Origin of the sequence: Pseudomonas sp. H9, from assembly GCF_004353925.1 — a bacterium.
In the GTDB taxonomy this organism is placed as follows: domain Bacteria; phylum Pseudomonadota; class Gammaproteobacteria; order Pseudomonadales; family Pseudomonadaceae; genus Aquipseudomonas.
In genome coordinates, this window is record NZ_SMOK01000010.1 from 115,343 (window position 1) to 173,013 (window position 57,671).

The following is a 57,671-nucleotide window of genomic DNA, read 5'->3' on the forward strand; positions in this document are numbered from 1 at the left end:
CACCGACGATGGCGAGCAGCACCGAGAACGCAGGGTGATCGAACAATCGCCGAGCAATGGACTGAAACTGGAAATGCGTGAGGTAGATGTACAGCGTCGCAGAGGCCACCACTGCCCCCGCCCGCGCGACAGGGCCGGGAAGGCGCACCGACTTGAACCAGATCACCGCCAGCACCGCCGGCAAGGCAATGTCGATCAAGTGCGGTACTGTCACCGCTTGCAACTGGTAGCCTGCGAGCGCAACGTAATCCAGCTGACCGATCACCAGCACCGCCACCGCGCTGGCAACCCATTTTTGCGCGGTGGACTGGGCAAAATGAATGGCCATGCCGAGTACAGTGACCGCCAAAAAGTGTTGCGGCACCCGGTTGTACAAGTGGGTGGCGTCGAAGACCAAGCGGTTGAGCAGAATATCCAGCACCACCAAGGCACACGACGCCAGCACCAGACGCCGGAACGGATCGGCCATGATCACCCTGCGGACACGCTCAACCGATACCACAAGCCCGATGATCACAATCATCTGCACCAGCACTTCGACATACCAGGCGTTGAAATGACCAACCAGGCTCGGGGCAAACCAGTTAGAGATCAGCAACAGCGATTGCCAGTGCAGGGTGTCGAAGACTATCTGGGTCAGCGCGTTGTAGAGAATGGTCGGCACTGCGATGCTGGCGACAGACTTCATTAACAGGCGCGCGTCACCGCGTTCGTCGATGGCCTTGAACTGAAAGCGTGCCAGGCTGATGCCGGAAATCAGGAACAACAGCGAGGTTTCGCCGACCACCATCCAGTTGGAAAACACACTGAAGTGGCCGATGACGATCAGGATGATCGCAATCACCCGCAGGCACACTGGCAGCTCCAAGGCCCGAAATGCCCACCTCGATGCAGTGCCTGGCGTGGACGAACTGGCCAACTCGGCCAACGCCCGAACAGGGATCATTTCCCAACGCTCCGGCAACTGGCCGATCAATTCCTCCAGCACCATCGAAGCCTGGACGAACGACAGCGAATCGCCGCCCAGTTCCACGAACGTCAGGTTGGCATCGACACGCGGCACCTGCAGAATCCGCGCCCAGGCGTCGCTGAGTTTTTGCGCCACCGGAGACAACGCCTGGTTGTCGCTGTTGGCAGGTTTCACTGTGTTGTCGAACGCCATCGACAACGCTCGCTTGTCGATCTTGCCGTTGGGCGTGAGGGGGATGGCGTCGAGCAACACGAACTGTGCTGGCACCATATAGTCCGGGAGCTGGTCTGCCAGCGTTTCGCGCAACTGCGCAGCCGATACCGGCGCTGAAGCAACGCAGTAGGCCACCAACCTGACCATGGCATGGTCCTGGTTGGCCAGCACCACGCATTGTTTGATCTGCGCTTGCCGGGCGATTACGCCTTCAATCTCCGCCAATTCAATGCGGTGGCCGCGAATCTTCACCTGGCTGTCGGCGCGCCCCAGAAAGCTGACACTACCCTGCGGCAAGTAGGTGCCAAGGTCACCCGTGCGGTAACAGATATCACCCTCAGCACCGGTAAACGGGTTGACCACGAACTTTTCCCCGGTCAGCGCGTTGTCGCCCCAATAGCCCAACGACAGATAGGGACTGCGGATCAGGATTTCCCCGACTTCACCTTCGCCAACCAACTGATTGGCCTCGTTCACTACCAGCAGTTGCGCCCCCTCAATGCCTTGACCCAGGGGAATGCTGGCCGTGGCGGCGAGTGGCTCGATATCATGGAACGCCATGGCTTGTGGCGTTTCCGTCGTCCCGTAGAAATTCACCTGTGCTGCGAAAGGCGCAATCGCGCCTATCTGTTCGTACAGCAAAGGGTTCAATGCGTCACCGCCCCAGAACAGGTAGCGCAGGTGCTTGAACACCTGCGCGTTCATCCTCGCGCCGGTTTCGATGAGCTTGCCCAACGGTGGCGTGAGGTGCATGACCGACACCTCATGGCTGTGAATCCAGTCCGCCAGGGTCGCCGGGTTGATCAAGGTCGATTGCGTCGGGCAGACGATCTTCGCGCCGATCGACAACGGCGTGAACACATCCCGGTACACCGGATCATGGCCCAGCCCCGACAGCAGCGAAAAGCGGTCATCGCGGGTGAATCCATGACGCTGCACATGCCAGTCGATGAAGTGAACCAGCGGTGCGTGGTGAGTGACGATGCCCTTGGGTTCACCAGTGCTGCCGGAGGTGAAGGTAATGTAGGCCGGCTGCGCCGGATCCACCTCGGGCAATTGCGGGTGCTCACCGGAAAACTGCTGCAGTGACTCATCAGGGCATTCCGGCACCCTGATGAACGCAGGCGCGCCCTTGAGATCAACCTGAGCCTCACCGCACAGCATCACGCAGTTGGGCTCAAGCGTGCGAATGATCTGCGTGATACGTGCGGGTGGGTATGCGGCGTCGGCAATGGTAAAAATCAGACCGGCTCGCGAAGCGCCGAGCATGGCATACACCAGGCCTGCACAACGGCTCGCCACAATCACCACCCGGTCGGCACTGTGAGCGCCTCTGGCTAGCAGGTGGGCTGCGATCCCCCGGCTGATCTGCTCCAGTTGCCGATAGCTGCACCTAGCACCCTGAGCATTGATCGCCGTGGCGTCAGGTGTGCGCGTAGCCTGTTGCAGAAAAGCCTGGAAAATCGGGCGCTCGGCACGATATTCCAGGCGCAGTGTCGGGTCGGGGCGAGGATCCGGCATGTGTTCGCTGTGCTCCGCGTGGTCGGTACGCTGGAGTGAACGTTAGTGCACGCTAATCGTCAGCGCCAATGTGCGGTGTGCTTACCCAGCCAACAAGGCAAGCACGGCGGTTACCGCCGTTGTTACAGGGCCGGCCAACGCTGCAACGGTTTTCGCTGCATCCAGAATGCCCTTGGCAGACAGCTCATACCATGCTTTGCGCGGTTTGGCTGAGGTTGCTTCGCCAGTGAAGGCGTCAAGGTCTTTGAGTACAGTCTGCGCCTGTTCTTGTGGAAGCTTCTTGGCAAGTTCAACAACTTGAGTAATCGCTTCCTTCAATGCCTCCTTGAGATCGGATGACGCCTGCGACGCTTGAACTTTGTTGAAGCTGTTGTTGATCGTCTCGGCAGTAATGACATTGATATCACCACCGCCAGTGTTGACCGGGCCGTTGAAAATCGTAGTTGTCACTTTGCTGCCCTCCAGTGCAATGATCTGGGTATGTGCCTTCTGTTCGCGGCGAAGGTGGCTGACTATTTTCTCAGCAACCTGTCGGCGTACTTCGTGCAGGCTCAGGTCTTCAGAGGCAATCTCGTGGGCCCGTTGTGCAACGTCGATCATGGCTGACTGATCAAAGCCGAAGCGCTCCGAGCGTTCCGTAACCCGGAGCGCATCATTCAAGTAACGCTGCAGCGCCTCTGTCCGTTCAACATTGCCGACCCATTCGAGTTTCCCGGTGTCTTTTGCTTGAAATAAAACGGTATTCAGGCATTCGCGTTCTGTATGCAGGCGGGTCAAATGCATACGTAGTTTTCTGACTTCGTCGCCATGCTCCCTTCCCCTGCTGATGATCCAGGTGCTGCACAGCTGGTGTTTGATCTTCAGCCAGGCATGAGAAAGCCTGATACCCACATTAGGTAAATCGAGCACCTCACGGGTGTGAGGCGGCAACGGAAGCTGCTGCAGCCCCCAACCACGGCAGTAATCCAAAACGATGGCAGGCGAGCCGGCGCTGAACCACCAGGGCTGAGTTTCCACACCACGCGTAGTCGATGCGAAAAGAAAGTGCTCAGCCAGCAGATCACCGGCATGCACCAGACCGAGGGTTTTCGCTGTAGGTGCTTTGCCACAAGCCCGAATGGGCAGTTCGAGAATGCTGTGCAGCAGCGAGACTTTATCCACGTCGGCGTTGGCTTCTGAAGGGTAACCCCATACATTGAATCGAAGCCCCACCTCCAGCCGCGCAAATTGACCGTTGGAATAATAACGGCGCAAGGCATGATGGATTTTCGCGTAGTACCTGGCGCCGCCCAGGCTCAGGTCGCGCAAATGATCAGGAAACAACAACGCGCGAGAGGCATCACTGAACACTTGCTCACCCGCCCACTCCCTGAGGCCGCCACGGTTGCGATGGGTGACGCGGCCAGAGGAGCGAACAAAATCGCTTCGCGGATTGGCCAACGGCCAGAACGGGCGCTCCAGCCGCCCGGTTTCCGGACCCAGCAGCCAGCGCAGATCGGTAAACGGATGCTGCAGCGTAAGGAACATGAACGTAACCCCCTTGCCCGAAGCGTGAGGGTGGCTCTTCGCCTAACCTAGGCGGGAGACTTGGCTCTAACCCATCGGGAACAAGCGGTCTGCTGCCGCTTGAAATCCAACAGGAGCACTTTCACAGTAGCAGAGCCCCAAGCGTTGGGGGCCGGGGAGTTGATTATTTGTTCGGTTGAGCCCCTGGCGTCTCCCCCGGTGGGAGCGAGGCTTGCCCCGCGATAGCGGTTTATCAGGCACATCGCTTCGCGGGGCAAGCCCGCTCCTACAGGCCCGCGTCTGGTGCAGCTTCTGGCGTCACCCCGGTGGGAGCGAGGCTTGCCCCGCGATAGCGGTGTATCAGGCGAATCGCTTCGCGAGGCAAGCCCGCTCCTACAGGCCCGCGCCTGGTGCAGCTTCTGGCGTCACCCCGCGATAGCGGTGTATCAGGCACATCGCTTCGCGGGGCAAGCCCGCTCCTACAGGCCCGCGTCTGGTGCAGCTTCTGGCGTCACTCCGGTGGGAGCGAGGCTTGCCCCGCGATAGCGGTGTATCTGGCGCATCGCTTCGCGGGGCAAGCCCGCTCCTACAGGCCCGCGCCTGGTGCAGCTTCTGGCGTCACCCCGGTGGGAGCGAGGCTTGCCCCGCGATAGCGGTGTATCAGGCACATCGCTTCGCGGGGCAAGCCCGCGCCTACAGGCCCGCGTCTGGTGCAGCTTCTGGCGTCACTCCGGTGGGAGCGAGGCTTGCCCCGCGATAGCGGTGTATCAAGCGCATCGCTTCGCGGGGCAAGCCCGCGCCTACAGGCCCGCGTCTGGTGCAGCTTCTGGCGTCACCCCGGTGGGAGCGAGGCTTGCCCCGCGATAGCGGTGTATCAGGCACATCGCTTCGCGGGGCAAGCCCGCGCCTACAGGCCCGCCACCTTTGCCCGCGCCTGGTGCAGCTTTTTATAGCTGTCGATCAACCGCAGGTGCCGATCGAGCCCTTCGAGCTTCATGCTGGTCGGCGTCAGGCCATAGAAGCGCACGCTGCCGTCTAGCGAACCCAAGGCAGCATCCATGCGCTCGTTGCCAAACATCCGGCGGAAGTTGACTTCGTAGTCTTCCATGACCATGTCGTCGTCGATTTCCACCTCCAGCACCACGTTCAAGGCCTGGTAGAACAAACCGCGATCAACAGTGTTGTCGTTGAACTGCAGGAAGGTTTCCACCCGGTCTTTCGCCTCTTCGAATTGCTGCAGGGCGAGGTAGATCAGCAGTTTCAGCTCCAGAATCGTCAACTGACCCCAGGCGGTGTTGTCGTCAAATTCGATGCCGATCAGCGTCTTGATGTCGGTGTAGTCATCCAGTTCGCTTTCCTCAAGGCGCTCGACCAGCGCACGCAGGTCAGTATCGTTCAGGCGGTGCAGGTTGAGAATGTCTTCACGGAAGAACAGCGCTTTGTTGGTGTTGTCCCAGATCAGGTCTTCGATTGGGTAGATTTCCGAATAGCCCGGTACCAGGATGCGGCAAGCGGTGGCGCCGAGGTGCTCGTACACCGCCATATAGGCTTCTTTGCCCATGTTTTCGAGAATGCCGAACAGGGTCGCCGCCTCTTCGACGTTGGAGTCTTCACCCTGGCCGGAGAAGTCCCACTCGACGAATTCGAAATCGGCTGTGGCACTGAAGAAGCGCCACGACACCACGCCGCTGGAGTCGATGAAGTGCTCGACAAAGTTGTTCGGCTCGGTCACCGCGTAACCGGCGAAGGTCGGTTGCGGCAAGTCGTTCAGGCCTTCGAAACTGCGGCCCTGCAGCAACTCGGTGAGGCTGCGCTCCAGTGCCACTTCAAAGCTTGGGTGTGCACCGAACGAGGCAAACACGCCGCCGGTGCGGGGGTTCATCAAGGTCACGCACATAACCGGGAATTCACCGCCCAACGAGGCATCTTTGACCAGCACCGGGAAGCCCTGCTCTTCCAGGCCCTGGATCCCGGCAAGTATTGCGGGGTATTTCGCCAGCACTTCCTGCGGTACATCCGGCAGGGCAAATTCGCCTTCGAGGATTTCGCGTTTGACCGCGCGTTCGAAGATCTCCGACAAGCATTGCACCTGTGCCTCGGCCAGGGTGTTGCCGGCGCTCATGCCATTGCTGAGGTAGAGGTTTTCAATCAGGTTGGAGGGGAAATACACCACCTCACCGTCGGACTGACGCACAAACGGCAGCGAAACGATACCGCGCGCTTCGTTGCCGGAGTTGGTGTCGTACAGATGCGAGCCGCGCAGTTCGCCATCGGCGTTGTAGATCTTCAGGCAGTAGGCGTCGAGGATTTCGGCGGGCAGTTCGTCTTTGCGGCCCGGCTTGAACCAGCGTTCTTCCGGGTAATGCACGAACGGCGCATTGGCGATGTCTTCGCCCCAGAACTGGTCGTTGTAGAAGAAGTTGCAGTTCAGCCGCTCGATGAATTCACCCAGCGCCGAGGCCAAGGCACTTTCCTTGCTGGAACCCTTGCCGTTGGTAAAGCACATCGGCGATTGCGCATCGCGGATATGCAGCGACCAGACGTTAGGAACGATATTGCGCCACGAAGCGATTTCAATCTTCATCCCCAGATCGGCCATGATCGCCGACATGTTGGCGATGGTCTGCTCCAGCGGCAGGTCCTTGCCGGCAATGTAGGTGCGCTGGTCAGAGGCGGTGTCGAGCATCAGCAGTGCCTGGGCGTTGGCCTCCAGGTTGTCGACTTCTTCGATCACGAACTCAGGCCCGGTTTGCACCACTTTTTTCACGGTGCAGCGCTCGATGGAGCGCAAAATGCCCTGGCGATCCTTGACGCTGATATCGGCCGGCAACTCGACCTGGATCTTGAAGATCTGCTTGTAGCGGTTCTCCGGGTCGACAATGTTGTTTTGCGACAACCGGATGTTGTCGGTGGGGATATCACGGGTTTGGCAATACAGCTTGACGAAGTAAGCCGCGCACAGCGCCGAAGACGCCAGAAAGTAGTCGAACGGCCCGGGTGCCGAGCCATCGCCCTTGTAGCGGATAGGTTGATCGGCGACCACCGTGAAGTCATCGAACTTGGCTTCAAGCCGGAGGTTGTCGAGAAAATTAACCTTGATTTCCATGCGGAATTACCATCGTAAGCAGCAAAACAATTTGGCCGCCATTATCCGGCTTTTCGCCTGGATGTCTTGTGCTTTTGCGCGGCGCTGCGACCCTCGGTGGGAGCGAGGCTTGCCCCGCGATCGGTTGCGCAGCAAGCGTAAAAAACACCTGAACTCAGGACAGTTGACCTAGCGAGTCGGCTGAATGTGCTGGCGCTTCGCGCCAGATCGCGGGGTAAGCCTCGCTCCCACCGAAGTGGGGTTGGCCTATCCTTTCTGTTCAACCTTCAACTGCGGATGGCCCCATGCCTACTCCCGAAACCTCACTCGTGCAGAGCTGGCAGCACAATGCCGAGCACTGGATCGACGCCGTGCGCGAAGGCGCCATCGACAGCCGCCTGCAGGTCACCGATCAAGCCATCCTGCTCGCGGTACTAAGCCGCCAGCCCGCGCGCGTGCTCGACCTCGGCTGCGGTGAAGGCTGGCTGTTGCGGGCGCTGAGCGAGCGCGGCATCGAGGCGGTCGGCGTCGATGGCGAGGCGCGCCTGGTTGACGCGGCGCGGGCTGCAGGCAGCGCGCAGGTGCATCTGGCCAGCTACGACGCACTGGTAGAGGAAACGGTCGACGTCGGTCGCGACTACCCGCTGATCTGCGCCAACTTCGCCTTGCTGCAACAAGACATCATCCCCCTGCTCAGTGCCCTGAACGCCCTGCTCGCGCCAGGCGGCGCACTGGTAATTCAAACGCTGCACCCGTGGGCGATGGCGGCGGGCAACTATCAAGACGGCTGGCGTGAAGAGCACTTCACCGGGCTCAAAGGGCACTGGCAGCCGATGCCGTGGTACTTTCGCACCTTGTCCAGCTGGCTCAATGCCCTGGACATGGCCGGCTTTACCCTCAGCGCCCTGCAAGAACCCCAGCATCCACAAAGCCCTGGGCCACAATCGCTGCTGCTGATCGCGGAAAAAATTGCATCAAACGATTACAATCAAACGCCTATTTCTTGAGTCACACCGGCTATGGCGTTAGACCCTCCCACGATGTTGGCACTGTCAGTTGCCTTGGCCGCCGCTGCCGCGCTTTACCTGGCAATCGAGTGGTGCAGCATTCGTGAAAATTCGCTGCTGTTCTGGAGCGCAGGCTTTGCAACCATCAGCGTCGGCTCGACGCTCGCCCTGCTGCGCATGGGTGGTTTTCTGCTGATTGGTATCTGGTTCGCCAACGGCTTGCTGGTCATCGCCCACTGGCTGTTTCTGATGGGCGTTGCGCGCTTTACCCAGACGCGGTTGTCACCCGCCTGGTACCTGGTATTCATTGCCTGGCTTACCTTGTTGCTGCTGCCCGGCGCACCGTGGTGGTCGAAGGTAATGTTCATGGCCAACTCGCTGTTAGTGGCGGTGCTTACCCTCAGGGCCAGCTGGCTGCTGGCGCCACACGGCAAATCGCTGAGCGTGGGGGCGGTGCAACTGCGTTTCGTGCTGTTGGCCCATGGTCTGTTCTACCTGATCAAAGGCCTGACGGCGGTGGTGCCGGGCACGCTGATCGATCTGGCGGCGCTGCAAGGTGAGATCATTCAGATTTCCCTGGTGGAAGGCACCATCGCGATCATGCTCATCGCCCTGTCGATGACCGGCACCGAGCGCCACCGCCGCGAGGCGCGCATCGCCCGGCTGGCCGCGCGCGACCCGTTGACGGCGCTGTACAACCGCCGCGCCCTGGAAGTGCGGGCGCCGAACTTGTTCAAAGACGTCTCCAGCGCCCGACCAGGGGCTTTGTTGCTGATCGACATCGACAATTTCAAAGGGGTCAACGACCTGCACGGCCACCTGGCCGGCGACCGCCTGCTGATCAGCTTGAGCGAAATGATTCGTGCGCAGTTGCCCGAAGGCGCCCTTGCGGCCCGGCTGGGCGGTGACGAGTTCATCATTCTGCTCAGCAACACTTCGCACGAACGCGCAGTCGCCCTGGGCAGTGCCCTGCGTGAGCAGTTCCAGACCACCGCCGCCCACACCTTCGCCACCCCCGAAGCGGTGTCCTTGAGCATTGGCGCGACCTTGTTCGACCAACCACCGGCCAGCCTGGCAGCGTTGATCGAACAAGGCGATGCAGCGCTGTATGCCTCCAAACGGGGCGGACGCAACAACATCCGCCTGGTGGACCGCACCCTCAGCGGTACCCCGCCTCAGCACGCAGGATAGTGCTACGCCTTAGGTTCAGTAGGTGCCGCGCAGCGACAGGACCATGTTGCGTGGGTCACCATAGAAGTTGGCGTACTCGGCGGTGCCAATCGTCGAGTAATACTTTTTATCCGCCAGGTTGTTGCCATTGAGGGCCACGCTCCAGTGCGGGTTCAAACGGTACTCGGCAAACGCGTTGTACACCGCGTAACCGGGCTGGGAAAAGTCAATGTCCCCCTCCGACACATAGCTGGCGCTCTGCGCCGTGACACCGGCACCGACCCGCAGGTTTTCAAAGGCACCCGGCAGGCGGTAGGTCAGGAAGGCCTTGCCCAGGTGCTTGGGCGTCAGGCTCAGGGTCGTGGTGGTGGTCGAGCCGGTGTTGCTCGCGACGTTATGGTTGTAGGTGTAGCCGAACGTCCCTTCCAGACGCTCGGTGATCTGCCCGCTGGCTTCGAACTCGACGCCTTTACTGGTGACCTTGCCATCATCCAGCCAACAGCACGAAGCACCCTGCCCGGCCATTGATGGCGGATAGCGGGTGTCACGTACTGCCTCGCCTTCACGGCGGGTGTAATACAGCGCGGTGGTGGTGTTCAGGCGGCCGTCGAACAATTCACCCTTGATACCCAGCTCGTAGACGCGACCTTCGATCGGGTCCAGCGGCGAAGCGCCTGGATTCGGCCCCTTGAGGCTGCTGGCCTGGGATTTGTAGATCTCGGCAACGCTGGTGTAGGCGGTCCACTCGTCCGTCAGGCGGTAGGTCAGCGCCGCGAACGGGGTGAACACGTTGTCGTCGCTGTACACCGTCGAGCTGGTGGACGTCTGCGCACCGCTGGCGTTGTAGCGGGTGTTATCGAAGCGATAGTAGTAATCGTTGTAGCGCCCGCCGAGGATCAGGTGCAGCGGATCGGCCAATTGCAGACGCACAGAACCATAGAAACCGTTCTGCCGGATATAGGTCGGCAAGGTGCCGTTATGGAACTCGTTGTCTTTGCGTGACGGGAAATCATCGGGGTCGAAGACAAAGATGTCGCCCGCCGAAACACGGCCGCCCGAAGCATAACTGACGATGTCCTGTTTGGAGTTCTGCCAGGTGTAACCCAGCACCGCATCGTGACGCCCGCCGAGCAGATCAAAGCCCCCCTTGAGCGAGAAGTCGACCGAGCGATCACGGTAGACCTCGTCCTGACGTGCCCAGACGGCGGTGGAACCGGTGCCAGTCAACGGGTCGATGGCGCCGTAGAAGTTGTAATAGTCACGGTCTTGCTGGTTCTTGGCGTAGATGGCATCCAGGGTGGCGGTCCAGTCGTCGTTCAGACGCTCCTCGATCCGCGCATAGAAGTTGTCACCACGACGGTTCTTGAAGTCGTGGTTACCCGCCAGAAAGGTACTGCGCGGCAGGTCCAGATCATCACCGTTGCTGAAGCGCGGCAGGCCGTAGGCCTGGTCGGAGGAGTTGAGGCGGTCATGGGTGTAGCCGACTGTGAACGTGGTGCTGTCGGTCAGGTCGGCTTCCAGCACGCCGTGAAACAACTGTCGATCCGCATCGAACTTGTCGATGTACGAGTTGCGGTCCTGGTAGACGATGACGCTACGGCCGCGCAGCCTGCCGTCGAAGCCCAACGGGCCGCTGACATCCAGCTCGGTTCGGTAATTGTCCCAACTGCCGACCGATTGGGTCACCAGCAACTGATTGAATGCGGTCGGGCGCTTGCGCACCAGGTTGACGCTGCCGCCCGGCTCGCCGTTCCCCGAGTACAAGCCATCGGCACCACGCAGGATTTCAACGTGGTCGTAAATGGCCATGTCCAGGTCTTTCCAGGCGAAAGCACTGACGCCCACTGGCGCACCACCGTCGAGGCGGAAGTTGGTGATCTCGAAGCCACGCGCCAGGTAACGCGAGTTGGTCATACTGCCCTGATAGGCGGTGACCCCGGTGGTCTGGGTCAGCACGTCATTCATGGTGGTCAGGTGCTGGTCTTCCATGCGCTGGCGGGTAATGACGCTGACGCTTTGCGGGGTGTCTTTGATCGACTGTGGCAGCTTGCCGATCGACACCGCGCCGGCGGTGTACGAACCGGTTCCTTCGGTAGTCATACCCAACGACTGGCCGCTGACGCGGGTGGCATCCAGCTCCAGCATGCCCTCGGTCGTGCCGACGGCGATCAGCGTGTAGCGCCCATCGCTTTCACGCAACGCCTGCAAGCCGGTACCGGCCAGCAATTGGCGCAATCCGCTGTCGGCATCGTAAGTGCCTTTGAGCCCTGCACTGCGCAGGCCGCGGGTCAGGTTGGCATCGAACGACAGCACAATCCCCGCTTCACCGGCAAAGCGGGTCAGCACCGTGCCCAGGTCACCTTGATCCAGTTGATAGGCGTGTTGACCATCGCTCTGAGCCTGGGCGGTCAATACCGGCAGCAATACCGCCGAACAGATCAAGGCGCGACCAAGGTTATGCCGTAAGGGGGTTGACCAGCGTGCTGCAAACGAACGCGAACCGTGCATGAAAAGAGCTCTCTCATTATTTCCAGGCCCGCAAATCAGGCCACTGCCATAGAGTCGAACGAGAGAGCCAATTAATATCATTCGCAGAAAAATATTTTGCCCGCCCTCAACAATTCCGCCCTTGCAGCGGTAGGAGCGGGCTTGCCCCGCGAAGCGATTTAGCATGCAAAACCCAATCGCGGGGCAAGCCCGCTCCCACTGGTAGAAGCCGGAGCCGTGTCAGGCGGGGCTCACCGTGATCCAGAACCGCGTGCGCTGTTCAATCCGCACCGGCAGGCTGCTGGCCAAGGCACGCAGGATTTGCTCGAAGTTATCCAGCTCGAAGGTGCCACTGATCCGTAAGGCGGCTACCGCCGGGTCGCAGCGTAGCCAGCCACGGTTGTAGCGCCCCAGTTGCTCCAGAAACTCGCCAAGCGGCTGGTCGTTGGCAATCAGCAAACCTCGCGTCCAGGCGCTGGCGGCATAGTCCAGCGCGCGGGTTACACGGACACCGCGCTCATCGAACAGGCAACTCATCCCTTGCCCGACCTCCTCTGCCGCGCCCTGTGCAGGGCTGATGCGCACCTGCCGCTCCAGTGTCATCACACGGGTGGTTTCACCGGCATCGCGCACGGTAAATCGGCTGGCCGCCGTACTGATCAGACCGTGGCGCGTCTGCACGCTCAACTGTACGCCGGGCGCCGGGCTGACCATGATCTCGCCCTGACGCAAGGTGATCGCACAGTGCATGCCGTCGTAGCGCACATCCACGGCACTGTCGGTGTTGAGCAGCAATTGCGAGCCATCTGCAAGACTCACCGGCAGGCGCTCGCCAATGGCGCTGCGAAAATCCGCAAACCACGGCCCGTTAACCACCTGCTGATAACCGCCGACACTCAGGCTGCCCGCACCGATCAACAGGGTCAGGCCCTTGAGCACGCTGCGACGGTTGTGTGTTCGGGCTTGCCGGGCCTGCGCCAGGGTATGCGATGCCATAGGCCCCGGCAGTTGTCGCCACTGCTGCATCAACTGCTCGGCCCGCTCCCAGGCCCAGGCATGCAAGGGGGCGGCATGCAGCCAGCGTTGCCAGGCTTCACGCTCGGCGCTGGTAACGTCTTCGTCGTTCAGGCGGCTGTACCAGTGCGCCGCTTGCTCGATGGACGCCAGTTGTTCAGGGGAAAGGGACGCCACGCTCACTCACCGTGCCGCAGCGAATACAGGATGCAATGCTGCATCGCTTTGCCGATGTAGCGGTTGACCGTGACCACCGAGATCCCGAGGGTCTGGGCTATCGCCTTGTAGGTCATACCGTCCAGTTGCGAGAGCAGGAACGCCTGGCGCACGTTGTCGCCGAGGCTGGCAAGCATCGCATCCAGTTCGCACAGCGTGTCGAGCAGGACGATGCGCGCTTCGGCGGAGATGTCCACCGCTTCTGGCTGCTCGCTCAACACCTGCAACCAGGCGCGCTCCAGGCGGGCACGGCGGAAGTGATCGATCATCAGGCGCCTGGCAATGGTCGCCAGGTAACCCCGCGGTTCGCGCACCGATTCCAGTTTTTGTGCAGCCTCATGGCTGCCGAGGATTCTGACGAATACGTCCTGCACCAGGTCCGCCGCCAGGTGGTGACAGGCCACGCGGCTTCTCAACCACCCTTTCAGCCAGCGGTGCTGCTCACTGTACAGGTCACCCACCTGGGCCTGCAGGGAAGGCTCGCGGCTCGACATTACGGGGACTACTCTTGCAAATAGGAAGTATTAGCATTCTAGTGTCAGTGCTTCCCTGATAGCAATCAGCAGCAATCGGGGAGAAATTCTCGACTCCTGAATAAGTCGTACTACCTTTACTTCAGCTAGCAGTCACCGCAGTCGGTAGAGCACCTTTAAAATCAATGGAGCTTGACGATGGAACTGACCCAGCAGTCTAAGGCGCAATACCCAGCCTGCAAAACAACATTGAAAGTTACCGCGGCTATGTGTTCATTGGCATTGTCCCTGAACTTGGCAACCGCAGCAGTGGCCGCCACAGAGCAGGCCAAGCCTGCGTCAGCAGCGACCAAGCAAGCCAACGACGCGTTGCTCAAGGAGCTGCCGTTCACCGACAAGACCTCCTTCGAACTGGCTCACAAAGGCTTTATTGCCCCTCTGCCCAGTGAAGTCATCAAAGGCCCCTCGGGCAATGTGATCTGGGACCCGGCCAAGTACAACTTCATCAAAGAAGGCGAGACGGCGCCGGACACCACCAACCCCAGCCTCTGGCGTCAGTCGCAACTGATCAACATCTCGGGCTTGTTTGAAGTCACTGACGGCATTTACCAGGTTCGCAATTACGACCTGTCGAACATGACCATCGTCGAGGGCAAAGACGGCATCACCATCTTCGACCCGCTGATTTCCAGTGAAACGGCCAAAGCCGCGTTGGACCTCTACTACCAACACCGGCCGAAAAAGCCAGTGGTGGCGGTGATCTATACCCACAGCCACGTTGACCACTACGGTGGTGTACGCGGTGTCGTCAACGAAGACGACGTCAAGGCCGGCAAGGTCAAGATTTATGCGCCACTGGGTTTCCTTGAACACGCAGTGGCCGAAAACGTCATGGCCGGCACCGCCATGAGCCGCCGAGCCAGCTACATGTACGGCAACCTGTTGCCGCCATCGCCGACCGGCCAGTTGGGCGCAGGCCTGGGCAGCACCACCTCTGCCGGCACCGTGACGCTGATTCCGCCGACCGACATTATCGAGAAGACCGGCGAAACCCGGGTTATCGACGGCCTGACTTATCAGTTCCTGTATGCGCCTGGCAGTGAAGCGCCCGCCGAGATGCTCTACTACATCAAGGAAAAAAAGGCCCTCAACACCGCCGAAGACTCGACCCACACCCTGCACAACACCTACTCGTTGCGCGGTGCCAAGATCCGCGAACCACTGCCATGGTCCAAGTACCTCAACGAAGCCCTGAAAATGTGGGGCGACGATGTCCAGGTGATGTACGCCATGCACCACTGGCCGGTCTGGGGTAACAAAGAGGTGCGCGACCAGCTCTCCTCACAACGCGACATGTATCGCTACATCAACGATGAAACCCTGCGCCTGGCCAACAAGGGCTACACCATGGTGGAAATCGCCGAGCAGATCAAACTGCCGAAAGAGATCGCCACGCGCTTCTCCAACCGCGGCTATTACGGTTCGTTGAACCACAACGTCAAGGCCACCTACGTGCTGCACCTGGGCTGGTTCATCGGCAACCCGGCCACCTTGAACGAGTTGCCACCCGTGGAAGGCGGCAAGCATTACGTCGAGATGATGGGCGGCGAAGAGGCGGTGCTGAAGAAAGCCAAGGAGTATTACGACAAAGGCGAATTCCGCTGGGTCGCTGAAGTGGTCAACCACGTGGTGTTTGCCAACCCGGACAACCAGGCGGCGAAAAACCTGCAGGCCGATGCCCTGGAACAACTGGGCTATCAGGCCGAAAGCGGACCATGGCGCAACTTCTACCTCACCGGCGCCAAGGAATTGCGTGAAGGCGTGAAGCAGTTGCCGACGCCAAATACCGCCAGCCCCGACACCGTGCGCGCCATGGACCTTGACCTGTTCTTCGACTTCCTTGCCATGCGCCTGGAAGGCCCGAAAGCCGAAGGCAAGCGCATCGTCCTGAACTTCGACTTCACTGACCTGAAGAAAAAATACGCCCTGGAGATGGTCAACGGTGTGCTCAACCACACTGAAGACATGCAGGCCAAGGATGCCGATGCCACGGTGACGCTGACACGCGACACCCTGAACAAAATCGTACTGCAGGAAACCTCGCTCAAAGATGCACTGGACAAGGGGGATATCAAGATCGATGGCACACAGGGCAAGCTGGAGGAACTGGTGTCGTACCTGGATAACTTCGAGTTCTGGTTCAACATTGTGACGCCCTGAGGCGTTGGCGCGGTTGGACGATCGACACGTTTTTCGCCTCACATGCACGTGACAACTGACGACACTGGAGAACACTTATGCAGGTCAAATCGTTTGCTGCATCGCTTTGTGTGGTAGCCCTGGCGCTCTCGGGCTGTACCAGTAAATACGTCGAGCCCGAGCAGTACTCGGGCTTTCTGAAGGACTACAGCATCCTCAAGGAGGAGAAATCGCCTTCCGGAGCTCCGGTGATGCGCTGGATTGAACCGGGCATCGATGTCAGCAAATTCAAGAGCGTCTATCTGGTACCCAGTCAATTTCACCCTCAGCCACAACCAACTGAAAAAATTCCCGCAACCACCCTCAATGGCATCAGCCAGTATTACGACCAGGCGTTGAAAAATGCCTTTGCCAAAGAGCTGCCACTGGCCAACGGCCCAGGCCCGAACACCCTGGTGGTGCGCCCGGCCATCACTGCGGTGAGCGCGAAAACCAAAAGCCTTCGCCCCTACGAGGTGATCCCGATCGCCCTGGTGGCCGCCGGTGTCAGTGCAGCTACCGGTATTCGTGACCAAGACACCAGCCTGGCGACTGAAGCGGTATTCATCGACGGCACCAACAACAAGGTGGTGGCCGAGGTGGTCCGCAAAGGAGCCGGGACTGACCTTGAAAACTCGTCTCAGGTCATGCAGTCGAAAGACTTCCGGACCGTGCTCAATGTCTGGGCCTCTGACATGGTCAAACAGTTCCAGCTACTCAAGACAGCCAAGTAGCGCCAGGTACCCACCGCTCAGCCTGCCCCCCCAGCAGTGGTGGTCAGGCTGACTTGGCTGATACATCCGGCAGCCTACCGTTGCTGCCTGAGCGGCACCCGGAGGAAGTGCAATGTTTCGAAAGCCTACCGCTGTCCAGCATTACGCACTGCCCCTGGCGCTGAGCCTGGGGCTGTTTTCCAGCCCTACCTGGGCCGGCGGCATTCTGATTTACGAAGCGGGCCAGGAAGGCAATGGCCTGGCCAATGCTGGTGCGGCGGCACTGGCGACCGACCCCAGCGTCTTGATGAGCAACCCGGCAGGTATTACCGAGCTGCAAGGCACCCAGATCAGTGCCAACGCGCAGGTCATCCTCGGTGACTTGCAATTCTCCCGCGACAGCCGCAACCAGTTCAGTGGCAACGAAGGCGGCAACGCGTTGCAATACCTGCCCGGCGCCAGCCTGTTTGTCAGTCACCAGATCGACGAACGCTCAGCCGTGGGCTTCGGTATGTATGGCAATTTCGGCCTGGCCCTTGATTACGATGACGATTGGGCCGGACGCTACTTCAATCAGGAATCAGCGATCATTGGCATGTCGTTGCAGCCGACCCTGGCTTACAAATTCACCGACGACCTGTCCATCGGCATCGGCCCGCGCATCATGCTGGCCTACTACCGCAACGAGATGGCCATCAATAACAACCTGCTTGGAGTGCTTGATCGCCCCGACGGCCAACTCGAATACAAAGACACCGATGTCGGCACCGGGGTCAACCTGGGCCTGCTGTACAAACTCAGCGAACGCACGCAAATCGGCGTTGCCTACACCAGCAAGGTCGACCTTGAATTCGAAGACAGCCCCGATGTGCGCAAGGTCGATAACCGTATCATCAACGCAGCCCTGAACCGTCTGGACGTCGACTCGCTGGAGCTGGACATGTCGGTGCCGCAAACGGTGCTGTTGAGCATCGCCCACGACCTCAATACGCAGTGGAAATTGCTTGGCAGCCTGGGCTGGCAGGACTGGAGCGAATTTGGCGACGTCGGCGTAGAGGTAGACGCCGATGCACAAGACGTCAGCCGCACGGTCAACCGCCAATACAAGGACACCTGGCACGCCTCTGTAGGGGCGCAATACCAGGCCACCCCTCGCCTGCGCTGGAGCATGGGCCTGGGCTATGACAGCTCGGCGGTGGACGACAAAGACCGGACCGTCGACAACCCCATGGGTGAAGCCTGGCGCCTGGCTACTGGCGTGAACTACCAGGTCGACAAAGGCCTCGATGTCCATGCTGCCTACACCCTGGTGTGGCTGGGTGACATGGACGTCGAACAATCCAAAGCACGCTCAGGCAGCACGCTTTCAGGGACCTATCGTAACGCCGCGCTGCACGCCCTCGGGGCTGGCGCTACCTGGCGGTTCTGAGGCTCATTGCCCGGCAAGAAAGCGACTGACCGGCGCGAGCACTGCCTCTGGCGCCTCACGATGCGGTACGTGGTAACAGCCATCGAGAATCAAGCATTCGCTGGGGCCATTGGGGAGTTGGGCGATGCGCTGCGGGTGCAGCGTTGAGCCGTACTCATCGTGCTCGCCGTGCAGCACCAGGGTCGGGCAGTCGATAACCTCGACCATCTGCTCAAGGGTCCAGCCAGCAAAGGTCGGCGACAGCCAGGTCTGGGTCCAGGCATTGAGTACCCAGGGGGCTTTATCACCGTGGTACTTGCTCAACCGCGCCATGTGCTCGGGGTTCTGGAACTGGACCTTGGCGTCCTGGATCCCCTGCAGCGTGCGCGCTTCAACGAACGCCTGCGCGGCGATGGTAATCAGCCCTGCGCACGACTGCCGGTAGCGCGACGCACAGACTGCTGCCATCGCGCCTCCAACGCTATGGCCCAGGGCAACAAAGCTGTCGATCTGCAAGGCATGCTTGAGGTGGGCGAATGCACGTTCGGCTTCGTCGAGAATAAACGTCGGAGGCAACGCACCGGGGTATGCATCGGACTGACCGAAGCCAAGCCGGTCATAGGCGATCACCTCGCGCCCGGTGGCCTGGCACAGCTGCTGGGGAAAATCCCGCCACAGGGCAATACAGCCCAGCGAATCGTGAAACAGAACGATCGGTGGCTGCTGCGAGTTATTGCCAGGGAACCATCGGCTGCACGCCAGGCGACCTTGCGGCGTATCGATCCAGAGCACTTCAGTATGGGTAGACAATGACATGCACAACCTCGGTTGGATGACGAGGTTGCAGGATAACAGATCCCCTCCAGTGGGAGCGGGCTTGCCCCGCGATGCGATGTGCCTGACAGGCCGCAATCGCGGGGCAAGCCCGCTCCTACAGCAAGCCCGCTCCTACAAGGTCAGTCAGTGCCGTTTTATCACTACTTCAAGGTACTCGCTGGGCACCACCAGCGATGAAGCGCCCGCAATGTTGTTGTCATTGAGCAATTGGCTCAGGTCGCGTTCCAGCGCACCAGCGGCCTCGCTCTCCAACGAGGCAAAGGCTTTGTGCACCGGGCCGTACCAGGTTCTGAACACTTCGATGAAATGCGCTGCCGAGCGATAGCGGAAATTGAACAGCTGCCGGTTGACTGTGAGTTCACCGATGTTGTCGCTGAACAGTATCCGCAACTGCTCCTCATCGCCCCAGCGCGATGGCGGTTGTGCCCCGGCAGGCGGTGGCACATGCTTGCCGAGGGTCTTGAACATCTGCCCGATAAAGCCTTGTGGCGTCCAATTTGCCAGGCCGATCCGGCCCCCCGGGCGGCACACCCGGCACAGTTCCCGTGCCGATTGCGCCTGGTCTGGGGCAAACATCACGCCGAAGGTGGAAATCACAGCGTCGAAGGTGCCCTCGGCAAACGGCAGCGCTTCGGCATCGGCGGTTTGAAACAGCACATTGTTGAAATGCTCAGCCCGTGCCCGCTCTTCACCACGTTTGAGCAGTTCGGGCACATAGTCCGTGGAGGTGACCTGGCAGCCGCGTCGCGCTGCGGCCAGGGTGGCATTACCGTTGCCGGCGGCCACATCCAGCACCTGTTCGTCCCAGCGTAAATCACAGGCTTCCGCCAGGCGTTCGCCGACCAGTTGCAAGGTCGTACCGATCACTGCGTAATCGCCGCTGGCCCACGCCGCCTGCTGGCGTGCTTTCAAGGCATTCAAATCCAGGGGTGTGCTCATGGTTTGCACCTGCTTGTTATGCGCGGTCGCGCCTGCGACCAGCTAACCCCCAGATTTTCCCGCTGGCAAGCACTACCGCAGCGAGCTGCTAGACGCGTTGGCTACGTGGCTATAACCACCGCGTATAACGCGCCTGGCACAGGCCAGCCGCCCCCTAAAAAGTCGGCCGCTCAGCCTGCTGATCGGCATGGTACGAAGAACGCACCAACGGCCCGGACGCGACGTTGCTGAAGCCCATCGCCAAAGCCTGCTCGGCAAACCGGGCAAAGGTGTCCGGATGCACAAATCGCTGAACCGGCAAATGGCTGCGCGAAGGTTGCAGGTATTGCCCCAGGGTCAGTCTGTCGACCTGATGTTCGCGCATACGCTGCATCACCTCGAGCACTTCGTCGTCGGTTTCACCCAGCCCGAGCATCAACCCAGACTTGGTCGGCACCCCCGGTACACGCCGCTTGAACTGCTCCAGCAAATCCAGCGACCACTCGAAGTCCGAGCCGGGCCGGGCCGCCTTGTACAGGCGCGGCACGGTTTCCAGGTTGTGGTTGAACACATCCGGCGGTTCTTGCTCGGTGATGGCCAGCGCCACCTCCATGCGCCCGCGGTAATCGGGCACCAGGGTTTCCAGCTGGGTGCCCGGCGAGCGCTGGCGAATCTCACGCAGGCAGTCGACAAAGTGCTGAGCCCCGCCATCACGCAGGTCGTCACGGTCAACCGAAGTGATCACCACATACTTGAGGCGCAGCTCAGCGATGGCAATCGCCAGGTTCTTCGGCTCATCGCGGTCCAGCGGTTTCGGCCGACCGTGCCCGACATCACAGAACGGGCAACGCCGCGTGCAGATATCGCCCATGATCATGAACGTCGCCGTGCCACCGGAAAAACACTCACCCAGGTTCGGGCAAGAGGCCTCTTCACAGACACTGTGCAGTTTGTGTTTACGCAGTAAGGCCTTGACCCGTGCCACTTCGGGTGAGGTGGGAATCTCGACACGGATCCAGTCCGGCTTGCGCGGCACCTCTTCGGTAGGCAGGATTTTCACCGGGATGCGCGCCACCTTTTCGGCGCCGCGCAGTTTCACGCCAGCCTGTAAAGGCTGAGGGCGCGTTGCGGCAGGCAGGGTTGGGTTCATGCTCATGCTCCAGGCCTTTAGCCGCGGTAGTAACGTTGAGCCACGAACGGCGTACGCGCGACCACCATCGGCACCCGTTTGCCGCGTACCAGAGCGAAGACTTCGGTGTCCAGCGCGGCAAACGCGTTCTGCACGTAACCCATCGCCAGCGGCCCGCCCAGGCTTGGGCCGAAACCGCCGCTAGTAACCCGGCCGATTTCCCGCTCCTGGGCATCGACGATCACGGTCCCTTCGCGCACCGGTACGCGCTCTTTGGGCAGCAGTCCGACACGCTTGCTGGCCACGCCATCGCGCTGCTGGCCCAGAATGCGTTCGGCGCCAGGGAAGCCACCGGCACGCGCGCCGTCGGTGCGCCGGACCTTGGAGATGGCCCAGGCCAGGCTGGCCTCGATCGGCGTAATACCCTGCCCCATGTCATGGCCGTACAGGCACAGCCCGGCTTCCAGACGCAACGAGTCACGGGCCCCCAGGCCAATGGCTTCGACCTCCGGCTCGGCCAGCAGCGAACGCGCCACTCTCTGCGCCGCCTCCACCGGCACAGAGATTTCATAGCCGTCTTCGCCGGTGTAGCCGGAGCGGCTGACGTAGCAGTCGACACCGAGCAAGCGCACAGGGGCAAATTGCATGAAGGTCATGCTCTGCACTTGCGGTGCCAGGCGCGCCAGTACGCTCGCCGCAGCCGGCCCTTGCAGGGCGAGCAAGGCGCGGCTGTCGAACAGTGATTCGACCTCGCACTGCCCTTCCAGGTGCTGTTTGAGGTGAGTCAGGTCTTGATCTTTGCAACCGGCGTTGACCACCAGAAACAGTTCATCGTTGCCCAGATTGGCCACCATCAGGTCATCGAGGATGCCGCCGTCTTCATTGGTGAACAGCGCATAGCGCTGCATGCCGACCGGCAGGTCGAGGATATCGACCGGCACCAGGGCTTCCAGGGCCTTGGCCGCACCGGCACCGCGCAAGCGGATCTGGCCCATGTGCGAGACGTCGAACAGGCCGGCCTGTTCACGGGTATGCAGGTGTTCTTTGAGTACCCCCAGCGGGTACTGCACCGGCATGGCATAGCCGGCGAATGGCACCATGCGTGCGCCCAGTTCCAAATGCAGGTGATGCAGTGGCGTTTGTTGTAGTTGTTCTGTGGACATGGGTGACTCCTAGCATTCGATGATATTGACGGCCAGCCCGCCGCGGGCCGTCTCTTTGTATTTGCTTTTCATGTCGGCGCCGGTCTGGCGCATGGTGCGGATCACTTTGTCGAGGGAGACAAAGTGCTGACCATCGCCACGCAGCGCCATGCGTGCGGCGTTGATGGCCTTGATTGCGCCCATGGCATTGCGCTCGATGCACGGCACCTGAACCAGCCCGCCAATCGGGTCGCAGGTCAGCCCGAGGTTGTGCTCCATACCGATTTCAGCGGCGTTCTCCACCTGCTGCACGCTGCCGCCGAGCACTTCACACAAGGCCCCGGCGGCCATCGAACAGGCGACCCCGACCTCGCCCTGACAGCCAACTTCCGCACCTGAGATCGAGGCGTTTTCCTTGTACAGAATGCCGATGGCCGCGGCAGTGAGCAGAAAGCGCACCACACCGTCTTCATTGGCGCCGGGGACGAAACGCGTGTAGTAGTGCAGCACCGCCGGAATGATTCCGGCCGCGCCATTGGTGGGTGCAGTGACCACCCGCCCACCGCTGGCATTCTCCTCATTTACCGCCAGGGCATAGAGGTTGACCCAGTCGAGTACCGACAGGCTGTCTCGCAGATTGGCCTCGGGGTTGGCGCTGAGCTGGCGGTGCAACGCCGCAGCACGGCGCTTGACCTTGAGACCGCCAGGCATGATCCCTTCGGTGCGGCAGCCGGCCTCGACGCAGCCCTGCATCACCTGCCAGATGTGCAGCAAGCCCTGGCGCGTCTGCTCTGGCGTACGCCAGGCGGTTTCGTTCTCGGCCATCAATTGGCTGATCGACAGGCCATGCTGGGTACATTGCGCCAGCAGTTCTCGCCCGCTCAGAAACGCAAAGCGCAATGGCGTGCGGTCTTCAACGATACGGTCGGCACCGACCGCCTCCTCGTCCACCACAAAGCCGCCCCCCACCGAGTAGTACTCGCGGCTGCGCAACTGCAGGCCATAGGCATCGAAAGCGCGCAGAATCATGCCGTTGGGATGATAGGGCAAGGGTTTGCGGATCATCGCCAGGTGGTCTTTCTCGACAAAGCGGATCGGCTGCTCGCCAAGCAAGCGCAGGGTCCCGCTTTGCCGAATGGCCGCCAACCGCTGCGCCACCGTCGAGGTATCGACGGTGTCCGGATGCGCGCCTTCGAGCCCCAGCAGCACCGCCTTGTCGCTGCCGTGGCCTTTGCCGGTGGCGCCGAGCGAGCCGTACAACTCGGCGCGTAAGCTGTCGACCCGGTCTAATACACCCTCGGCCTTGAGCCCTTCGACAAAGCGTGCCGCTGCCCGCATCGGCCCGACCGTGTGCGAACTGGAAGGGCCGATCCCTACCTTGAACAGATCAAAAACGCTTAGCGACATAGGTGCCTCCGCACATCGAGCTCAAGGTCAGGCCGGGTAAACCGGGAACAGCGCGCACAGCTCGGCGACCTGTTTCGCCACCTGCGCCTCGACATCGGCATCGCCCAAGTGGTCGAGGATGTCGCAGATCCAGGTCGCCAGGGCGCGGCATTCAGGCACCTGCATGCCACGGGTGGTTACCGCCGGGGTGCCGATGCGCAGGCCCGAGGTCACAAATGGCGACTGCGGATCGTTGGGCACCGCGTTCTTGTTGACGGTGATGTGCGCGCGCCCCAGAGCGGCATCGGCGTCTTTGCCGGTAATGCCCTGACGGATCAGGCTGACCAGGAACAGGTGGTTGTCGGTGCCACCGGAAACCACGTCATAGCCGCGCTGACGGAAGATCTCGGCCATGGCCTGAGCGTTCTTGATGACCTGGTACTGGTAGTCCTTGAACTCGGGCTGCAAGGCCTCCTTGAAGCACACTGCCTTGGCGGCGATGACATGCATCAGCGGGCCGCCCTGCCCGCCTGGGAACACCGCCGAGTTGAGCTTTTTCTCAAGGTCGGGGTCGGCCTTGGCCAGGATCAGGCCGCCGCGTGGGCCGCGCAGGGTCTTGTGGGTGGTGGTGGTGACGACATCCGCGTAAGGCAGCGGGTTCGGGTACAAACCAGCCGCCACCAGACCGGCGACGTGGGCCATGTCGACAAACAGGTAGGCCCCGACTTTGTCAGCGATAGCCCGGAAGCGCGGGAAATCCAGGGTTTTCGAATAGGCCGAGAAACCTGCCACGATCATCTTCGGTTGGTGCTCGACCGCCAGGCGCTCGACCTCGTCGTAGTCGATCAGACCGTTGGCATCGATACCGTATTGCACCGCGTTGTACAGCTTGCCAGAGGAACTGACCTTGGCGCCGTGGGTGAGGTGCCCGCCGTGGGCCAGGCTCATGCCCAAAATGGTGTCGCCTGCCTGCAGCAGGGCCAGGTACACCGCGGCGTTCGCCTGTGAGCCAGAGTGTGGCTGGACGTTGGCATAACCTGCACCGAACAGTGCCTTGGCGCGGTCAATAGCCAGTTGCTCCACCACATCGACGTGCTCGCAGCCGCCGTAGTAGCGCTTACCGGGGTAGCCCTCGGCGTACTTGTTGGTCAGCTCGGTGCCCTGGGCCTGCATCACCTGCGGGCTGGTGTAGTTTTCCGAAGCGATCAACTCGATGTGGTCTTCCTGGCGTTGCGCCTCGCGGCGGATGGCAACAGACAACTCAGGGTCGAAATCGGAGAGGGTCAGGCTTTTGTGGAACATGGTCAGCTTTCCTTTTTATTAGTGTTTAACCCGGTGGGAGCGGGCTTGACCCGCGATCGCGGTGGGACAGATAGACCGCTATCGCGGGGCAAGCCCGCTCCTACCTAATAGGCGTCAGGCGTCCTGGTAGATCGACATCGGCGGGCAGGCGCAGGCCAGGTTGCGGTCGCCGTAGACGTTGTCTACGCGCCCCACCGGCGGCCAGTACTTGCTCTCACGCAACGACGCCTGCGGGTACACCGCCAGTTCGCGGCTGTAGGCATGACTCCACTCACCCACCAGCTCGCTGGCCGTATGCGGTGCGTTCTTCAGCGGGTTGTCGAGCTTGTCCAGGCTGCCGTTTTCTACTGCGCGGATTTCTTCGCGGATGCAGATCATCGCGTCGCAGAAGCGGTCCAGTTCCTCCTTCGACTCACTCTCGGTCGGCTCGACCATCAAGGTGCCAGCCACCGGGAACGACATGGTCGGTGCATGGAAGCCAAAGTCGATCAAGCGCTTGGCGACGTCCTCGACGCTGATGCCGCTGCTGTCCTTGAGCGGGCGCAAGTCGAGGATGCACTCGTGGGCGACCAAGCCGTTTTCACCGGTGTACAGCACCGGGTAGTGCTCCTCCAGACGCCGGGCGATGTAGTTGGCACTCAGAATTGCCAGCTGCGAGGCGCGCTTGAGCCCTTCTCCACCCATCATGCGGATGTACATCCAGGTGATCGGCAGGATGCTGGCACTGCCATAAGGGGCAGCACTGACCGCGCCCTGCTTGTGCTGCATATGGCCGTGACCGGGCAGGAACGGTGCCAGGTGCGCCTTGACGCCAATCGGGCCGACACCCGGGCCACCACCGCCATGGGGGATGCAGAAGGTTTTGTGCAGGTTCAGATGCGACACGTCGCCACCGAACTTGCCCGGTGCGCAGAGGCCGACCATGGCATTCATGTTGGCGCCGTCCAGGTACACCTGGCCGCCATTGGCATGAATGATGTCGCAGATTTCGGTGATACGGTCCTCGAACACACCGTGGGTCGAGGGGTACGTGATCATCAACGCTGCCAGCTGCTGCTGATGCTGCTCGGCCTTGGCCTGCAGGTCGGCGACATCGACGTTGCCACGCTCGTCGCAGTTGACCACCACCACACGCATGCCGGCCATTTGCGCAGTGGCCGGGTTGGTGCCGTGTGCCGACGACGGAATCAGGCACACATCACGCCCCGCTTCACCGCGGCTGGCGTGGTAGGCACGGATGGCCAGCAAGCCGGCGTACTCACCTTGGGAGCCGGCATTCGGTTGCAGCGACATGGCGTCATAACCAGTGGCGGCACAGAGCATGGCCTCCAGTTCGTCGGTCAGCTGCCGGTACCCCTGCGACTGTTCGGCAGGTGCGAACGGGTGCAAGGCGCCGAACTCAGGCCAGGTGATCGGGATCATCTCGCTGGCGGCGTTGAGCTTCATGGTGCACGAGCCCAGCGCGATCATGCTGCGATCCAGGGCCAGGTCTTTGTCGGCCAGGCGACGCAGATAGCGCATCAACTCGGTTTCCGAGTGGTAGCGGTTGAACACTTCGTGCTGCAGGAACGGGGTTTGCCGCAACAGTGGCGTCGGCAGGCAATCCGCGCCGTCAGCCGCCAGCGCGGCGAACTCCGGGAGCGTCTGGCCAGACGCAGCGAAAACCTGCCACAAGGCTTCGACGCTGGCCTGCTCACAGGTTTCATCCAGTGACAGGCCGACGCGCCCTTGATCGAGCACGCGCAGGTTCAGCCGGGCACCCTGGGCAGCGGCCAGCACATCGGCCACTGGCTGTGCGCAGACAACACTGACGGTGTCGAAGAAATGTTGCTGCTCAACCTTGTGCCCGAGCTGCTGCAGGCCCTGCACCAGAATCGCGGTCAGGCGATGCACGCGCCGGGCAATCTGCGCCAAGCCCTCAGGGCCGTGGTACACCGCGTACATACTGGCGATGTTGGCCAGCAGCACCTGCGCTGTGCAGATGTTGCTGGTCGCCTTTTCACGGCGGATGTGTTGCTCGCGGGTCTGCATGGCCAAACGCAGTGCCGGCTTGCCGAAGCGGTCGATCGATACACCGACCAGACGCCCCGGCATATCGCGCTTGAAGGCATCACGGGTAGCAAAGAACGCCGCGTGCGGGCCACCAAAGCCCAGCGGCACCCCAAAGCGCTGCGCACTGCCAAGAACCACGTCGGCGCCGAACTCACCCGGTGCGCTGAGCAGCGTCAGGGCCAACAGGTCAGCGGCCACCGCCACCAGCGCGCCAGCGGCATGGGCGCGCTCGACCAGGGCGCGGTGATCAATGATCGCACCGGTGCTGGCCGGGTACTGCAGCAGCAGCCCGAAATAGCCGTCCAGGCCCTGTTGTTCCAATGCTGCCTCATCACCGATGACCACCTCGATGCCCAGTGGCTCGGCGCGGGTACGCAGTACGTCAAGGGTTTGTGGGTGGCAGTGCCGGGAGGCGAAAAACGCCGGGGCCTTGCTCTTGGCCAGGCGCTTGCAGAAGGTCATGGCTTCGGCGGCTGCGGTGGCTTCGTCGAGCAACGAGGCGTTGGCGATTTCCATACCGGTCAGGTCGCTGATCAAGGTCTGGAAATTCAACAGCGCTTCCAGGCGGCCCTGGGAAATCTCCGGCTGGTACGGCGTGTAGGCGGTGTACCAGGCCGGGTTTTCCAGCAGGTTACGCAGAATCGGCGTCGGCGTGTGGCACGGGTAATACCCTTGGCCAATGTGGTTGCGAAACAGCTGGTTCTTCGCGGCGATGGCCTTGATTGCGGCCAGGGCTTGTTGCTCGCCCTGCCCCTTGGACAGTTCCAGCACGCTGGTGCCTTTGATGCTGTCAGGGATGACACTGTCGATCAGGCTGTCGAGCGTGTCATGGCCGACCAACGCCAGCATGGCGTCAATATCGCCCTCACGCGGGCCGATGTGGCGGGCGATGAACTCATTGGCGGTGCCCAGCAAAGGAGTTGTTCTGCTCATGTCGGTACCCTGGCTCAGGCGTTATCGGCCAGGAAGCGGTCGTAGCCGTCCTGGTCCATCAAGGTGTCGAGGTCACCAGGGTTGGCGACCTGGATGCGGAAGAACCAGCCGTCTTGCATCGGCGAGGCGTTGACCAGCTCGGGGTCGTCGGCCAAGGCCTGGTTGACCGCGACCACTTCGCCGGCCAGGGGCATGCTGATGTTGCTGGCAGCCTTCACCGACTCCAGCACCGCCACTTCGTGGCCTTCACCGTATTGGCCCAACTCAGGCAACTGCACGAACACCACGTCACCCAGTGCTTCCTGAGCAAAGCTGGTGATGCCAACGGTCAGCTCACCGCTCTCTTCCAGACGCAGCCATTCGTGTTCGGGGGTAAAACGCAGAATGCTCATGGATCTTCCTCTTGTTTTTAGGTGGGCCCTGTTGCAGGACTGATAGAACAAGAGCAAGAGCGGTGCCAACTTGATTTAGTTGTTGTTTATCAATGAGTTAAGTGATTTTTTAGTATTACCAACAACCTTAGCAGTGGAGCGAAATCGCTCCGCGCTAAGGTGCGCCTTACAGTGGTTTGCAGGTTCACTCAATGAATTCACGGGTTAGCCCTGCTGGAGCACAATCACTCCAGCGGAGCGTTTTCGAACCAGGGTGTTTGCACCCGGTAGGAGCGGGCTTGCCCCGCAATGTGATGTGGCTGACATACCGCTATCGCGGGGCAAGCCCGCGCCTACACGCTCCTGCTGGCAATACCGTATTTGCGCAGGCGCTGGCCAATAGCTGTGTGGGAAGTTTGCAGGCGCACGGCCAATTGCCGAGTCGAGGGATAGGTCGCATAGAACTTCTCCAGCAGGGACTTTTCGAAGCCCTGCACCGCCGCCTCCAGGCTGGTCACCTCTTGGGCATCGGCCTGACGACCGCTCAACGCCGTGCCCGCCAGTTCCAGGTCATCGCAATCGATCACCTCGCCTTCACTGATGGCGGCGGCGCGGAAGATCACGTTCTGCAACTGGCGCACGTTGCCCGACCAGCGATTGCCCAGCAACAACGGATGGGTGGCCAGCGCCAGCCGGCAGGGTGAACGTTGGATTTGCGCGCAGGCCTGACGCAGAAAATGCTCGGCCAGCAAAAGGATGTCCTTGCCGCGCTCACGCAACGGCGGAACCATCACGTTGAGCACGTTGAGGCGGTAATAAAGGTCTTCGCGAAAGCTGCCGTCGAGCACCATGTTTTCCAGGTTGCGGTGGGTGGCACACAGCACCCGGACATTGACCCGCACCTCGCCGTCGCCGCCCACTCGGCGAAAACTACCGTCATTGAGAAATCGCAGGAGCTTGGCCTGCAGGTACGGCGACATCTCGCCCACCTCATCGAGAAACACCGTGCCGCCGTCGGCCAGTTCCAACAACCCGGGTTTACCCCCACGCTGGGCGCCGGTAAAGGCGCCGGCGGAGTAACCGAACAGTTCGCTCTCGGCCAGGCTCTCTGGCAACGCCGCGCAGTTAAGCGCCAGGAACGAAGCGTCGCGGCGGGCACTAAGAGCATGACAGGCACGGGCGACCAGCTCTTTGCCGGTGCCGGTTTCCCCTTGAATCAGCAGCGGCGCTTCCAGGCTGGCAACTTTGTGCAGGCGCACCTTGAGTTCCTTGAGCGCCGGCGATTCACCCAAGATGGCATCCCCGCCTTCGGCATGCTCATGCAGCAGCGAGGCCAGACGCTCGCCAATGCGGCTGGGTGGATAGAGGGTCAACAGGCCACCGACCAGTGCATCGGTGCCGCCGCTGATCGGGGTGGCCTCCAACAACAGCGCCTGCCCCTGAAAACTCACTTCACACATCGGCAAGCGAAAGCCCTTGGCAATCAGCGTCTGCGCCAGGTCGGGCTCGCTGAACAATCTGGACAACGGCTCGCCTGCCGGTTCACGGCCCACCAGGCTGACCAGCGTCGGGTTGGCCAGCAGCACATGGCCGCCGGGGTCCACCGCCAGCACCGGGTCGCTCATCGCCGCCAACAGGGCTTCCAGTTGCAAACGCCGGCGTTGGCCAGGCAGGAAGTCAACCAGCTCTACCGCTTGCACACCGTCCACCCGCAGCAACGCATCGTGCAGTTCGTCCAGCACGCCTTGCGACAATGCCGGGGCGTCGATGTAGACGTTGGGCGGGATCATTTCCACCGCGTCGAGGTTGAGATTACGCGCCCCCAGCAGGGCCAGGATTTCCTGGGTAATACCCACGCGGTCTATGAAGGTGACGTGGATTCGCATCGCCGCTCTCTCCTTGTCAAAAGACGACAGGGGGACGGCGCGCGCGGCACCGTCCCCCCTGGGTTAGATCATCAACAGGGTTATCAATCGGTCTTGAGTGTCAGTTGCACGTTCTCCAGCCTTTTCTGGCGGATGGAGCGGTACGACAGGCCCAGTACCACGAACCACAGCGGAACCAGGAACAGTGCCTTGCGGGTGTCGTCTTCCAGGGCCAGCAACGCCAGGATGAAGGCGAAGAACACCAGGCAAACCCAGGCCATGGCGATACCGCCGGGCATTTTGTACTTCGAGGCGCGGTGCAGGCTGTCGCGCTTTTTGCGATAGGCCAGGTACGACAACAGGATCATCGACCAGACGAACATGAACAGAATCGCCGACACGGTGGTTATCAAGGTGAAGGCATCAAGCATGTTCGGCACCAGGTAGATGATCAGCGCACCGGCCAGCAGGCAAATGCAGGAAAAGATCAAACCATTGGACGGCACCGCACGCTTGGACAGCGCGCCGAACTTGCCCGGGGCATCGCCATCGACCGCCAGGCCGTAAAGCATGCGGCTGGTGGAGAACACACCGCTGTTGGCCGAAGACGCCGCTGAGGTGAGTACCACGAAGTTGATGATCCCTGCTGCGGCCGGCAAGCCCGCCAACACGAACAGCTCAACGAACGGGCTCTTGTTGGCTACCACTTCGCGCCACGGCGTTACCGCCATGATGGCGATCAACGCAAGCACATAGAACACGATAATGCGCAGCGGAATGGAGTTGATGGCCCGTGGCAGGTTGCGTTCCGGGTTCTTGGTTTCGGCGGCCGTGGTGCCTACCAGCTCGATACCGACGAAGGCAAACACAGCAATCTGGAAACCGGCGAAGAAGCCCATTGCGCCGTGCGGGAACATGCCGCCGTCGTTCCACAGGTTTGCCAGCGAGGCGACGTTGCCGCTCGGCGATTGATACGCCGCCACCACCATGTACAGCCCGGTGCAGACCAAGGCACAGATGGCCACGATCTTGATCATGGCGAACCAGAATTCCAGTTCACCGAACATTTTTACCGTCACCAGATTGAGCGACAGCAACAGGCCCACACAACTGATAGCCGGCAACCATAAGGGAATATCCGGGAACCAGAACTGCGCATAGGCGGAAATGGCAATCACGTCGGCAATACCAGTGACAATCCAGCAGAACCAATAAGTCCAACCGGTAAAGAACCCGGCCCAAGGGCCAAGTAAGTCTGCCGAAAAGTCGATAAAAGATTTGTACTTGAGATTGGAGAGTAGTAACTCGCCCATTGCCCGCATGACAAAAAACAGCATAAAGCCAATGATCATGTAGACAAATATAATCGAGGGCCCAGCGAGACTGATGGTTTTGCCCGACCCCATGAACAGCCCGGTGCCGATTGCGCCACCAATGGCAATCAACTGAATATGGCGGTTGCTCAGATTACGTTTGAGTTCGTGCTCTTCACCATCCGGTGGACAGTGACCGTGAGGCAAACTATTCATCATCTTTTACCTTGCTAGTTTAATTGTTTTTATAACATCACAAGTTCAAACATCTAAACCGAACAAACAACCTGCTAATCCGGCCGAACGCAAGGAAAAGAGCAAGGACTATGCCAAGCAGTCAATACCGCTGAGACCGCTGTTTTACGCGGGCGTGCACGTTTTCGAGTGTAATGAAGTCACTCCACTGTTATGGGGTAATCAAGGCGCAAAACTCCCTGTAAGCGACGCTAGCGCTGCCTCTCGCTGCACTGGAATGATTTCGTTACGATGGAGCGCAATCAGTCCGCTTTCGCGGGGCAAGCCCGCTCCCACAGAAGCAACACATCACCTGTGGGAGCGGGCTTGCCCCGCGATCACTACCGCATAGCCCGCACTGGAGCCCGACTGCGCTGTTGTTCTTGCCAATCCCCCACCATGCCGACCGGTACATCGGCCGGCGCCAGCGGCTCACGCCCGCGTACCAGATCTGCCGCCCGCTCGGCCAGCATGATGGTCGGCGCATTGAGGTTGCCGTTCGGCTCGGTAGGGAACACCGACGAGTCGATCACCCGCAACCCTTGCAGGCCACGCACCCGCAGCGCGGAATCGACCACCGCCATGTCGTCCTCGCCCATGCGGCAAGAGCCACAGGGGTGCATGGTGCTTTCCATGTTGGCGCGCACAAAAGCGTCGATCTCGGCGTCGGTCTGCACCTGCGGTCCTGGCGCCAGCTCCTCACCACGGAAACGGTCCATGGCCGGCTGCGCGAGAATTTCCCGGGTCAGGCGCACACAACGACGGAAGCCTTCACGGTCTTCTTCGCTCTCCAGGTAGTTGAAGCGAATTTGCGGATGCTGATAGGGGTCGGCCGACAGCGCCCGCACATAGCCCCGGCTCTTGGGTTTGTTCGGTCCGGTCAGCACCATGAAACCATGGCCTTTGAACGGTTTGTCGCCGTCATAACGCATGGCCGCTGGCAGGAAGTGAAACTGGATGTCTGGCCAGCGCAGGCCCTTGGCCGAACGGATGAAGCCGCCCGCTTCGAAATGGTTACTGGCCCCCAGGCCGTCTTTGAACAGCAGCCAGCGCAAGCCAATCATGGCCTTGCCGAACAGGCTCATTTTGCCGTTGAGGGTAACCGGCTCTTTGCAGGCGTACTGGATGTAGATTTCCGAGTGGTCCTGCAGGTTCTCACCGACGCCCGGCAGGTGGTGACGCACTTCGATACCGGCTTGTTTCAGCACCTCTTGCGGGCCGATCCCCGAGCGCTGCAACAGGTGCGGCGAACCGATCGGGCCCGAAGACACCAGCACCTCGCGGTTGCAGTAGACCTTATGGGTTTGCCCGCCTTCATCGTACTCAACACCCACCGCACGTTTGCCGTCGAGCAGGATGCGCCGGGTCATGGCATGGGTGACCACGGTCAGGTTCGGACGCTCCATGGCCGGGCGCAGGTAGGCATTGGCGGTGGACCAACGCACGCCATCCTTGACCGTCATGTGCATGGCCCCAAAGCCTTCCTGCATGTAGCCGTTGCAGTCGTCGGTCTTGATGTAACCGGCTTCAGCGCCCGCCTCCACCCAGGCACCGTACAGCGGGTTCTGCATGTTGTTGCCGTTGTTGGTGGCCAGCGGGCCGGCGCCGCCGCGGTAGTCATCGCCGCCGAACTTATAGCCTTCGGCGCGTTTGAAATACGGCAGGCAATGCCGGTAGCCCCAGTTCTTCGCGCCCAGGCTTTCCCACTCATCAAAGTCGCAGGCATGGCCACGGATGTACACCAGGCCATTGATCGACGACGACCCGCCGAGCACCTTGCCCCGCGGGCAGTGCAAGCGCCGGCCATCGAGGTGCGGCTCGGCATCGGTCTCGTAGCGCCAGTTGTACTTTTTTGTGTTCATCGGCAATGAGAAGGCGCTGGGCATCTGGATCAGCACGCTGCGGTCGCTGCCGCCAAATTCCAACACCAGCACCGAAGTGCCCGCGTCTTCGGTGAGCCGGCTGGCCAGCACACAGCCCGCAGAACCTGCACCGATGATGATGTAGTCGTAACGTTTATTGTTCATTGTTCTAGTCCTTTGCGCCGAGGCCCGCGGCCTCGATGTTGCGTTCATTGCCCTTGGGGTAGCTGCCCCAGCCCGGGCGTGTTGCCAGCAGTCGGGTCAAGCCGTAGTGCACCAACCCTGCCAGCAGGCACGACGGCAGCGATGCGCTGGCGAAGGTGAAGAAGTTGGTATGGGCCAGCGTCTGCGGGTTGAACACCACCACGTAGATGGCAAAGCCCGCCACCAGGGCCAGCAGTGCAATCGGGTTGAAGCCCTTGTAGAAGCGCACCGGCGACGTTTCTGGCGCGGCATACAGATGGCGCAGGTTCAGGCGTTGCCGACGCAGGAAGAAGTAATCGGCGATGCCGATACCGGCCAGGGCGCTGTTGAGGGCCGACGTCCACACCAGGAAGATGAAGAAGCCGTCGTAGATCCCCGGAAAGCACAGCACGATCACCACCGGGATCACGCAGAACAGGCCGATCAGCACGCCCCAACCCAGGCTGCGCAAGCGCTCCCCGGCCATCTGGCGCAGGCCGATCACTGCGGTGTAGAGGATATTGACCATGCCGGTGAGGTTGGCCAGCGCCAGGAAGCTCAGCGCGATCACCCCAAAGGTCATGCCGCCAGCCAGGCGCATCCAGGCCGTCGGGTCACTGCTGCCCAGGGTCGAGGCAGCAAACAGACTGACTGTCTCACCCAGTGACGCAGCACCGAAAATACCCACCAGGTTGGGCCAGAACGCCGTACGCTGGTTGCTGCACAAGCGCGACAGGTTGCCGATGTAGGGCCACCAGGAGAAGCCTGCAGCGATGTTGATCTCCACTGCGATCATGAAGTTGACGCGCTGGTCGCCGAACGGTGGTTGCAGCGGCGGCATGGCCAGCAGTTGCGCGAGGCTGTGACGCTGGAAGATGAAGTACATCAACGCCAGCATGACCAGGATCAGGCTGGGTGCGATCAATGCACTCAGGCGCCGGATCATGTCGGGGCCGCGCATGGCCACCAACGCCGCCAGCACAATGGCCAACAAGGCACCCGCCGTCACCAACCAGCCATCGCCGTCCGGCTCACTGTGCTGCACCAGGGTTTCCAGGTTGTCCAGCGCCCGCCCGCACATCAACCCGAGCACCGCCAGCCAGCCCATGGTCAACACCACCACAGAAAGGATGTAGACCAGCCGGCTGCCGTTGTGGCCGAACATGCTGCGCAGGAAGGTGAACTGCTCGACGCCGTATTTGCCGCACGGCAAGCACGTCGAACAGGCGGCGAGAATCACCCCGATGATGTTACCGATGACAATCGCGGCAATGCCTTGCATCGGCCCGACAAACAGCGCGGTCGCGCCACCGATCAGGAACACCCAGGTGGCCACGGCCAACGCCGAGTTGGCATAGGCGTAGCCCCAGAAGCCCCAAACCCGCTCACTGGGCAGCAACGGCGTGTCGCCCCGCTCGGCGCTCAGGCGAAACTCTTGCTCTCGGGACGGGTTCATGGCTGGCCTCCGAGCAGTAAGGCCCCAGCGACCATTACCGTCGTCAGCAGCAACAGGGCAATACAGTCAACAACGTTCAGAGCACCCTGCCAGTCCCCTCGCCTTTCCAGTTCTTCATAGGCGCGCAGGCGCCGTTCCAGATCTTGCGCACGCTCTGCATCCACTTGGCTGTTCATGGGCATCACCTCGATAGGTTCTTGTTCTTGAAATACGATGCATCCACTCACCTGCGCCGCTCGCCAACCGTCAGCGGCGCAGGTGCACCCTGATCCTCAGGGCAAGGTGATCCAGACCGCCTTGGTCTCCAGCAGAAACTCCAGTTGTTCGGCACCCAGGTCCTTGCCGTAGCCCGACTGTTTGTAGCCGCCGAATGGCATCGCCGGGTCGAGGGTGCTGTGGGCGTTGACGTACACCGTGCCGGCGCGCAGGCGCGGGATCAGCCCATGAACCTTGCCCAGGTCGTTGGAGTAGATCGCCGCCGCCAGGCCGAACGCCGAGTCATTGGCCAGCGCTTCGGCCTGCGCCTGGGTGTCGAACGCTTGCGTCACCAGCACCGGGCCGAAAATCTCTTCGCGGACGATGCGCATGCTGTTGTCGCAGTCAGCGAAGATCGTCGGTTGCACGTAGAAGCCCGACCCTTCGACCGGCTCGCCACCGTAGTACAGCCGTGCGCCTTCGGCCTTGCCAAGCGCGATGTACTCCAGCACCCGTTGCTGTTGCTGACGCGACACCATGGGGCTTATGAAGCAGTCCGGATCCAGGCCCGGGGCGATTTTCAGCGTTGCCGTGTAACGCGCCAGGGCTTCCAGGAACTGCGGGTAGACGCTGCGCTGGACGTATGCGCGGGTACCGGCATCGCACACCTGCCCCGAGTTGAAGAACACACCGTTGGCTACGGCAATCGCTGCCGCCTCGATGTCGGCATCGGCGAACACGATCACCGGCGACTTGCCGCCCAGCTCCAGGGTCAGGCGCTTCATCTGGTCCATGGCCGACTTACCCACTGAGCATCCCACAGGCGTGGAGCCGGTGAAACTCAGCTTGTCGATCCCCGGATGACTGGACATCGCCGTGCCCACTACGCTGCCGCGCCCGGTGACGATGTTCAGCACGCCGTCGGGAATGCCCGCCTCTTGCACCAGTTCGGCGAAGCGCAAGGCAGACAGTGAGGTCAGTTCCGCTGGCTTTACCACCACAGTACAGCCAGTGGCCAACGCCGCGCCGAGCTTCCAGGCCATGGTTTGCAGCGGGAAGTTCCACGGCACGATCGCCCCGACCACGCCGACCGCCTCTTTGCGGGTATAGGCCAGGTAGTTACCCGGCAACGATGGCTCCACCGTGCGGCCGTGAATCTTAGTGGCCCAGCCGGCGAAGTACCGCAGGGTATCGACCGTGCCTTGAATGTCCACGGCGCGGGCCTGGGCAACCGACTTGCCCATGTCGATCGATTCGATTTCGGCCAGCTCTTGGGCGTTGGCGTCGACCAGGTCGGCCAGGCGGTGAATCAGGCGTTCACGTTCCAACGGTTTGAGCTGGCTCCACGGGCCACCGTCGAACTGCGCACGGGCAGCCTGCACGGCGCGGTCCAGGTCGGCGGCGGTGCCCATCGGGATGCGCGTCAGCACGCTCTCGGTGGAAGGCTCGATCACCTCGGCGCTGGCGCCATCGCTGGCCTCAAGCCAAACGCCGCCAATGAACATGCGTTGCGCCTTGGAGAGGAAACGTTGGGTGGCTTCGGATACACCCCAAGCCTGCAGGTAGGTTTTTACCTTGTTGTCCACGGAAGGTTCTCCAGATCAGCGCGCACGGGCGCGGGCATGGAAGATGAAACCAATGCTGTTCATCAGCAGTTGCGCGGCCAGGATCGAAGTGACACCGGCAGGGTCGTAGGCCGGGGCCACTTCCACCAGGTCCATGCCGACGATGCGGCCCTGACTGCGCTTGGCCAGGGCCTGGATGATTTCCAGCACTTCGTAATACTGGAAGCCACCGTGGCTCGGGGTGCCGGTGCCGGGAGCGATGGAGGGGTCGAAGCCGTCGATATCGATGGTGATGTAGTAGTCGCGGCCTTCCGGGATTTTCGCCAGCACACCTTCACAGCCCAGGCGGCGTACGTCACGAACCGAGAGAATCTGCGAACCCGCTTCGCGGGCGGCATCGTAGTCGTCGCGGTTGGACGACGACACGTTGCGAATACCCATCTGGGTCATGCCAACGATGTGGTCGAGTTCCGAGGCACGGCGCAGCGGGCTACCGTGGCCATAACGGACGCCGTGGCGTTCATCGACGAAGTCCAGGTGTGCGTCGAAATGCACGATATGGATCGGGCCACGGCCTTCGAAGGCCTTGATCACCGGCGCATGGATCGAGTGGTCACCACCGAGCACCACCGGCATGGCACCGGCCGCGAGGATCTGGCGCACGGCAAACTCGATATTGGCGTTACTGCTGGCCTGGTCGGTGTGGACGATGTCGGCATCACCGACGTCCACCATGCGCAACTGGTCTTCGGTCAGGTAGGTGACGTCATCTTCGAAGTCGTAAGCGCCGGAATGACCGAAAGAGAACAGCGTCGATGCCTCACGAATGCCACGTGGCCCGAAACGGGCACCGGAGCGCCATTGGGTGCCCATGTCGTTGGGGGCACCGAGAATCGCCACGTCGGCGTCGATTGCATTCCAATCGGTGCAGATCGGCGACTTGGCGAAGGTGCAATGGCCCACGAAGGGTAGGTTCAAGCGGCCGGATTCATAACCGTGCTTAGCCATGTTCGAGTTTCTCCAATTATTGTTCTGGTCAGGAGACGGGGCGACTGCTCGACCACCGTTGAAACCACTATGGCTGCAGTCCAACACGGGAAAAATGCGCAAGTGCAGATGCATACATCGCCGAGGCCGAAGTATTCGCCTGAGTGCCTCTGAACACGGCAACGCCAGCGCCGATGCCGGGATTTTTTTGAATCGCCAAGGATTGCGGACGCCACACGCACGTGGTTAGCTTGAGAAAAAAACACATTGTCCGACAATTCATATCAGCAACCGCGATGTGATGTCCGGACCGGAGGTGCCGGTGATCCAGCTGCACGATGTCGATCTGAAACTCCTCAGGGTATTCACCACCATCGTCCGCTGCGGTGGTTTTTCTGCCGCCCAGGCCGCGCTCAATGCCGGCCAGTCGACCATCAGTGAGCAGATGACCCACCTGGAAACCCGCCTCGGGGTCAAACTCTGCCAACGGGGGCGCAGTGGCTTTCGCCTGACCGAGCAAGGCATTGCCATTCATGAAGCGACCTTGCGCCTGCTCAGCGCGGTGGAGAGTTTTTGCATGGACGCCGATGTGCTCAAACAACACATCAGCGGCAAGCTCAACCTCGGCATCATCGACTCGACCCTGACCGACCCCGCCTCTCCGCTGCCGCGCACCACCCAACGCTTCGTCTCGCGTGGCCACGACGCCCATCTGCACATCTACATTGGCGCACCGGCAGAGCTGGAAGAGCGTGTGCTCGACGGTCGCCTGCACCTTGCCATCGGCCACTTTCCCCTGCACGTGCCGGGGCTGTCGTACCTGCCGTTGTATGACGAAGCGCTGGGTTTGTACTGTGGTCGCCGCCACCCGCTGTACGCCAGCACTGCGTCGAATGGCCGGCTGCTTGAAGAGGTGCGCAGCAGCCGCATCGTGGTGCGCGGCTACATGCACCAGTACGACCTGGAACAACTGGGCGTGAGCAAGGCTGCGGCCACGGTCGAGAACATCGAGGCGGCGGCGATTCTGATCATTTCCGGTGCCTACGTCGGCTTTTTGCCGGTGCACTTTGCCGAGCAATGGGTGAAGACCGGCGAGATGCGCCGCCTGGGCGCCAGTACCCTGGACCTGACCTCGCCGTTCGATGTGATCACCCGGCGTGGTGTATCGCCGCCGATCCTCGACGCCTTCCTCGAAGACCTTGCGGCGTGCATGCATCACACGCTGTAGTCGCGGCTCTGCTACCGTATGGAAACAACTGCCTTCTGTAGGAGCGGGCTTGCCCCGCGATTGCGGTGTGTCAGATAGATCGCTATCGCGGGGCAAGCCCGCTCCTACCGTGAGTAAGGCTGCGGCCATGATCATCTGCGGTGCCTACGTCGGCTTTTTGCCGGAGCACTTTGCCGAGCCGCAAGCAACTACCTTCGGTGGGAGCGGGCTTGCCCCGCGATTGCGGTGTGTTAGATAGATCGCTATCGCGGGGCAAGCCCGCTCCTACCGTGAGCAAGGCTGCGCCATGATCATCTGCGGTGCCTACGTCGGCTTTTTGCCGGTGCATTTTGCCGAGCCGCAAGCAACTACCTTCGGTGGGAGCGGGCTTGCCCCGCGATTACGGTGGAGACGCGACATGACCTCATTAACCGGCGGTTGCCTGTGCGGCAACGTACGCTTCGTGACCTCGGGACGGCCCTATCGGGTCGGCATTTGCCACTGCCTGGACTGCCGCAAGCATCACGGCGCGCTGTTCAATGCCTGCGCGGTGTTTGCGCAGGACGCGGTGACGGTCGAAGGGGAAACACATGACTACGGCGGCCGGCATTTCTGCCCGCGCTGCGGCTCATCGGTGTTCGCCTGCAGCGGTGACGAAATCGAAGTGCACCTCGGTGCTTTGGATGCGCCGGACCAACTGGTCCCCACCTACGAAAGCTGGACCGTTCGGCGCGAGTCCTGGCTACCGGCGTTTGCGCTTAACCGGCGCTACACCCACGACCGAGACCCCAGCGGGCGCTCCGAATAGTAAAGGTTGGTGATAGCCGTACTCTTGCGCCCTGATAGTTAAAATCTCTTGTACGAAGCCCCTGGCGCAGGCAGATCGTGTGAAGAGCTTCCAGCACCCATGAGGCCCGGACCATGAACACGCGCCCGCGCTGCACCGCCTTCCACGAAGCCGGCCATGTTCTGGCTTTCTGGTGGAACGGCCAGCGCATCAAGCGTGTGACCGTGCGCACCCGTGCCGAAGCGCTGCTTGGGCCGATGGCCGATCTGCGTGGCAATCTGCTGCACGTCAAGGGCCTGGTCGAAGCGGAATACCTGGTGCCGCTGCCCGCGTTCGAACCACCGGGGATTGCCGAATACCTGCCTTCGATGGTCGACGCCATAGAGCGCGACCTCGTCCATTGCCTGGCCGGGCCGGTTGCCGAAGCGATCTACCGGCACAGCCCCTCGGAACGCTGCATCACCCGCAGCGGCGCCGGTGACCGTCAGCGAGCCATGGAACTGATCGCCCTGCTACCGGCACGCAAGGTGCAGGGCGCCGAAGCCCTCGCCATCGCCCGCGCAGGGTGCCTGGTGCGCCGATACTGGGCCGCACTCAGTGCCGTGGCGCAGCTGCTGCATCAGCGCGGTGAGGTCTACGGTGAGGAGCTTATCGCCCTGTTGAACCAGCTGACCGGGGAGTCGCCAACTCGCCTGGACAATCCCCTGAACAGCCTTGATAGCCGGCGCAACCGCACACCGGTGCGGCTCACGGGCTGAGGCTTAACCGGCCACCACCCGGTTACGACCGGTTTGCTTAGCGTGATAGAGGCGCTCGTCGGCACGTTTGAGGATGGCCTCCGCGGTTGGCGTGTCATCGCTGCGGCAGGCAACGCCAATGGAGATGGTCAAGGTTCCGGACGGTAGAATTTGCGTCGTCGCAATGCTGTGGCGGATGCGCTCGGCGATGTCGCTGGCGGCGCGCAGATCTGTACCCGGCAATATCAGGGTGAACTCCTCACCGCCTGCACGGCAGGCCAGGTCATTGTCCCTTGAACTGTGCGCAATGATCGCGGCCACCTGCTTGAGGGTTTCATCGCCGATATCATGGCCAAAGGTGTCGTTGACCCGCTTGAAAAAGTCGATGTCCAGCGCGAGCACGGCGTAGTCCACCTGCGCCTGGGTGAGGGTCTGCAACGCCTCGTCCATGGCCCGGCGGTTGGCCAGGCCCGTCAACGGGTCGCTTTGCGCCTGGCGGCGCAAATGGCCGAGCTTCTGCTGCAGCAATTGCACCCCGCTAAGCAGCGCCCGGCGGATGGCCGCCGCCTCGACGTACCACGCCTTGATCCCTTGCAACTGCTCAGACGCCTGCGGCGCCGACAGTTGTTCGGCGCTGTCGGCCAACTGCCGCAAGGGGCGGGAAATCAGTTGTGTGGCCAGCCAGATCGCTAGCAACCCTACCAGGCCAGCGGGAATGATTTTAAGCAACATGTCCCGCAGTAACTGCGCCAGTGGTGCCAGCGCCTGCTCACGCGGCTGTTGCGCCACCACCGCCCAGTTGACGCCGGGTACTAGTGCAAAGCCTGCCAGCACGGGCACGCCCTGATAGTTGACGGTCTCCATCGGACCGCGCTCACCGCGCAATGCTGCATCAACGGTTGCAGTCTCACCCAGTACCTCGCCGATTTTCAGGTGATTAACGTGGTACAGCAGGCGCCGCTGCTCGTCGGTTACAAACGCATAGGCAGCCCCCGGCAAATAGTGGCTGCTGATCAACGTGTGCAAGATACCGTGCTGGCGCAGGAACACCGACGCGCCGATGATGCCGAGAAACTTTCCGGAAGGGCTGAAGATCGGTTGTGTGATAAACACGATCAGGTTACCTGCCGCACTCACATAGGCACGACTGACCATCGGCCGCCGCTCCCGCAGCGCCTGCACCACTTCTTCGCTGCTCAACGTGCTGCCGACGATCGGCTCCTGTGGCGGGTACATGTGCAAGGCGCGGCCATTGGCATCGATGATCAGCACGGCATTGAAGGCTGTGTCTTCTGCCTGCAGGCGCTGAGCCTCTTCCTGGCGCAGGTGCGGATCATCAAAATGACGCCCCAGGCGTTGGCTGCTGTAACTCAAGCGGCTGTGTGCCGAGGTGAGGAACTGCTCGATGCCGGAAGCCGCCTTGGCGGCATAGGCTTGATTGGCTTGCAGCGCCGAATGCACCAAAGCATCGCGCTGCACCCCGTAGGCCACCCATAAGCTGTTGCACAAGGTTGCCAGTACCGCCAGCAGAACAAGAATCAAAATCAGGCCACGCAGGCCGATGGACACAGAACTGGATTGACTCATGAGCACTGCCGTTCGGTTGCTTCCCTGCGATGCAGCGTAGTCGTTTTTACCCGCGGCATTCATTGATCTCAGGCACAGCGCCCCTGAGTTTCCCCCCCACAGGTCAACGCGTCAGGCCGGCACGGTTTTTAAGCAGTGCAATCACCCGCTGCCCCGCTTCAATGTACCCCTCGGCATCCAGCCGGTACTCTTGCAGGTCGCCGCCCAAGCTGACCGTATCACTGACATTGCCACCCAGTACCCGCACCACATCGGGGGTGACCTCCACCACGATGTCGGAGTGGCTGATGTAGCTGGCATGGTTCTCGGCATAGGAATAAGTAAAGCTGCCTGAGCTGCGATTGCGTTGGATGATGTCGCCCAGTTCCGGTTTTTGTTCGTTGATGCGATAGCCCCAGAACGGTTTATCCAGGCGCTCGGTGACCCTTGCCTTGATGGCGTTGTTGACGAACGCCGAATGGCTGGCGGCAAACCTGAAGTTGGCGTAAGCAGGGCCGGCTTTGCGCACCACCCAGGAGATGAACGCCGCCGACCACGGCACTTCCTCACCGTTGGGATAGCGGCTGCGTCCATCATACGGCTCACCGATGGCCGCCCACATTTCGCGGACATAGGTGAAGTACGGCGATGTACGCTCATCCGCCTGGCCTTTGTCGAAACGCAACCATTCGTTCAGCGCCGCACGCAGCAGGGCTTCCACTTCCGGGCGCTGCGGCGCGCGCAGGTACTTGCCGAACACCACGCCCTCCTCCATGCCGATCCGGACCTTGCGCCATCCCGCTTCAGTCGAAGGGCCAAGGTCGGCGACCTTCTCACCGAGGGTCAGGTCACGCAGGATGGTGCTGTTGGGGGCCTCACGCAGACGCACCCCTTCGGTGGTGACAAAGCGCTCGCCGGCCTGCACCGGCTCGTTGATTGGCGCCTGCGGGTTGCCACCCAACGTGGCATCCAGCTCTTCGTCCCAGGCCAGTGCCCCCTTACCCTGCTCGTCGACCACAAAGGCACCCAGTGTTTGCCGCGGCACCTTGATGACATTGCGATCATAGCCAATGCCCGACAGCTCATGGGTCAGGTCAGGTGGCACCTGACGCATCGCCCAACGCCCGGAATAGAAAAACGCCTCGGTGCCGGTGAACAGCCGCGACATCGAGATCCACGGCACGCTGATCAAGCCCTCAGCCAACAGCTTGGAAAGCACCGCGCCACTGCCATAGGCACCAATGGTAAAGGCGTCGCCGATCTGGTTTTTCACCGCCTGGAAATAGTCGAGTATCGGCCCATCGATTTCATGGCCCACATAGTCGGCATCCACGGCAAACAGAATGGTACTGCCCTTGCCTTTGGGCTGACCGATCAGCTTGGCAAAGTCCATGGCACTGTTGGCGTTGTCTTTGCCCTGCTGGGTGGAGAAATGTTCGATCTTACGGCTGCTGTCCTGATACACCGGCAAGATTGCAAAGCCTTCCTTGCTCAGAAATCGGGCTTCGGCGGTGGTCAGGGTCTTGGGCCTGACCGAGCTGGCGTAATAACGAATCAGGGTATCGACGCCCTGGCTGCGCAAGAAGCTCAGGAAGGTCTTGCCTGAAGTGGTATTGAGACGGGTGCTTACATCGACTGCCGACCACCCTTGAGCATTGGTAAAGTCGTCTTTGTACGACATGTCGGCACCTCTAGGGCGTGTCGCCCGGCATAGGCCGTGGGCGATGCCGGGCGACCACACCCGGCACCATTAAAAAACGATAGCCAACGCCAGCAACAGGTCAAGGCAGGTGCACGACAGCAACGACGAAACGCCCCGGGCTCAAAAGCCCAGGCTTGCCGACAACAGATAGGTCCTTGGGGTAGACAGCGTCAGCCCGGCCTCGCTGTCGTCGGAGGCACCCGCCGACGCCCAGTAACGGTCATCCAGCAGGTTCTCGACGCTGGCGCGCAAGGTAATGGCCTTGCCGTCGACCTTGAAGGCATAGCGGGCCCCGGCATCGAAGCGTTCCCAGCCGTCAATCTGCTTGCTGTTGGCCTGATCCAGGTACTGCGAGCTGGAGTGGATACCGCGTGCGGTCAGGGTCAAGCCTGAGAGGCCCGGTACGTCCCACTCGGCACCGAGGTTGACGTTGTACTCCGGGGTTGCCGGGGCGCGATGACCGTCGAAGCGACCGCCCAAGGTGTCCTTGAGCTCGCTGTCGATGTACATCACACCGCCCAGCAGACGAAAGCCTGGCAGTGGCTCACCGAATACGCTCAGCTCAACACCCTTGTTTTCGCGTTTACCGTTCGGGCCGAATACCCGCGTGGTGCTGTTGGTTTCGTAGGCCGGCTGTTTGATACGAAACGCGGCGGCAGTCAGGGCAAAAGTACCCAGGTCATATTTGGCCCCGACTTCGACCTGACGGCTGATGAACGGCGGGAATATCTGGTCTTCGTTGATCGCGGTCGATGGCGCGATCTTGCCCTGGCTCAAGCCTTCCATGTAATTGGCATACAGAGAAAGCCGATCCGTGGCCTTGAACAGGACTCCGCCCGACGGCGAGAGCTTTTCTTCGTCGTAGGCGGTAGCGCCTTTGACACCGTCGCTCCAGTCATCGACCTTCACCCGCTGCCAGCGGGCCCCCAGGGTCAGCAGCACGCGGTCGTCGAAAAAGCCGAGGGTATCGGCCAGCGCCACGCTGCTGAAGCGGTTTTCGGTGTAGGCCTTTTCATCTTGGCGAGTGGGCGTTCCTGGCGTGGGCGTGGGGCGTGGGTTGTAGAGGTTGCTGGGCGCTGAGGCATAACGCGCACCGCCGTTCTCGAAGTCCATGTAGTAATAGTTGGCCGCCAGATTCACTTCATGGCTCACCGCGCCGGTGTGGAACCAGTTGCGCAGGCCCAGCGTGGCGGTTTTGACGTTTTCATCACGGGTGAAGTCGCGCGGCTGCACGTTGAAATCACCGGCATCGTTGGAGACCGGCACGTTATGGCGCAAAAAGTCGTGGTTGCTTTTGCGCGCGCCGACCGCCGCATAGGCCATCAGCGAATCGCTCAGGTCGTACTCCCCGGTGAGCGTGCCGAAGGTATCGTTAGTGCGGGCTTTGCTCCAGGCCTGGGCATAATTGCGCCGCACATCGTTAGCGTCAGGTACTTTGGCGTTGGCGCCGACAATCACCCGTTCCTGGGGCGCGTCGGTATCGCGCTCACTGCGGCCGATATCCGCCGACAGGCGCAGCCGCTCGCCGCGAAAGTCCAGGCCCAGCACAGCCAGGTCACGACTCACTTGCTGATGGTCCCACTCGGTATCGCCCGACTGTTTAACGCCATTGAAGCGTACGCCGAATTGCTGCTGGTCACCGAAGCGCCGCCCAACGTCCACCGCCCCGCCTACCTGGCTGTCTGACACGTAGCTGCCGGTGAACTCGGTGATCGGCGTGTCGCCCGCGCGCTTGGGCACCACGTTGATGCCACCGCCAACACTGCCGCGCGGCGAAATACCATTGATCAGCTGGTTTGGCCCCTTGATGACATCCACCCGGTCGGCCATTTCCATATCAATCGAATAGGTCGGCAGCACGCCGTACAAACCGTTGTAGGCAACATCGCTGTTGAACAGGCTGAAACCACGGATGGTGAACTGTTCGAAACGCCCACCGGCAGGGTTGGTCGCCCGTACCGACGGATCGCTGGCGATCAGATCGCCCAAGGTTCGCGCCTGTTGGTTCTGCACCGCCTCGCTGGTGTAGGTGGTCATGCTGAAAGGGGTTTCCATGAAGTCCCGCGAGCCCAGCATGCCCTGCGAACCGCGGCGGGCCACCTGCCCACCGGCATAACGCTCAGCGTCCAGATCACTGTGGGTATGGCTGAGGATACTGGTGGGGGCGATCTCCAGGGCATCGGAACGCTCCGGCGCCGGCACCAGGGTATAGGTCTGGGCACTGACCGGCTGCAATTGCAAGCCGCTGCCCTGCAGCAAGCGGGCAAAGCCCTCATCGACGCTGTACTCACCAGACAGCCCGGCGCTGTGGCGCCCATTGACCAACCCCGGCTGCACCGAAACACTGACCCCAGCCTGGCCGGCGAAGCGAATCAACGCCGTCCCCAGGTCGCCTGCGGGCACCTTGTAGCTGCGCTGCTCGCCCTCGGCGATGGCCACCTGTGGCGCCAATGCGGCGCAGCCGAGCATCAGGCTCAAGTACAACGAAGAATACGAAAACGAAGACGCCAGATGCGCCGGGCGGCGGGTCACTGCGGGCATGTTGCACACTCTTGTGGATTCACTTGCCCTTGATGACAACCGAGCGAAAAAAAAGGGACAGCGCAAATACCATTATTTTCACGGGCAGACAGCCCTTCACTCCCGATCCTTCAACGAGCGGATCAAGTTGTCGCGCAGCTTCACCACCGCGCCCTGAATCTGCGAGAACTCTTGCGCCGTGAGGCCGGTGGCTTCGAACAGGTCGACATCCGAGCGCTCGCCGCCTAATTGCCGACCTTCAGGGGTGAGACGAATGCGTACCTGGCGTTCATCTTCAGGGTCACGTTGGCGCTGCACATAGCCCATGCCTTCGAGTTTCTTGAGGATCGGTGTGAGGGTGTTGGATTCCAGAAACAGCTTTTCACCCAGGCTGCCGACGGTCTGATCGTCTTGCTCCCACAAGGCAACGAGGGTGATGTATTGGGTGTAGGTCAGGCCCAGGCGTTCGAGCTTTGGTTTGTACGCCTTGCCGAACGCAAGGTTGGTCGAATACACCGCAAAACACAGAAACTCGGAGAGTTTCAAATCTGCAGGCATTGCTGGGTCGGTGGGTTTCATGGCCTGTTCCTGGTTGGCTGGAGCGAAACGCAGAACGGCCAGGTGAGTTCACCTGGCCTTCGCTGTCTTTGGTTTCACGCGATTTAATCGCGTGCGACCAAGCTGATCGTCTCGTCCCTGCGCAGCGACGTCAAGTCACGCGGTGATCGCCGTCAGCGTCACGTCAATGTTGCCGCGTGTGGCTTTGGAATACGGGCACACCTGATCGGCAGCATGTACCAATGCATGGGCGACTTCAGGGTCCAAGCCTGGCAAATGGGCAGTGAGCCGGGCCTGGAGCAAGTAGTCCTTGCCGGTCTGGCCAAGATCGACCTCGATTTCTACCGCAAGGCCGGCAGGCAACGCCACCTTCATCTCTTTGGCTACCAGTTCCACTGCCGCGATGTAACAGGCCGACCATGCCCCGGAGAACAACTGTTCAGCCGTTGGATGTGGCTGGATGGCGTTGAACACATGGGCGGGTTTACTGGCGCCCGGCGACGAGAGCTGAATATCCAGGCCACGTGCGGTGGTACCGGCAACGCTGAGGGTGGTGTGGGTTTTACCGGTTACCAGGACTTTGTCGATCTTGCTCATGGGGTGTTCCTCTGGGGGGGCTTTGTGTTTTGTCGCTAGCGATTAGATCGCATGCGATGGATTAATATTCAATCAAGCAGACGGCATCGTCAACCACCCCCAGCAGCTATTGCGACGAATGGCTAAAACCTGTTGCTGTAGGAGCGGGCTTGCCCCGCGATAGTGGTGTGTCAGCTAGATTGCTATCGCGGGGCAAGCCCGCTCCCACCGAGGGGTCAGTGCACTGCGCGGGTGACCAGGTAGCTGATCAGCTCGGGCTCATCATCCAGCTCGATGGTGCGAACCGGGCGCGGCAGGTTGTCGAGTACGCTACGCCAGAACGCTTGGGCGGTTTCGTCCTGGTCGTAGAAACGCACCAACCAGTCGCTCTCCCCGCTCATCAGTATCTGGCTGGCAACGGCGCGGCCAATGCCTTTGCGCCGGTAGCGCTTGAGAATGAACAGGTCGGCCAGCTCCAGGGCATTGAGAGCGGCAAACTCGCTGCGCTCGACCAGCAGGAAACCGGCAATGAACCCGTCGACCAGAATCAGGTTGGCACTCCACTGCGGTTCTTGCCAATAGCGGATCAGGTGCTCTTCATGGATGTAGAAACGGCCATCGACCTCCACATCTTCTTGTTCCCAATCCGAGGACTCATAGGCATAGAACTGGTACAGATTGCGGATCAGTTCGGCGTGTTCCGCGCCGGTTTGCAGCACTTCAACAGTGAACGGGGTGGACGGCATAACAGCCTCGGTCAAAAAACGAGCGCTATTGTGCCACGGTGCGGTAGGAGCGGGCTTGCCCCGCGATTGCGGTGTGTCAGATAGATTGCTATCGCGGGGCAAGCCCGCTCCTACCTATGGGGCGTTAGATGCGTGCCAATGCCTGGGCCAGATCGGCGCGCAGGTCTTCGACGTCTTCCACCCCGACCGACAGGCGTACCAATGCATCGCCAATGCCCAGTTGTGCACGGGTTTCGGCCGGAATGCTGGCATGGGTCATGATCGCCGGGTGTTCGATCAGGCTTTCCACCCCGCCAAGGCTTTCCGCCAGGGCAAAGATGCCAACCGCTTCAAGAAAGCGCCGGGCGCCCGCCAGGTCGCTGTTGAGGTCCAGCGAGATCATCCCGCCAAAGCCATGCATCTGGCGGCGGGCCAGGCCATGTTGCGGATGCGAAACCAGGCCTGGGTAGTACACCCGTGCCACCTGCGGCTGGCGCTCAAGCCAGTGCGCCAGTTCCAGCGCATTGCTGCAATGGCGCTCCATGCGCAGGGCCAGGGTCTTGACTCCGCGCAAGGTCAGAAAGGCGTCGAACGGCCCGGCGATGGCCCCTACCGCGTTCTGCAAAAAGCCCAGGCGCTCGGCCAACTCGGGGTTACCGACCACGGCAATCCCGCCAATCACATCGGAGTGGCCATTGAGGTACTTGGTGGTGGAGTGCACGACAATATCGAACCCCGCCTCCAGCGGACGTTGCACCCACGGGCTGGCAAAGGTGTTGTCAGCCACGCAGAGTATGCCGCGCTGACGGCAAATCTCGGCCACGGCGCTCAGGTCAGTGAGGCTGAGCAACGGGTTGCTCGGTGTTTCAACCCAGACCATCTGCGTGTCGTCTTGCAAGGCCGCTTCAAAGGCGTCGAGATCACTCAGGTCGACAAAACTGAAGCGATGCCCGGCACTGCGCCGACGTACTCGCTCGAACAAGCGAAAGGTGCCACCGTACAGATCATTGCCCGAGACAATGTGCGCCCCGGCATCGAGCAGTTCCAGCACGCTGGCAATGGTGGCCAGCCCTGAAGCGAAGGCAAAGGCCTGGGTGCCGCCTTCCAGGTCGGCCACGCAGCGCTCCAGCGCCCAGCGCGTCGGGTTGTGCGAGCGGCCATAATCCAGGCCCTTGTGCACGCCGGGGCTTTGTTGCGCGTAGGTGGAATTGGCATAGATCGGCGGCATCAACGCCCCGGTGGACGGGTCGGGGCTTTGCCCGGCATGGATCACGCGGGTAGCAAAACCGCGTGCCTCGGTGCTGTCGTCGTGTTGGCTCATGGCAAAGACCTGCGCAAGTGGTTGAGCATGTCGACACGGGTAATCAGGCCATAGAAGCCCGAGGCATCAGCGATGATCGCCACCAGTCCACGGTCGAGTTCCGCTTGCAGTGTAGACAGGCTGGCGCCCGGAGGCAGGGTTTGCAGCTTGTCGGTCATGGCGCTGGCCACCGGCAGGCGAAAGTGCGTGGGGTCGGCGTGCATGCCCAGCAAAATGTCGGACTCATCGATCACCCCGACCAGCCGTTGCCCGTCTTCCAGCACCGGCAGTTGCGAAACATCGGCCAGGCGCATGCGCTGGAACGCGGTGAGCAAGGTATCGCCGGGGCCGACACTGATCACCCGGCCATCTTCGAAGCGGCGGGCAATCAGGTCACGCAAATCACCGTAGTGTTTGAATTGCAGCAAGCCCTGATCGGTCATCCATTGATCGTTGTAGACCTTCGACAAGTAGCGGGTACCGGTGTCGCAGACAAAGCTGACTACGCGCTTGGGCGCGGTTTGTTCGCGGCAATAGCGCAGGGCCGCCGCCAGCAAGGTGCCGGTCGAAGATCCACCAAGAATGCCTTCGGCACGCAGCAACTGGCGGGCATGGTCGAAGCTGTCTTCGTCGCTGATTGAATAGGCCTGGCGCACGCTGGATAAGTCAGCAATCGACGGAATAAAGTCCTCTCCAATGCCCTCCACCGCCCAGGCACCGGGGCTGCCCAAAGCCCCGCTGCGGCTGTACTCGGCCACCACCGAGCCCACAGGGTCGGCCAGCACCATGGCAAGGTCAGGTTGTACCCGGCGAAAGAACCGGGTCAAGCCGGTCAAGGTCCCGGCAGAGCCGACGCCGACGACAATCGCGTCCACGTCATGGTGCATTTGCGCCCAGATTTCCGGGGCGGTGCTGCACTCGTGGGCCAGCGGATTGGCCGGGTTGTTGAATTGATCGGCGAAGAACGCTTCGGGAATCTCTGCAGTCAAGCGCGCCGCCACATCCTGGTAATACTCCGGATGGCCCTTGCCGACGTCGGAACGGGTGATGTGTACCTCAGCGCCCATGGCCTTGAGGTGCAGGACTTTTTCGGTCGACATTTTGTCGGGCACCACCAGCACCACCCGGTACCCCTTGGCCCGACCAACCAGTGCCAGGCCCAGGCCGGTGTTGCCGGCGGTGGCTTCGACAATAGTGCCACCCGGACGCAAACGGCCATCGCGTTCGGCGGCATCGATCATGGCCAGGCCAATGCGGTCTTTGATCGAGCCACCGGGGTTCTGCGATTCAAGCTTGAGAAACAGCGTACACAGGCCAGTATCGAAACGCGTGACACGAACCAGCGGTGTGTTGCCGATCAGTTCCAGTACGGCCGGGCGGGAATCGTGTGGCATGGGGCACCTCACAACTGGGTGGACGCTTCGTCTGGACCATAGGCCCGCTTGACGCCCACCGCAACCGCTCACAGCTGATCGGTCACCCCCACTCCGGTCAGTAGGTACCGCGCAACGTCAGCATGAAGTTGCGCGGGTCGCCGTAGTAGTTGCCATAGGTCGAGGTGCCGACGGTCTGGTAGTACTTCTTGTCGAACAGGTTGTTGCCGTTGAGGGTCAGGTCCCAGTGCTCGTCGAGCTTGTAGTCGACCAAGGCACTCCAGGTGGCATAACCGCCCTGGCTGAAATCGAACGGCACATCGCGCTGGGCCACGCTGCCATCGGCATTGAAGCGGGTGGTGGTACCAGACACGTAGGTCGCACTCTGCACCTGCACCCCGCCGCCGACTTTGAAGTCCTGCAGCACACCCGGCAAGCGGTAAGTGGTGTAGAGCTTGAACAGGTGCTTGGGCATCACCGTGCTCAGCGGCGCGTCGGTACTGCGGTTGCGGTTAAGGTTGAAGGTGTAGCCACCGATCAGCGTCCAGTCTGGCAGCAGCTCGCCCGACGCCTCAAGGTCGATACCCTTGCTGACCACCTTGCCGCTGCTCAGGTAACAGCAGCTACCGGCGAACAGGTTACTGCTGTCGATAAAGGCCGGGTCACGCACGGCTTCGTCTTCACGGGTGGTGTAGTACAGGGCAAAGTTGGTGTTCAGGGCACCGTCAAGCAGCTCACCTTTGAGGCCGGTTTCATAAGTCTTGCCGGTCATTGGCTCCAACGGGCTGCCCGGTTGCGGGCCGGAGAGTTTGTTCGACTGTGGTTTGTAGATTTCCGAGTAGCTGGCGTAGGCCGACCACTGATCGTTCAGGTCGTAGACCAGGCCACCAAAAGGCGTGACTTTGGTACCAATGCGCTGATCAACGTTGGAAACCTCGCTCCACACTGTACCGGTGCGAGTCTGGTAGGTTTGATTGAAGTGATAACGCTGGGCCCGCGCGCCGAGGATCAAGTGCATCGGCTCGGCCAACTGCAGGCGCAGGCTCGAATACAACCCGTACTGGCGCTGGGCGTTAGGGTCGTAGTCACGGCTGTAGTCGGTGTGGTTCGGCGGCTCCGGCCACGGGGTGGAGTCCGGGTCGAAGACATCCACCGGGCCGCGCGCGCCGTCATGCGGCGCGGTACCCAGCCAGCGGCTGTCGATGCGCTGGTAATCGGCCCCGACTACCAGTTGGTGATCCAGCCCGAACGCCTTGAAGTTGCCGGCCAGGTTGACGTCGTACAGGTGCTGCTCGTTTTCCTGCCGGCTCTGGGTGCCGTACCAGACCACTCCGGTGTTGGTAGTGGGGTCGACGCCGTTGAGGGTGCTGGCGGTCTTGAACCACGACACGTCCCAGATGTTGGTGTACGACAGGTTGAGTTTCCAATCGTCGTTGAAGCGGTGATCGTACTTGGCGAAGTACTCACGCGCAGTCGTGTCGGAGTAGGCCCAGTTCTGGGTCAGGCCGGTATGGCGCGGCAGGCCGAGATCGGCGCCGTTGGTGTAGCGCGGCACCGAGCTTTGCGTGCCGTTTTCATGGGATTTGTTGTAGCGCACACCCAAGGTGAGCATGTCATTGTCGGTCACGTCGGCTTCCATCACGCCATACACCAAGGGCTTTTCGGTGCTGCGTTTGTCGACGAAATACTGGCGATCGGTGTTGGCCACCACCAGGCGCCCACGCAAGCGCCCGTCCCAGCCCATGGGGCCGGTAATATCCAGCTCCTGGCGGTAGTTGTCCCAACTGCCGGCACTGAGGCTCAGCTTGAGCTGGTTGTAGGCCATTGGTCGTTTGCGCACCAGGTTGATGATGCCGCCAGGGTCCCCGGAGCCCCCGAACAAAGCCGCCGAGCCGCGCAACACTTCAACGTGGTCGAACTCGGCCAGATCGAAAATGTTCGAGGAGTAGAACGAGCCCATCGCCGTACCCAACGCCTGAGGGGCGGCGCCATCGATTTGCAGGTTCTGGATCGAGAAACCGCGGGAAATGAAATCCTGAATGCGGAAGGTGGTGCTCTGGGTAATCACCCCGGGGGTGATCTTCATCGCTTCGTTGATATCGGTCAGTTGCTGGTCTTCGATCAACTGGCGGGTGACTACCGTCACCGACTGTGGCGTTTCGCGCAAGCTGGTGGGCGATTTCGAACCCACGCTGATCAAACCCGGGGCATAACTGCCGGTGTTCTCGGTGCTCTCTCCCATGCCTTGACCGGCCACCGTGGTGACCCCCAGTTCGAGCGTTTGAGCGGCCTGGCCATCGGCCACCGGCAGCAACACATAGCCACTGGCGTTGTGGCTAATGCGGTAACCGCTACCGGCGAGCAAGGCGGCAAATCCGTCGTCCACCGTGTAGCTACCGGTCAAACCTTGGCTGGTACGCCCCTCCAGCTCCTCGGCCTGGAACACCAGGGCCACCCCGGCTTGCTGGGCAAAGCGGTTGAGGGTGCTGCTCAGCGAGCCGGGCGCAATATCGTAGTGCTGCTGGGACTGGGCCGCGGCCAGTTGCGGCATGGCCATGGCAACCCCGGCACAGGCCAAGTGGATGCACAGTGCAATGGGGCTCAAGGCCTGCGGGTCAGCAAATCGACGCATGGGAGAACGGCTCCTGTTTTATTCATGTTGGCCTCTTGCTTGACGGGCCACCCTGATAAAGCGGAACCAATAAGAATGATTATTTTTGACTTTCACGATTGTGGGAGCGGGCTAGCCCCGCGATTGCGGTGTATCAGGCACATCGCAATCGCGGGGCAAGCGCGCTCCCACCGGCGGCTCTAGCTCATTTTTCAGGGGTTGCCCGCGCGATGCGGGTCCACAACGGGGTGTACTGCTGCACACGAATCGGCAACGCCTCTGCCAACAGCTGCAAGGCCCGCTCGGTGTCGTCCAGCGGCAATACCGCAGAAACCTTCAGGTCAGCCAGCTCGGCAGCGTCAAACTGCAAATGCCCCGGGCGCTGGCGCCCCAGCGCCTGCAGTACCTGCGCCAACGGCATGGACTCGACCACCAACTGATGGCGCTGCCAGGCCTGTTCCAGGCTGGCCGGATCAATATCAGGCAAGCGCCCCACCGCATCGCGCTGCACCCAGGCGCGACCACCGCGGTGCACGTCCAGCGCCTGACTACGGTCGGCACTCTGCACCGCAACCGCAGACTGCAACATGCTCAGCTCGCTCTGCCCTTGACCACGGCTGACCACAAAGCGCGTGCCCAACGCAGTGAAACTGCCATCACCGGTGACCACCACAAAGGGCCGCGAAGCATCGTGCTCGACATCCACCAGCACCTGACCGCGGCGCAATTCAATGCGGCGTTGACCACCATCGAACTGCAGGTCGATGGCACTGTTGCCGTACAGGGTGATACGCGAACCGTCTTCAAGGGTGCGTGACTGCCACTCACCCGGCGAGGTGTGCATGTCGGCAAACAGATCGTCGGCACGAAAACCGCTGAGGCTCAGGACCACCCCCAGGTTGGCCAGCAACACGCCGATGCCCAGCAGGTGCCGGGTTTTAAAGCGCCGCTTGGCCGGCAGCTGCAGCGCGGCCCGCGCCGGCGCCCGTTGCGACCGCAGGCTGTGCAACTGTGCGACCACACTGCTAATGCGTTCGAAGGCGGCCTGATGACAGCTGTCGAGCTGGCACCAGTGCTCGAACGCCTCGCGCTCCTGTGGACTCAACGGCCCTTCGCTCATGCGCAGCACCCATTCAGCGGCTTGGGCTTCGACACTGTCTTCGGCGTTCACGGTTTCACACGTCCAACGCCTGGTTGCAATGCATCAGCGCCTGCAGCAGGTACTTGCGCACCATGCGTTCAGACACCTCAAGGCGCTGAGCGATCTGGACTTGGGTCAGTTCATCCAGGTAGTAATCAACAAAGGCCTGACGCACTTTCGGGGCAAGGCCTTCAAGCACGAAGGCAATCTGCTCCAGGGCTTCAAGGGTGGCGAGGATCTGTTCGGGTGACTGATGGCCTTCAAGCACATCGACCGTCAGCGCCAACTCGCGCAGGTAAGCATCTTCAATCTGTTGGCGGCGTGCCTTATCGATAATCAAACGGCGTGCGGTGGTGCTGAGAAAAGCCCGTGGTTCACGGATCGCTGCGAGTGAATCACGTGAGCCAAGAATACGCAGGAAAGTATCTTGGACGGTGTCAGCTGCATGTTGCGGGCAGCGCAACTTGCGGCGTAACCAACTGAACAACCAGCCATGATGGTCGCTGTACAACTGGTGAATGGCACGTTGGAAAGCAGGCTCGACCGCGGACATGAAGCCAACCAAGATATGTAAGTGAGAATTGTTCCGAATAATATCCAGTCGTCACCTTCGCATGCAACCTCTGACGCTGCCGCGCCCTGAACAGCCCAGGGCAAATAAGGCAAATTGCTGGCCCCCGACGCAACGTCTTGTTGGCAAACTCGCTTTTTTTCAACAACTTAGGCTGACACCATGCGGGCTTATGGATTGACCCTTGCAGCGCTCCTTCTCTGCGTTTTCTCCCTAGGTGCCCAAGCCAAGGCGCTGGGCAAAAATGAGCGCTATGTGTGCAGTTGGGGTTCGGATATCGCCGCCGGCGCACAGCAATCCAAGTTGTCTGGCGTGACCTTGTACTCGGCGCGCAAGCAGCTGCAAGTGCGCAAATTCCCTAAACCCTGGATGCGCATGACCGCCATGGGCATTACCGAGCAAACCTACAACAGCCAGTCGCGGCTCAAACCGGCGGCCATCAAACAAACCTACTACGAGCAATGCGTGCAACATACGCTGGCGCAGCGCTAACGGCCCGCCCCTGGCATTGGACAAGCGCCTAAAGCCCACCATACTGAATGGTCACTGCGAGCGAGCATGCAAGCAGCCCACCCAGGCTCTGCGTGAAAAGGCTTGAGACGAAGGTCAGGCAAGGCGAAAACAGCCTCGGAAGCGGAGTTTACGAGTTGTAAATGAGCATTCCGAGGCTGTTTTCAACGAAGCATCACCGAGTATCAAGCCTTTTCATACAGAGCCCAGGCTTATCTGCGAAGACAGGAGTTCCCATGGCAGGATGGTTTGAGTTGAGCACCAGCAGTGACGGTCAGTACCGTTTTACCCTGAAAGCGGGCAATGGCGAGATCATTCTTACCAGCGAGCTGTACAAGACCAAAGCCTCAGCCGAAAACGGCATTGCTTCGGTCCAGGCTAACAGCGCTGCGGATGAGCGCTACGAGAAAAAAGAAGCCAGCAATGGCAAATTCCATTTCAACCTCAAGGCTGCCAATCACCAGGTCATCGGCAGCAGCCAGATGTACGCCACCGCGCAATCACGTGATGCGGGCATTGCCTCGGTGAAAACCAATGGTGCCAGCAAAACGGTCAAAGACAACACTTAGGGTCTGTATGAAAAGTTTTGAGACGAAGGTCAGGCAAGGCGAAAACAGCCGAGGAAGCGGAGTTTACGGGTTGTAAATGAGCATTCCGAGGCTGTTTTCAACGCAGCATCACCGAGTATCAAGGCTTTTCGTACAGAGCCTAGTCAATCGTATGGCTCCCCTGTAATGCACAACAGGGGAGCCTGCCGACTCATCGCCTGCAAACCGCTTCTACGCTGGGTGTTTTTGCCTTGCCTGGCATTGATGCCTGCCCTACCCGCCTGCGCCTACGAATCGGACTTTCATTTCGGCCTGACCTATTGGCTGGCAACCCAAGCGGGCTTTGATCATCAGCAAAGCCACGACATCGCCCGTGGCGATGAACTGACCGACACCGGCCTGCTCGATGCCAAGCACGCAATCATCTGGCAGCTGTGTATCAAGCGCCAGGAGAGTGCCAGCACCCTGACCCGTTTCTTGCATTTTCGTGCACAGCAACCACCGCCCTCCCTGCCGGGGGATCGGCCGGTTGCCCCCAGTGCGGTGTTTGCACAGGCACAAATCAACAGCGTGCTCGCCAACGCGGCGCATGGCCAAACCGCGCATCTGCTCAAGTTGGGGCAGGCGCTGCATGGCTGGCAGGATTCCTTTGCCCATCAAGGCGTGTCGGACCACCACCCACCCTGCCCTGAGCAATGGGTATGGACCCACGCTGTCGACCGTGGCGGTGCCTTGAAACATCAGGCCGACCGCACCTATGTCTACCCCTTTGACTGCCGCGAGGCGGCGAAAACCACTTATGACATTCTGCGCCGCTATCGCCAGCCGATGAACCTGAGTACCACGGCCAGGGAGTGGCCGACGCTGGAACCGCAGGTTTTTGCGTTCTGCCAGCTCAACACCCGTACGGCGAAATACCAGTGGCTGGAGTCGCATCAGGTGCCCCAAGCGTTTGCTATCGCTGGCAACACCAGCTTGTCCGATGGGGTGCAGCACTTCTGGCGCCCTGGGCCCATCGACCTGCGCCCGGTGCCAACCACTGACGTCCCTGATTACGAACGCCAGGCCACCGGCTGGCGCCTGGATGCGCAAGCTGATGAGTTGTTGCAGGCAACGCTGAGTAATGCTGTGGTGCCGTCATCACCGGCAGCTCGGCAATGGGCCAACGCCTTTCTACAAGCCTGGTTGACCACCCCCGCAGCGCAACTGCCTCAGGCACTGGCGCCGTTCTTTGGCGGCCGCCCCCTGACCTTCAACGATCAACCCATAGAGCAGTTGCTGCGCCTGCGCATGACCGACCGTGGCGTGGCCGACAACCCCGAAGTTCCCCCGGATAAGTACCTTGGCGATGCACAAGGCTTCATCAACGCTGGTGCCGACAGCTGGCGTGAATTGTTGGTACCGCCACGCGGCCAGGAAATCCCAGCACTGGTGGGCAACGACCAAGGCGATGGTCTGATCCTGATTGCCCTGCTCAGAAGCGCCCCC

At 61.1% G+C, this 57,671-nt stretch carries 43 protein-coding genes (2 of these 43 running past the window's edge); 11 read left to right on the top strand and 32 right to left on the bottom strand.

Annotation, left to right across the window (positions count from 1 at the left end; translation table 11 throughout):
- The 3 genes from E1573_RS07650 to E1573_RS07660 all read right to left on the bottom strand — a co-directional run.
- Positions 1-2,704, bottom strand: the 5' portion of a protein-coding gene (locus tag E1573_RS07650) for an amino acid adenylation domain-containing protein (protein WP_133212227.1). The gene continues 107 nt to the left of window position 1, outside the view; the window shows 2,704 of its 2,811 coding nt (coding positions 1-2,704); its start codon is at positions 2,702-2,704; its stop codon lies beyond the left edge, outside the window.
- Between the two features lie 81 nt (positions 2,705-2,785).
- Positions 2,786-4,231, bottom strand: coding sequence for a hypothetical protein (locus E1573_RS07655; protein WP_133212229.1), 1,446 nt, complete (start codon positions 4,229-4,231; stop codon positions 2,786-2,788).
- An 886-nt stretch (positions 4,232-5,117) separates the two neighbouring features.
- A complete protein-coding gene (locus E1573_RS07660) occupies positions 5,118-7,316 on the bottom strand; it encodes an OsmC domain/YcaO domain-containing protein (RefSeq protein WP_133212231.1) in 2,199 nt (732 codons plus the stop codon).
- Positions 7,317-7,600: 284 nt separating this feature from the next.
- Between E1573_RS07660 and E1573_RS07665 the strand changes: the two genes are divergently transcribed.
- On the top strand, positions 7,601-8,302 hold the full coding sequence (locus E1573_RS07665; protein WP_133212233.1) for a bifunctional 2-polyprenyl-6-hydroxyphenol methylase/3-demethylubiquinol 3-O-methyltransferase UbiG: 702 nt from the start codon (positions 7,601-7,603) through the stop codon (positions 8,300-8,302).
- A 12-nt stretch (positions 8,303-8,314) separates the two neighbouring features.
- Positions 8,315-9,493 carry a GGDEF domain-containing protein gene (locus tag E1573_RS07670; protein WP_133212235.1) on the top strand — a complete coding sequence of 393 codons (1,179 nt, stop codon included), beginning with the start codon at positions 8,315-8,317 and terminating at the stop codon, positions 9,491-9,493.
- 15 nt (positions 9,494-9,508) lie between these two features.
- On the opposite strand, the gene E1573_RS07675 is transcribed toward E1573_RS07670, so the two are convergent.
- The 3 genes from E1573_RS07675 to E1573_RS07685 all read right to left on the bottom strand — a co-directional run bounded on the left by E1573_RS07675 (position 9,509) and on the right by E1573_RS07685 (position 13,683).
- Entirely contained in the window at positions 9,509-11,980 is a 2,472-nt protein-coding gene (locus tag E1573_RS07675) for a TonB-dependent receptor (protein ID WP_165957303.1), read from the bottom strand.
- A 219-nt stretch (positions 11,981-12,199) separates the two neighbouring features.
- The gene (locus E1573_RS07680; protein WP_165957304.1) at positions 12,200-13,150 is read right to left on the bottom strand and encodes a FecR domain-containing protein; all 951 of its coding nucleotides are present in this window, start codon (positions 13,148-13,150) and stop codon (positions 12,200-12,202) included.
- Positions 13,151-13,152: 2 nt separating this feature from the next.
- Positions 13,153-13,683, bottom strand: coding sequence for a sigma-70 family RNA polymerase sigma factor (locus E1573_RS07685; RefSeq protein WP_133212241.1), 531 nt, complete (start codon positions 13,681-13,683; stop codon positions 13,153-13,155).
- 261 nt (positions 13,684-13,944) lie between these two features.
- Here E1573_RS07685 and E1573_RS07690 point away from each other — a divergent pair, with 261 nt between their 5' ends.
- The 3 genes from E1573_RS07690 (at position 13,945) to E1573_RS07700 (ending at position 18,042) form a co-directional block, all read left to right on the top strand.
- Positions 13,945-15,882 carry an alkyl/aryl-sulfatase gene (locus E1573_RS07690; RefSeq protein WP_305955353.1) on the top strand — a complete coding sequence of 646 codons (1,938 nt, stop codon included), beginning with the start codon at positions 13,945-13,947 and terminating at the stop codon, positions 15,880-15,882.
- Positions 15,883-15,959: 77 nt separating this feature from the next.
- The gene (locus tag E1573_RS07695) at positions 15,960-16,634 is read left to right on the top strand and encodes a DUF3313 domain-containing protein (protein ID WP_133212243.1); all 675 of its coding nucleotides are present in this window, start codon (positions 15,960-15,962) and stop codon (positions 16,632-16,634) included.
- A gap of 112 nt (positions 16,635-16,746) precedes the next feature.
- Positions 16,747-18,042 carry an OmpP1/FadL family transporter gene (locus E1573_RS07700; RefSeq protein WP_133212245.1) on the top strand — a complete coding sequence of 432 codons (1,296 nt, stop codon included), beginning with the start codon at positions 16,747-16,749 and terminating at the stop codon, positions 18,040-18,042.
- Positions 18,043-18,045: 3 nt separating this feature from the next.
- Here the strand turns inward: E1573_RS07700 and E1573_RS07705 are convergent, their stop codons facing one another.
- The 15 genes from E1573_RS07705 to speB all read right to left on the bottom strand — a co-directional run bounded on the left by E1573_RS07705 (position 18,046) and on the right by speB (position 37,772).
- A complete protein-coding gene (locus E1573_RS07705) occupies positions 18,046-18,837 on the bottom strand; it encodes an alpha/beta fold hydrolase (protein ID WP_133212247.1) in 792 nt (263 codons plus the stop codon).
- A 144-nt stretch (positions 18,838-18,981) separates the two neighbouring features.
- Positions 18,982-19,797, bottom strand: coding sequence for a class I SAM-dependent methyltransferase (locus E1573_RS07710; RefSeq protein ID WP_133212249.1), 816 nt, complete (start codon positions 19,795-19,797; stop codon positions 18,982-18,984).
- A 154-nt stretch (positions 19,798-19,951) separates the two neighbouring features.
- A complete protein-coding gene (lipA, locus tag E1573_RS07715; protein ID WP_371925141.1) occupies positions 19,952-20,926 on the bottom strand; it encodes a lipoyl synthase in 975 nt (324 codons plus the stop codon).
- 17 nt (positions 20,927-20,943) lie between these two features.
- On the bottom strand, positions 20,944-22,068 hold the full coding sequence (gene gcvT, locus E1573_RS07720) for a glycine cleavage system aminomethyltransferase GcvT (RefSeq protein ID WP_133212253.1): 1,125 nt from the start codon (positions 22,066-22,068) through the stop codon (positions 20,944-20,946).
- A gap of 9 nt (positions 22,069-22,077) precedes the next feature.
- The gene (locus E1573_RS07725) at positions 22,078-23,454 is read right to left on the bottom strand and encodes an L-serine ammonia-lyase (protein ID WP_133212255.1); all 1,377 of its coding nucleotides are present in this window, start codon (positions 23,452-23,454) and stop codon (positions 22,078-22,080) included.
- A 27-nt stretch (positions 23,455-23,481) separates the two neighbouring features.
- The gene (gene glyA / locus E1573_RS07730; protein WP_133212257.1) at positions 23,482-24,735 is read right to left on the bottom strand and encodes a serine hydroxymethyltransferase; all 1,254 of its coding nucleotides are present in this window, start codon (positions 24,733-24,735) and stop codon (positions 23,482-23,484) included.
- A gap of 114 nt (positions 24,736-24,849) precedes the next feature.
- Positions 24,850-27,720, bottom strand: coding sequence for an aminomethyl-transferring glycine dehydrogenase (gene gcvP, locus E1573_RS07735; RefSeq protein ID WP_133212259.1), 2,871 nt, complete (start codon positions 27,718-27,720; stop codon positions 24,850-24,852).
- Between the two features lie 14 nt (positions 27,721-27,734).
- A complete protein-coding gene (gene gcvH, locus E1573_RS07740; RefSeq protein ID WP_133212261.1) occupies positions 27,735-28,112 on the bottom strand; it encodes a glycine cleavage system protein GcvH in 378 nt (125 codons plus the stop codon).
- Positions 28,113-28,444: 332 nt separating this feature from the next.
- On the bottom strand, positions 28,445-29,977 hold the full coding sequence (locus E1573_RS07745; protein WP_133212263.1) for a sigma-54-dependent transcriptional regulator: 1,533 nt from the start codon (positions 29,975-29,977) through the stop codon (positions 28,445-28,447).
- 83 nt (positions 29,978-30,060) lie between these two features.
- Complete coding sequence (gene cycA / locus E1573_RS07750; protein ID WP_133212265.1) at positions 30,061-31,485, bottom strand: D-serine/D-alanine/glycine transporter; 1,425 nt, start codon at positions 31,483-31,485, stop codon at positions 30,061-30,063.
- 359 nt (positions 31,486-31,844) lie between these two features.
- Positions 31,845-33,530, bottom strand: coding sequence for a choline dehydrogenase (gene betA, locus E1573_RS07755; RefSeq protein ID WP_133212267.1), 1,686 nt, complete (start codon positions 33,528-33,530; stop codon positions 31,845-31,847).
- 4 nt (positions 33,531-33,534) lie between these two features.
- A complete protein-coding gene (locus E1573_RS07760) occupies positions 33,535-35,004 on the bottom strand; it encodes a cytosine permease (RefSeq protein WP_133212269.1) in 1,470 nt (489 codons plus the stop codon).
- Positions 35,001-35,180, bottom strand: a complete 180-nt coding sequence (locus E1573_RS07765) for a hypothetical protein (protein WP_133212271.1) — start codon at positions 35,178-35,180, stop codon at positions 35,001-35,003. Before E1573_RS07765 ends, E1573_RS07760 begins: the two co-directional genes overlap by 4 nt.
- 96 nt (positions 35,181-35,276) lie before the next feature.
- Positions 35,277-36,785, bottom strand: a complete 1,509-nt coding sequence (locus E1573_RS07770) for an aldehyde dehydrogenase (protein ID WP_133212273.1) — start codon at positions 36,783-36,785, stop codon at positions 35,277-35,279.
- A gap of 15 nt (positions 36,786-36,800) precedes the next feature.
- A complete protein-coding gene (speB, locus tag E1573_RS07775) occupies positions 36,801-37,772 on the bottom strand; it encodes an agmatinase (protein WP_133212275.1) in 972 nt (323 codons plus the stop codon).
- Positions 37,773-38,073: 301 nt separating this feature from the next.
- Here speB and E1573_RS07780 point away from each other — a divergent pair, with 301 nt between their 5' ends.
- The 3 genes from E1573_RS07780 to E1573_RS07790 all read left to right on the top strand — a co-directional run bounded on the left by E1573_RS07780 (position 38,074) and on the right by E1573_RS07790 (position 40,503).
- Positions 38,074-38,979 carry a LysR family transcriptional regulator gene (locus E1573_RS07780; protein WP_133212417.1) on the top strand — a complete coding sequence of 302 codons (906 nt, stop codon included), beginning with the start codon at positions 38,074-38,076 and terminating at the stop codon, positions 38,977-38,979.
- A 397-nt stretch (positions 38,980-39,376) separates the two neighbouring features.
- The gene (locus tag E1573_RS07785) at positions 39,377-39,766 is read left to right on the top strand and encodes a GFA family protein (protein ID WP_133212277.1); all 390 of its coding nucleotides are present in this window, start codon (positions 39,377-39,379) and stop codon (positions 39,764-39,766) included.
- Between the two features lie 113 nt (positions 39,767-39,879).
- Positions 39,880-40,503: a hypothetical protein gene (locus E1573_RS07790; protein ID WP_133212279.1), complete on the top strand. Its 624-nt coding sequence runs from the start codon at positions 39,880-39,882 to the stop codon at positions 40,501-40,503.
- Between the two features lie 3 nt (positions 40,504-40,506).
- Here E1573_RS07790 and E1573_RS07795 read toward each other — a convergent pair whose 3' ends face one another.
- The 11 genes from E1573_RS07795 to E1573_RS07845 form a co-directional block, all read right to left on the bottom strand.
- Positions 40,507-42,069, bottom strand: a complete 1,563-nt coding sequence (locus tag E1573_RS07795) for a sensor domain-containing diguanylate cyclase (protein WP_133212281.1) — start codon at positions 42,067-42,069, stop codon at positions 40,507-40,509.
- 103 nt (positions 42,070-42,172) lie between these two features.
- Positions 42,173-43,729 (bottom strand): DUF2272 domain-containing protein, encoded by a 1,557-nt coding sequence (locus E1573_RS07800; protein ID WP_133212283.1) that lies wholly within the window; start codon positions 43,727-43,729, stop codon positions 42,173-42,175.
- A 141-nt stretch (positions 43,730-43,870) separates the two neighbouring features.
- On the bottom strand, positions 43,871-46,291 hold the full coding sequence (locus E1573_RS07805) for a TonB-dependent receptor (protein WP_133212285.1): 2,421 nt from the start codon (positions 46,289-46,291) through the stop codon (positions 43,871-43,873).
- Between the two features lie 96 nt (positions 46,292-46,387).
- The gene (locus tag E1573_RS07810; protein ID WP_133212287.1) at positions 46,388-46,849 is read right to left on the bottom strand and encodes a MarR family winged helix-turn-helix transcriptional regulator; all 462 of its coding nucleotides are present in this window, start codon (positions 46,847-46,849) and stop codon (positions 46,388-46,390) included.
- A gap of 135 nt (positions 46,850-46,984) precedes the next feature.
- Positions 46,985-47,425: an Ohr family peroxiredoxin gene (locus E1573_RS07815; RefSeq protein ID WP_133212289.1), complete on the bottom strand. Its 441-nt coding sequence runs from the start codon at positions 47,423-47,425 to the stop codon at positions 46,985-46,987.
- 215 nt (positions 47,426-47,640) lie between these two features.
- A complete protein-coding gene (locus tag E1573_RS07820; protein WP_133212291.1) occupies positions 47,641-48,150 on the bottom strand; it encodes a GNAT family N-acetyltransferase in 510 nt (169 codons plus the stop codon).
- 124 nt (positions 48,151-48,274) lie between these two features.
- Positions 48,275-49,450 (bottom strand): cystathionine gamma-synthase, encoded by a 1,176-nt coding sequence (locus E1573_RS07825; RefSeq protein WP_133212293.1) that lies wholly within the window; start codon positions 49,448-49,450, stop codon positions 48,275-48,277.
- Positions 49,447-50,823 carry a pyridoxal-phosphate dependent enzyme gene (locus E1573_RS07830; RefSeq protein ID WP_133212295.1) on the bottom strand — a complete coding sequence of 459 codons (1,377 nt, stop codon included), beginning with the start codon at positions 50,821-50,823 and terminating at the stop codon, positions 49,447-49,449. Before E1573_RS07830 ends, E1573_RS07825 begins: the two co-directional genes overlap by 4 nt.
- Before the next feature lie 97 nt (positions 50,824-50,920).
- Positions 50,921-53,434 (bottom strand): TonB-dependent receptor, encoded by a 2,514-nt coding sequence (locus E1573_RS07835; RefSeq protein ID WP_133212297.1) that lies wholly within the window; start codon positions 53,432-53,434, stop codon positions 50,921-50,923.
- Positions 53,435-53,618: 184 nt separating this feature from the next.
- The gene (locus E1573_RS07840; protein WP_133212299.1) at positions 53,619-54,584 is read right to left on the bottom strand and encodes a FecR family protein; all 966 of its coding nucleotides are present in this window, start codon (positions 54,582-54,584) and stop codon (positions 53,619-53,621) included.
- Positions 54,585-54,588: 4 nt separating this feature from the next.
- Positions 54,589-55,107, bottom strand: coding sequence for a sigma-70 family RNA polymerase sigma factor (locus E1573_RS07845; protein ID WP_133212301.1), 519 nt, complete (start codon positions 55,105-55,107; stop codon positions 54,589-54,591).
- 180 nt (positions 55,108-55,287) lie between these two features.
- Here E1573_RS07845 and E1573_RS07850 point away from each other — a divergent pair, with 180 nt between their 5' ends.
- From E1573_RS07850 to E1573_RS07860, 3 genes are all read left to right on the top strand, one after another.
- Positions 55,288-55,617, top strand: coding sequence for a hypothetical protein (locus E1573_RS07850; RefSeq protein ID WP_133212303.1), 330 nt, complete (start codon positions 55,288-55,290; stop codon positions 55,615-55,617).
- 254 nt (positions 55,618-55,871) lie between these two features.
- Positions 55,872-56,204, top strand: a complete 333-nt coding sequence (locus E1573_RS07855) for a YegP family protein (protein WP_133212305.1) — start codon at positions 55,872-55,874, stop codon at positions 56,202-56,204.
- A gap of 243 nt (positions 56,205-56,447) precedes the next feature.
- Positions 56,448-57,671 carry the 5' portion of a hypothetical protein gene (locus E1573_RS07860; RefSeq protein ID WP_133212307.1) on the top strand. It continues 81 nt past the right edge of the window, so only the first 1,224 of its 1,305 coding nucleotides appear in the window; it begins with the start codon at positions 56,448-56,450; the stop codon falls past the right edge of the window.

What these genes read in the sequence shown, in the direction of transcription:
- E1573_RS07655 (WP_133212229.1), bottom strand. Translation starts at nt 4,231, where the DNA reads ATGTTCCTTACGCTGCAGCATCCGTTTACCGATCTGCGCTGGCTGCTG.
- E1573_RS07660 (WP_133212231.1), bottom strand. Translation starts at nt 7,316, where the DNA reads ATGGAAATCAAGGTTAATTTTCTCGACAACCTCCGGCTTGAAGCCAAG.
- E1573_RS07665 (WP_133212233.1), top strand. Translation starts at nt 7,601, where the DNA reads ATGCCTACTCCCGAAACCTCACTCGTGCAGAGCTGGCAGCACAATGCC.
- E1573_RS07670 (WP_133212235.1), top strand. Translation starts at nt 8,315, where the DNA reads ATGGCGTTAGACCCTCCCACGATGTTGGCACTGTCAGTTGCCTTGGCC.
- E1573_RS07675 (WP_165957303.1), bottom strand. Translation starts at nt 11,980, where the DNA reads ATGCACGGTTCGCGTTCGTTTGCAGCACGCTGGTCAACCCCCTTACGG.
- E1573_RS07685 (WP_133212241.1), bottom strand. Translation starts at nt 13,683, where the DNA reads ATGTCGAGCCGCGAGCCTTCCCTGCAGGCCCAGGTGGGTGACCTGTAC.
- E1573_RS07695 (WP_133212243.1), top strand. Translation starts at nt 15,960, where the DNA reads ATGCAGGTCAAATCGTTTGCTGCATCGCTTTGTGTGGTAGCCCTGGCG.
- E1573_RS07700 (WP_133212245.1), top strand. Translation starts at nt 16,747, where the DNA reads ATGTTTCGAAAGCCTACCGCTGTCCAGCATTACGCACTGCCCCTGGCG.
- E1573_RS07705 (WP_133212247.1), bottom strand. Translation starts at nt 18,837, where the DNA reads ATGTCATTGTCTACCCATACTGAAGTGCTCTGGATCGATACGCCGCAA.
- E1573_RS07710 (WP_133212249.1), bottom strand. Translation starts at nt 19,797, where the DNA reads ATGAGCACACCCCTGGATTTGAATGCCTTGAAAGCACGCCAGCAGGCG.
- lipA (WP_371925141.1), bottom strand. Translation starts at nt 20,926, where the DNA reads ATGAACCCAACCCTGCCTGCCGCAACGCGCCCTCAGCCTTTACAGGCT.
- gcvT (WP_133212253.1), bottom strand. Translation starts at nt 22,068, where the DNA reads ATGTCCACAGAACAACTACAACAAACGCCACTGCATCACCTGCATTTG.
- E1573_RS07725 (WP_133212255.1), bottom strand. Translation starts at nt 23,454, where the DNA reads ATGTCGCTAAGCGTTTTTGATCTGTTCAAGGTAGGGATCGGCCCTTCC.
- glyA (WP_133212257.1), bottom strand. Translation starts at nt 24,735, where the DNA reads ATGTTCCACAAAAGCCTGACCCTCTCCGATTTCGACCCTGAGTTGTCT.
- gcvP (WP_133212259.1), bottom strand. Translation starts at nt 27,720, where the DNA reads ATGAGCAGAACAACTCCTTTGCTGGGCACCGCCAATGAGTTCATCGCC.
- gcvH (WP_133212261.1), bottom strand. Translation starts at nt 28,112, where the DNA reads ATGAGCATTCTGCGTTTTACCCCCGAACACGAATGGCTGCGTCTGGAA.
- E1573_RS07745 (WP_133212263.1), bottom strand. Translation starts at nt 29,977, where the DNA reads ATGCGAATCCACGTCACCTTCATAGACCGCGTGGGTATTACCCAGGAA.
- cycA (WP_133212265.1), bottom strand. Translation starts at nt 31,485, where the DNA reads ATGAATAGTTTGCCTCACGGTCACTGTCCACCGGATGGTGAAGAGCAC.
- betA (WP_133212267.1), bottom strand. Translation starts at nt 33,530, where the DNA reads ATGAACAATAAACGTTACGACTACATCATCATCGGTGCAGGTTCTGCG.
- E1573_RS07760 (WP_133212269.1), bottom strand. Translation starts at nt 35,004, where the DNA reads ATGAACCCGTCCCGAGAGCAAGAGTTTCGCCTGAGCGCCGAGCGGGGC.
- E1573_RS07765 (WP_133212271.1), bottom strand. Translation starts at nt 35,180, where the DNA reads ATGAACAGCCAAGTGGATGCAGAGCGTGCGCAAGATCTGGAACGGCGC.
- speB (WP_133212275.1), bottom strand. Translation starts at nt 37,772, where the DNA reads ATGGCTAAGCACGGTTATGAATCCGGCCGCTTGAACCTACCCTTCGTG.
- E1573_RS07785 (WP_133212277.1), top strand. Translation starts at nt 39,377, where the DNA reads ATGACCTCATTAACCGGCGGTTGCCTGTGCGGCAACGTACGCTTCGTG.
- E1573_RS07790 (WP_133212279.1), top strand. Translation starts at nt 39,880, where the DNA reads ATGAACACGCGCCCGCGCTGCACCGCCTTCCACGAAGCCGGCCATGTT.
- E1573_RS07795 (WP_133212281.1), bottom strand. Translation starts at nt 42,069, where the DNA reads ATGAGTCAATCCAGTTCTGTGTCCATCGGCCTGCGTGGCCTGATTTTG.
- E1573_RS07800 (WP_133212283.1), bottom strand. Translation starts at nt 43,729, where the DNA reads ATGTCGTACAAAGACGACTTTACCAATGCTCAAGGGTGGTCGGCAGTC.
- E1573_RS07805 (WP_133212285.1), bottom strand. Translation starts at nt 46,291, where the DNA reads ATGCCCGCAGTGACCCGCCGCCCGGCGCATCTGGCGTCTTCGTTTTCG.
- E1573_RS07810 (WP_133212287.1), bottom strand. Translation starts at nt 46,849, where the DNA reads ATGAAACCCACCGACCCAGCAATGCCTGCAGATTTGAAACTCTCCGAG.
- E1573_RS07815 (WP_133212289.1), bottom strand. Translation starts at nt 47,425, where the DNA reads ATGAGCAAGATCGACAAAGTCCTGGTAACCGGTAAAACCCACACCACC.
- E1573_RS07820 (WP_133212291.1), bottom strand. Translation starts at nt 48,150, where the DNA reads ATGCCGTCCACCCCGTTCACTGTTGAAGTGCTGCAAACCGGCGCGGAA.
- E1573_RS07825 (WP_133212293.1), bottom strand. Translation starts at nt 49,450, where the DNA reads ATGAGCCAACACGACGACAGCACCGAGGCACGCGGTTTTGCTACCCGC.
- E1573_RS07830 (WP_133212295.1), bottom strand. Translation starts at nt 50,823, where the DNA reads ATGCCACACGATTCCCGCCCGGCCGTACTGGAACTGATCGGCAACACA.
- E1573_RS07835 (WP_133212297.1), bottom strand. Translation starts at nt 53,434, where the DNA reads ATGCGTCGATTTGCTGACCCGCAGGCCTTGAGCCCCATTGCACTGTGC.
- E1573_RS07845 (WP_133212301.1), bottom strand. Translation starts at nt 55,107, where the DNA reads ATGTCCGCGGTCGAGCCTGCTTTCCAACGTGCCATTCACCAGTTGTAC.
- E1573_RS07850 (WP_133212303.1), top strand. Translation starts at nt 55,288, where the DNA reads ATGCGGGCTTATGGATTGACCCTTGCAGCGCTCCTTCTCTGCGTTTTC.
- E1573_RS07855 (WP_133212305.1), top strand. Translation starts at nt 55,872, where the DNA reads ATGGCAGGATGGTTTGAGTTGAGCACCAGCAGTGACGGTCAGTACCGT.